The sequence below is a fragment of the Bradyrhizobium sp. HKCCYLRH3061 genome (assembly GCF_051168015.1).
In the GTDB taxonomy this organism is placed as follows: Bacteria; Pseudomonadota; Alphaproteobacteria; order Rhizobiales; family Xanthobacteraceae; genus Bradyrhizobium.
Genome location: NZ_JBNPUE010000028.1, coordinates 1 through 55,641, shown reverse-complemented (window position 1 = coordinate 55,641; position 55,641 = coordinate 1). Strand labels below are relative to the sequence as shown.

Annotated in this window: 51 protein-coding genes and 1 tRNA gene (1 of these 52 only partly in view); 27 read left to right on the top strand and 25 right to left on the bottom strand. The window is 65.9% G+C overall.

The annotated features are described in order from the left end of the window. The 5 genes from gyrB to dnaA form a co-directional block, all read right to left on the bottom strand. Window positions 1–631, bottom strand: the beginning of a protein-coding gene (gyrB, locus tag ACQR2C_RS31065) for a DNA topoisomerase (ATP-hydrolyzing) subunit B (protein ID WP_434882829.1). 1,805 nt of this gene lie to the left of the window's left edge; the window shows 631 of its 2,436 coding nt (coding positions 1–631); the start codon lies at window positions 629–631; the stop codon falls past the left edge of the window. A 298-nt stretch (window positions 632–929) separates the two neighbouring features. After that, window positions 930–2,066: a DNA replication/repair protein RecF gene (gene recF, locus ACQR2C_RS31060; RefSeq protein WP_315803890.1), complete on the bottom strand. Its 1,137-nt coding sequence runs from the start codon at window positions 2,064–2,066 to the stop codon at window positions 930–932. Window positions 2,067–2,147: 81 nt separating this feature from the next. Continuing rightward, window positions 2,148–2,516: an endonuclease domain-containing protein gene (locus ACQR2C_RS31055; RefSeq protein WP_316179097.1), complete on the bottom strand. Its 369-nt coding sequence runs from the start codon at window positions 2,514–2,516 to the stop codon at window positions 2,148–2,150. A gap of 97 nt (window positions 2,517–2,613) precedes the next feature. After that, entirely contained in the window at window positions 2,614–3,732 is a 1,119-nt protein-coding gene (gene dnaN, locus ACQR2C_RS31050) for a DNA polymerase III subunit beta (protein WP_315803888.1), read from the bottom strand. Between the two features lie 311 nt (window positions 3,733–4,043). Next, on the bottom strand, window positions 4,044–5,483 hold the full coding sequence (gene dnaA, locus ACQR2C_RS31045) for a chromosomal replication initiator protein DnaA (RefSeq protein WP_315803887.1): 1,440 nt from the start codon (window positions 5,481–5,483) through the stop codon (window positions 4,044–4,046). Between the two features lie 496 nt (window positions 5,484–5,979). Between dnaA and ACQR2C_RS31040 the strand changes: the two genes are divergently transcribed. Continuing rightward, complete coding sequence (locus ACQR2C_RS31040; protein WP_315803886.1) at window positions 5,980–6,300, top strand: hypothetical protein; 321 nt, start codon at window positions 5,980–5,982, stop codon at window positions 6,298–6,300. Window positions 6,301–6,801: 501 nt separating this feature from the next. Here the strand turns inward: ACQR2C_RS31040 and rpsT are convergent. After that, the gene (gene rpsT, locus ACQR2C_RS31035; RefSeq protein WP_012047584.1) at window positions 6,802–7,068 is read right to left on the bottom strand and encodes a 30S ribosomal protein S20; all 267 of its coding nucleotides are present in this window, start codon (window positions 7,066–7,068) and stop codon (window positions 6,802–6,804) included. Window positions 7,069–7,425: 357 nt separating this feature from the next. On the opposite strand from rpsT, the gene ACQR2C_RS31030 reads away from it, so the two are divergent. From ACQR2C_RS31030 to ACQR2C_RS31020, 3 genes are all read left to right on the top strand, one after another. After that, window positions 7,426–7,743, top strand: a complete 318-nt coding sequence (locus tag ACQR2C_RS31030; protein ID WP_315715027.1) for a hypothetical protein — start codon at window positions 7,426–7,428, stop codon at window positions 7,741–7,743. Window positions 7,744–7,927: 184 nt separating this feature from the next. Then, window positions 7,928–8,584 (top strand): peptide-methionine (S)-S-oxide reductase MsrA, encoded by a 657-nt coding sequence (gene msrA / locus ACQR2C_RS31025; protein WP_434882828.1) that lies wholly within the window; start codon window positions 7,928–7,930, stop codon window positions 8,582–8,584. A 182-nt stretch (window positions 8,585–8,766) separates the two neighbouring features. Next, window positions 8,767–9,483 (top strand): polysaccharide biosynthesis/export family protein, encoded by a 717-nt coding sequence (locus ACQR2C_RS31020; RefSeq protein WP_434882827.1) that lies wholly within the window; start codon window positions 8,767–8,769, stop codon window positions 9,481–9,483. 139 nt (window positions 9,484–9,622) lie between these two features. Here the strand turns inward: ACQR2C_RS31020 and ACQR2C_RS31015 are convergent, their stop codons facing one another. Continuing rightward, window positions 9,623–10,294, bottom strand: a complete 672-nt coding sequence (locus ACQR2C_RS31015; protein ID WP_434882826.1) for a dienelactone hydrolase family protein — start codon at window positions 10,292–10,294, stop codon at window positions 9,623–9,625. Window positions 10,295–10,326: 32 nt separating this feature from the next. Next, the gene (locus tag ACQR2C_RS31010; protein WP_434882825.1) at window positions 10,327–10,641 is read right to left on the bottom strand and encodes a hypothetical protein; all 315 of its coding nucleotides are present in this window, start codon (window positions 10,639–10,641) and stop codon (window positions 10,327–10,329) included. A gap of 298 nt (window positions 10,642–10,939) precedes the next feature. On the opposite strand from ACQR2C_RS31010, the gene ACQR2C_RS31005 reads away from it, so the two are divergent. The 4 genes from ACQR2C_RS31005 (at window position 10,940) to ACQR2C_RS30990 (ending at window position 16,449) form a co-directional block, all read left to right on the top strand. Next, complete coding sequence (locus tag ACQR2C_RS31005; RefSeq protein ID WP_315735504.1) at window positions 10,940–11,428, top strand: (2Fe-2S)-binding protein; 489 nt, start codon at window positions 10,940–10,942, stop codon at window positions 11,426–11,428. Then, window positions 11,425–13,707 carry a xanthine dehydrogenase family protein molybdopterin-binding subunit gene (locus ACQR2C_RS31000; RefSeq protein ID WP_316215338.1) on the top strand — a complete coding sequence of 761 codons (2,283 nt, stop codon included), beginning with the start codon at window positions 11,425–11,427 and terminating at the stop codon, window positions 13,705–13,707. The genes ACQR2C_RS31005 and ACQR2C_RS31000 overlap by 4 nt, the downstream gene beginning before the upstream one ends. Before the next feature lie 218 nt (window positions 13,708–13,925). After that, window positions 13,926–15,035 (top strand): HD-GYP domain-containing protein, encoded by a 1,110-nt coding sequence (locus ACQR2C_RS30995; RefSeq protein ID WP_315803881.1) that lies wholly within the window; start codon window positions 13,926–13,928, stop codon window positions 15,033–15,035. 112 nt (window positions 15,036–15,147) lie between these two features. Further along, window positions 15,148–16,449, top strand: coding sequence for a cytochrome P450 (locus ACQR2C_RS30990; RefSeq protein WP_434882824.1), 1,302 nt, complete (start codon window positions 15,148–15,150; stop codon window positions 16,447–16,449). A gap of 21 nt (window positions 16,450–16,470) precedes the next feature. Here the strand turns inward: ACQR2C_RS30990 and ACQR2C_RS30985 are convergent, their stop codons facing one another. Continuing rightward, entirely contained in the window at window positions 16,471–18,045 is a 1,575-nt protein-coding gene (locus tag ACQR2C_RS30985; protein ID WP_434882823.1) for an AMP-binding protein, read from the bottom strand. Between the two features lie 155 nt (window positions 18,046–18,200). Here ACQR2C_RS30985 and ACQR2C_RS30980 point away from each other — a divergent pair, with 155 nt between their 5' ends. Further along, the gene (locus ACQR2C_RS30980) at window positions 18,201–19,025 is read left to right on the top strand and encodes an RnfABCDGE type electron transport complex subunit D (RefSeq protein ID WP_315803878.1); all 825 of its coding nucleotides are present in this window, start codon (window positions 18,201–18,203) and stop codon (window positions 19,023–19,025) included. After that, window positions 19,022–20,347 carry a DUF2330 domain-containing protein gene (locus tag ACQR2C_RS30975; RefSeq protein WP_434882822.1) on the top strand — a complete coding sequence of 442 codons (1,326 nt, stop codon included), beginning with the start codon at window positions 19,022–19,024 and terminating at the stop codon, window positions 20,345–20,347. The genes ACQR2C_RS30980 and ACQR2C_RS30975 overlap by 4 nt, the downstream gene beginning before the upstream one ends. Window positions 20,348–20,365: 18 nt before the next feature. Here ACQR2C_RS30975 and ACQR2C_RS30970 read toward each other — a convergent pair whose 3' ends face one another. Beyond that, entirely contained in the window at window positions 20,366–20,776 is a 411-nt protein-coding gene (locus ACQR2C_RS30970; protein WP_315803876.1) for a VOC family protein, read from the bottom strand. Window positions 20,777–20,899: 123 nt separating this feature from the next. Between ACQR2C_RS30970 and ACQR2C_RS30965 the strand changes: the two genes are divergently transcribed. The 6 genes from ACQR2C_RS30965 to ACQR2C_RS30940 all read left to right on the top strand — a co-directional run bounded on the left by ACQR2C_RS30965 (window position 20,900) and on the right by ACQR2C_RS30940 (window position 26,305). After that, window positions 20,900–21,874, top strand: coding sequence for a Bug family tripartite tricarboxylate transporter substrate binding protein (locus ACQR2C_RS30965; protein ID WP_434874633.1), 975 nt, complete (start codon window positions 20,900–20,902; stop codon window positions 21,872–21,874). 208 nt (window positions 21,875–22,082) lie between these two features. Beyond that, entirely contained in the window at window positions 22,083–22,376 is a 294-nt protein-coding gene (locus ACQR2C_RS30960) for a DUF3551 domain-containing protein (RefSeq protein ID WP_315803874.1), read from the top strand. A 146-nt stretch (window positions 22,377–22,522) separates the two neighbouring features. After that, on the top strand, window positions 22,523–23,140 hold the full coding sequence (locus ACQR2C_RS30955) for a hypothetical protein (protein ID WP_315715042.1): 618 nt from the start codon (window positions 22,523–22,525) through the stop codon (window positions 23,138–23,140). After that, entirely contained in the window at window positions 23,127–23,507 is a 381-nt protein-coding gene (locus ACQR2C_RS30950; RefSeq protein WP_315735483.1) for a winged helix-turn-helix domain-containing protein, read from the top strand. Before ACQR2C_RS30955 ends, ACQR2C_RS30950 begins: the two co-directional genes overlap by 14 nt. A gap of 38 nt (window positions 23,508–23,545) precedes the next feature. Further along, complete coding sequence (locus ACQR2C_RS30945) at window positions 23,546–24,289, top strand: di-trans,poly-cis-decaprenylcistransferase (protein WP_434882821.1); 744 nt, start codon at window positions 23,546–23,548, stop codon at window positions 24,287–24,289. A 69-nt stretch (window positions 24,290–24,358) separates the two neighbouring features. Next, window positions 24,359–26,305 (top strand): tetratricopeptide repeat protein, encoded by a 1,947-nt coding sequence (locus tag ACQR2C_RS30940; RefSeq protein ID WP_434882820.1) that lies wholly within the window; start codon window positions 24,359–24,361, stop codon window positions 26,303–26,305. On the opposite strand, the gene ACQR2C_RS30935 is transcribed toward ACQR2C_RS30940, so the two are convergent. Together ACQR2C_RS30935 and ACQR2C_RS30930 are read right to left on the bottom strand one after the other, a co-directional pair. Then, window positions 26,302–27,516 carry a helix-turn-helix transcriptional regulator gene (locus ACQR2C_RS30935; RefSeq protein WP_316237989.1) on the bottom strand — a complete coding sequence of 405 codons (1,215 nt, stop codon included), beginning with the start codon at window positions 27,514–27,516 and terminating at the stop codon, window positions 26,302–26,304. The genes ACQR2C_RS30940 and ACQR2C_RS30935 overlap by 4 nt on opposite strands. Window positions 27,517–27,864: 348 nt before the next feature. Beyond that, a complete protein-coding gene (locus ACQR2C_RS30930; RefSeq protein WP_315803869.1) occupies window positions 27,865–28,287 on the bottom strand; it encodes a GFA family protein in 423 nt (140 codons plus the stop codon). A 243-nt stretch (window positions 28,288–28,530) separates the two neighbouring features. Between ACQR2C_RS30930 and ACQR2C_RS30925 the strand changes: the two genes are divergently transcribed. From ACQR2C_RS30925 to ACQR2C_RS30905, 5 genes are all read left to right on the top strand, one after another. Continuing rightward, on the top strand, window positions 28,531–29,550 hold the full coding sequence (locus ACQR2C_RS30925) for a helix-turn-helix domain-containing protein (RefSeq protein ID WP_434882819.1): 1,020 nt from the start codon (window positions 28,531–28,533) through the stop codon (window positions 29,548–29,550). Further along, window positions 29,547–29,759, top strand: coding sequence for a hypothetical protein (locus tag ACQR2C_RS30920; protein WP_315803867.1), 213 nt, complete (start codon window positions 29,547–29,549; stop codon window positions 29,757–29,759). Before ACQR2C_RS30925 ends, ACQR2C_RS30920 begins: the two co-directional genes overlap by 4 nt. 116 nt (window positions 29,760–29,875) lie before the next feature. Further along, window positions 29,876–30,976, top strand: a complete 1,101-nt coding sequence (locus ACQR2C_RS30915) for an HlyD family secretion protein (RefSeq protein ID WP_434882818.1) — start codon at window positions 29,876–29,878, stop codon at window positions 30,974–30,976. Between the two features lie 8 nt (window positions 30,977–30,984). Continuing rightward, the gene (rbbA, locus tag ACQR2C_RS30910) at window positions 30,985–33,732 is read left to right on the top strand and encodes a ribosome-associated ATPase/putative transporter RbbA (protein WP_434882835.1); all 2,748 of its coding nucleotides are present in this window, start codon (window positions 30,985–30,987) and stop codon (window positions 33,730–33,732) included. 3 nt (window positions 33,733–33,735) lie between these two features. Next, the gene (locus ACQR2C_RS30905) at window positions 33,736–34,860 is read left to right on the top strand and encodes an ABC transporter permease (protein ID WP_434882817.1); all 1,125 of its coding nucleotides are present in this window, start codon (window positions 33,736–33,738) and stop codon (window positions 34,858–34,860) included. A gap of 82 nt (window positions 34,861–34,942) precedes the next feature. On the opposite strand, the gene ACQR2C_RS30900 is transcribed toward ACQR2C_RS30905, so the two are convergent. Next, window positions 34,943–35,764 carry an outer membrane protein gene (locus tag ACQR2C_RS30900; RefSeq protein WP_315803865.1) on the bottom strand — a complete coding sequence of 274 codons (822 nt, stop codon included), beginning with the start codon at window positions 35,762–35,764 and terminating at the stop codon, window positions 34,943–34,945. 342 nt (window positions 35,765–36,106) lie between these two features. Here ACQR2C_RS30900 and ACQR2C_RS30895 point away from each other — a divergent pair, with 342 nt between their 5' ends. After that, a complete protein-coding gene (locus tag ACQR2C_RS30895; RefSeq protein WP_316215327.1) occupies window positions 36,107–36,376 on the top strand; it encodes a hypothetical protein in 270 nt (89 codons plus the stop codon). Window positions 36,377–36,436: 60 nt separating this feature from the next. Here ACQR2C_RS30895 and ACQR2C_RS30890 read toward each other — a convergent pair whose 3' ends face one another. Then, window positions 36,437–36,997, bottom strand: coding sequence for a hypothetical protein (locus ACQR2C_RS30890; protein WP_316237993.1), 561 nt, complete (start codon window positions 36,995–36,997; stop codon window positions 36,437–36,439). A gap of 95 nt (window positions 36,998–37,092) precedes the next feature. Continuing rightward, on the bottom strand, window positions 37,093–38,682 hold the full coding sequence (locus ACQR2C_RS30885; protein ID WP_315803862.1) for an ATP-binding protein: 1,590 nt from the start codon (window positions 38,680–38,682) through the stop codon (window positions 37,093–37,095). Window positions 38,683–38,958: 276 nt separating this feature from the next. On the opposite strand from ACQR2C_RS30885, the gene ACQR2C_RS30880 reads away from it, so the two are divergent. The 4 genes from ACQR2C_RS30880 to ACQR2C_RS30865 all read left to right on the top strand — a co-directional run bounded on the left by ACQR2C_RS30880 (window position 38,959) and on the right by ACQR2C_RS30865 (window position 42,435). Further along, a complete protein-coding gene (locus ACQR2C_RS30880) occupies window positions 38,959–39,420 on the top strand; it encodes a nuclear transport factor 2 family protein (protein WP_315803861.1) in 462 nt (153 codons plus the stop codon). A gap of 13 nt (window positions 39,421–39,433) precedes the next feature. After that, on the top strand, window positions 39,434–39,997 hold the full coding sequence (locus ACQR2C_RS30875; protein ID WP_316237996.1) for a TetR/AcrR family transcriptional regulator: 564 nt from the start codon (window positions 39,434–39,436) through the stop codon (window positions 39,995–39,997). Between the two features lie 132 nt (window positions 39,998–40,129). Continuing rightward, window positions 40,130–41,143: a formamidase gene (locus tag ACQR2C_RS30870; protein ID WP_434882816.1), complete on the top strand. Its 1,014-nt coding sequence runs from the start codon at window positions 40,130–40,132 to the stop codon at window positions 41,141–41,143. A 95-nt stretch (window positions 41,144–41,238) separates the two neighbouring features. Beyond that, on the top strand, window positions 41,239–42,435 hold the full coding sequence (locus tag ACQR2C_RS30865) for an acyl-CoA dehydrogenase family protein (protein ID WP_434882815.1): 1,197 nt from the start codon (window positions 41,239–41,241) through the stop codon (window positions 42,433–42,435). Between the two features lie 30 nt (window positions 42,436–42,465). Here ACQR2C_RS30865 and ACQR2C_RS30860 read toward each other — a convergent pair. The 10 genes from ACQR2C_RS30860 to ACQR2C_RS30815 form a co-directional block, all read right to left on the bottom strand. Next, a tRNA-Arg gene (locus tag ACQR2C_RS30860) sits at window positions 42,466–42,542 on the bottom strand. A gap of 143 nt (window positions 42,543–42,685) precedes the next feature. Then, window positions 42,686–43,090 carry a YccF domain-containing protein gene (locus tag ACQR2C_RS30855; protein ID WP_315803856.1) on the bottom strand — a complete coding sequence of 135 codons (405 nt, stop codon included), beginning with the start codon at window positions 43,088–43,090 and terminating at the stop codon, window positions 42,686–42,688. Window positions 43,091–43,234: 144 nt separating this feature from the next. Then, window positions 43,235–46,330: a bifunctional diguanylate cyclase/phosphodiesterase gene (locus ACQR2C_RS30850; RefSeq protein WP_434882814.1), complete on the bottom strand. Its 3,096-nt coding sequence runs from the start codon at window positions 46,328–46,330 to the stop codon at window positions 43,235–43,237. A gap of 204 nt (window positions 46,331–46,534) precedes the next feature. After that, window positions 46,535–47,605 (bottom strand): branched-chain amino acid ABC transporter permease, encoded by a 1,071-nt coding sequence (locus ACQR2C_RS30845; RefSeq protein ID WP_434874618.1) that lies wholly within the window; start codon window positions 47,603–47,605, stop codon window positions 46,535–46,537. Further along, complete coding sequence (locus tag ACQR2C_RS30840) at window positions 47,602–48,612, bottom strand: branched-chain amino acid ABC transporter permease (protein WP_434882813.1); 1,011 nt, start codon at window positions 48,610–48,612, stop codon at window positions 47,602–47,604. The genes ACQR2C_RS30845 and ACQR2C_RS30840 overlap by 4 nt, the downstream gene beginning before the upstream one ends. Next, on the bottom strand, window positions 48,609–49,331 hold the full coding sequence (locus tag ACQR2C_RS30835; protein WP_434882812.1) for an ABC transporter ATP-binding protein: 723 nt from the start codon (window positions 49,329–49,331) through the stop codon (window positions 48,609–48,611). Before ACQR2C_RS30835 ends, ACQR2C_RS30840 begins: the two co-directional genes overlap by 4 nt. Next, window positions 49,328–50,092: an ABC transporter ATP-binding protein gene (locus ACQR2C_RS30830; RefSeq protein WP_316179140.1), complete on the bottom strand. Its 765-nt coding sequence runs from the start codon at window positions 50,090–50,092 to the stop codon at window positions 49,328–49,330. Before ACQR2C_RS30830 ends, ACQR2C_RS30835 begins: the two co-directional genes overlap by 4 nt. A gap of 66 nt (window positions 50,093–50,158) precedes the next feature. Continuing rightward, window positions 50,159–51,352 (bottom strand): substrate-binding domain-containing protein, encoded by a 1,194-nt coding sequence (locus ACQR2C_RS30825; RefSeq protein ID WP_434882811.1) that lies wholly within the window; start codon window positions 51,350–51,352, stop codon window positions 50,159–50,161. Window positions 51,353–51,484: 132 nt separating this feature from the next. Beyond that, the gene (locus tag ACQR2C_RS30820; RefSeq protein ID WP_315803850.1) at window positions 51,485–53,263 is read right to left on the bottom strand and encodes a putative bifunctional diguanylate cyclase/phosphodiesterase; all 1,779 of its coding nucleotides are present in this window, start codon (window positions 53,261–53,263) and stop codon (window positions 51,485–51,487) included. A 191-nt stretch (window positions 53,264–53,454) separates the two neighbouring features. After that, on the bottom strand, window positions 53,455–54,423 hold the full coding sequence (locus ACQR2C_RS30815) for a sensor histidine kinase (protein ID WP_316179143.1): 969 nt from the start codon (window positions 54,421–54,423) through the stop codon (window positions 53,455–53,457). A gap of 181 nt (window positions 54,424–54,604) precedes the next feature. On the opposite strand from ACQR2C_RS30815, the gene ACQR2C_RS30810 reads away from it, so the two are divergent. Beyond that, window positions 54,605–55,447, top strand: a complete 843-nt coding sequence (locus ACQR2C_RS30810) for an SDR family NAD(P)-dependent oxidoreductase (protein ID WP_316179145.1) — start codon at window positions 54,605–54,607, stop codon at window positions 55,445–55,447. The last annotated feature ends 194 nt before the right edge of the window (window positions 55,448–55,641 follow it).

Genomic DNA, 55,641 nt, shown 5'->3' with positions numbered 1-55,641 from the left:
AGGCGAGCTCGCGCAGGCGATGCTCGAGCGTCGCGTAGTCGTATTCGACGTTCTTGAAGGTCTCCGTCGAGGCCAGGAACGTCACCTCGGTGCCGCGCTTGCCCTTGGCCTCGCCGACCACCTTCAGCGGCGCAATCGCATCGCCATGGGCGAACTCGATGAGATGCTCCTTGTCGTCGCGCCAGACCCGCAGCAGCAGCTTGCTCGACAGCGCGTTGACGACGGAGACGCCGACGCCGTGCAGGCCGCCCGACACCTTGTAGGAGTTCTGGTCGAATTTTCCGCCTGCGTGCAGCTGGGTCATGATGACCTCGGCCGCGGACACGCCTTCGCCCTTGTGGATGTCGACCGGAATGCCGCGGCCGTCGTCGCGCACGGTGACCGAATTGTCCGGATTGAGGATCACCTCGACCGCGGTGGCGTGGCCGGCCAGCGCCTCGTCGATCGCGTTGTCGACGACCTCGTAGACCATGTGGTGCAGGCCGGAGCCGTCATCGGTGTCGCCGATATACATGCCCGGGCGCTTGCGCACCGCGTCCAGGCCCTTCAACACCCGGATCGATTCTGCGCCGTACTCGTTCGCGGTTGCAGGCTCGGTGTCGGCGATGGTTTGCCGGGCGGGTTCGGTCATGTGGGGCCTTCGGAAGGGTGGTCGAATCGGCATCGCAAACCGCATGCCGAGAGCGCTCTTTCTCTCACGAAAGAAGCCACGCGCCTAGCGCAAAGTGGCCCTTCGTAAGACATTGAAGAGATAGCGTTTTTTAACGGTTTTTCAAGGCCTGGCGAGGGTCGTTTTCGTCCCCTCCGAAAGCCGGATTCAGGCCATTCCCGCGGCTGGTTTTGAGGCGTGCGGCGGGGCGCTTTCGCGTGCGATTCAGGGCACGAGTCCGGTATGACCCCGGGGGGATCCCGACCAACGGCCGAAGGCGTTACCGCCGCGCGCTGATCCGTCCGGCCTCGACGTCGAAGATCTCGCCGAGCTCGCGTAGTTCGGCAAACGCCGCGGGATCGGCGCCGGTCAGCCATACCTGGGCACCGAGCGTGCCGAGCTCGGCGAACAAAGCGGTGCGGCGGCCGGGATCGAGATGGGCGACGATCTCGTCGAGCAGCAGCATCGGCACGATGCCGGTGGTCTCGGCGACCAGCGTCGCATGCGCGAGGATGAGGCCGATCAGCAGCGCCTTCTGCTCGCCGGTCGACGCGTCGCGCGCCGGCATGTTCTTCGGCGCGTAGACGACATGGAGATCAGTGAGATGCGGCCCGTCGAGCGTGCGGCCAGCCGCGGCATCGCGCGCGCGATTGTCGCGCAGCATCGCGCGGTAGCGGTCCTCGACGGCAAGCGCCGGCTCGCTCAGCAGCGCATTCTCCATCCAGCCGTCGAGCGCGATCTCGGCGGATGGGAACGCCGAGGCTTGTCCGCGCTGGCGCAGCATCGCAGCGAGCTTCACCGCGGTCTGGCCGCGGCTCGCGGCGACGGCGACCGCGAGCTCCGCAGTCTCGCGCTCGATCGCGCCACACCAGTGGTCGTCGAAATTGCGCACCTCGAGCAGCCGGTTGCGCGAGCGCAACGAGCGCTCCAGCGCCGACACGCGGCTCGAATGCTCGCTGTCGATCGCGAGCACCAGGCGGTCGAAGAAGCGCCGCCGCTCCGAGGCCGCGCCCATGAACAAGCCGTCCATCGCAGGCGTCAGCCACACCATGCGGATGTGGTCGCCGAAGGCGGCTGCCGAGCCGACCGGTTCGCGATCGATGCGGCAGCGGCGCGTGGTGTTCGCATCGCTGCGCGGCGGCTCGATGCCGGTGCCGAAGGTCGTCAGCCCCAGCGCCCCCTCGACCTCCGCCGAGACCGCCCAGGAGCCGTCGCCCTGGTTGTCGGCGACATCCTCGAGTGTCGCGCGGCGCAGGCCGCGTCCCGGCGCGAAGAACGAGATCGCCTCCAGGCAATTGGTCTTGCCGGCGCCATTGGCGCCGACCAGCGCAACCATGTCCGCCTGCACGCTGACGCTGGCAGCGCGATAGCTGCGAAAATGCGTCAGCGCGAGGCGGTGGATGCGGGAGGGGGTCATGGGAAATCTAGGCCACACATTCGAAATCCCCTCTCCCCTTGCGGGAGAGGGTGCCGCCGAAGGCGGCGGGTGAGGGGTATCTCACGGCTCGCTCAGCTTCGTGAGGATGTCCTCTTGAACGGCGGTCGAATTGTACAGCACGTCGTTGTTCCAATAGCGAACGATGCGAAATCCTGCAGCTTTCAAGATCGCGTCTCGCTCGGTGTCTTTCTCGTTGTCAGCATGCTGGCTGCCATCGATCTCGATGATCAGGCGCTTTTCGAAGCAAACGAAATCGAGGATGAATTGCTCTACGGGCGCCTGACGACGGAATTTGTATTTCTCAAACCTGCGATCACGTAGCAGTCGCCACATGGCCGCTTCGGATTCGGTCGGCTGACGTCGCATCGTCTTGGCGAAGCCGCGGATGCGTGTGGATGTCGTCCGATGGCTCGGTGATCGTGGAGGCATACCCCTCACCCGCCTCGCTTCGCTCGGCACCCTCTCCCGCAAGGGGAGAGGGGATTTTCGTCGTGTGGCTCGTCCCAAGCGTTGCGTGCAGCGCGCCTCACACCCGCATCGGCATCAGCACGTACAGCGCATTCCTGTTGTCGCGGTCCTGGATCAGCGTCGGCGAGCCTGGATCGGCAAGCCGGAGCACGGCGACCTCGCCCTCGATCTGGGCGGCGATGTCGAGCAGATAGCGCGAGTTGAAGCCGATATCGAGGGCATCCGCGGCGTACTCGACCTCGAGCTCTTCGGTCGCGCTGCCGGAATCCGGATTGGTCACCGACAGCACCAGCTTGCCGGGCGCCAGCGCCAGCTTCACGGCGCGGCCGCGCTCGGAGGAAATGGTGGAGACGCGGTCGACCGCGGCGGCGAAATCGGCCTTGTCGACGACCAGCTCCTTGTCGTTGTTCTGCGGAATGACGCGACCGTAATCCGGGAAGGTGCCGTCGATCAGCTTCGAGGTCAGCACCACTTGGCCGAGCGTGAAGCGGATCTTGCCCTGCGACAGCTCGATCCTGATCTCGCTGTCATTGTCCTCGATCAGCCGCTGCACCTCGCCGACGGTCTTGCGCGGCACGATCACGCCCGGCATCTCGGCGGCGCCGGCCGGCTGCGGCAGGTCGACCTGGGCGAGGCGGTGGCCGTCGGTGGCGACGGCGCGCAGCGTCGGCTGCTTGGCGGTGCCGCCGGCATGCAGATAGATGCCGTTGAGGTAGTAGCGCGTCTCCTCGGTCGAGATCGCGAACTGCGTGCGGTCGATCAGGCTCTTGATGTCCTTGGCCGGAACTCCGAAGGCGTGCGTCATTTCGCCCGCGGCGAGATCCGGGAAATCGCTCTCCGGCAGCGTCTGCAGGGTGAACTTGGAGCGGCCGGCGCGGATCGCGAGCACCGCGCGCTCGCCGTCGCTCTCCAGCACGATCTGCGAGCCGTCCGGCAGCTTGCGGACGATGTCGTAGAACATGTGCGCCGGAACTGTGGTCGAGCCCGCGGTGGCGGTCTCGGCGGCCAGGGTTTCCGTCACTTCGAGATCGAGGTCAGTTGCGCGCAGCGACAGCCGGGCGTTCTCGGCGCGGACCAGCACGTTACCCAGGATCGGGATGGTGTTGCGCCGCTCGACCACACGATGGACGTGGCCCAGCGACTTCAGGAGCTGCGCGCGTTCGACGGTCACCTTCATTGCACTTACCCGCCCGTTCCCAACTGATCTCGTCCTGGAATGCCGGCGGGCTAGAGCAGCGCCGCGGCCGATGGCACCTCGCGCCCGAACGGCGCTTGGCCAGCGTCCAGGAGCGTGAGGGGGAGGCGTAAAGTGGCGCGGATGAGGCTCAAGCGCAAGGGATGCGGAGCCGATTTCCCATGTTTCGGCAGGCTCTTCCGGGACCCGGAGGCAGGGGCCGAGCATGACGCCCGAGGGCAGCGTCGAGCCGCCGGGACAATGGCCCGGCTGGGGGCGGACCTTCTGTCCGCTCCCCTGGCCGTGCGTGCCCTCTAATCCTGCAACTGGCGCTTCAGCGACTCGACCTCGTCGTTCAGCGTGACGTCCTTGCCGACCAGCGCCTCGATCTTGCGCACGGCGTGCAGCACGGTGGTGTGGTCGCGCCCGCCGAAGCGGCGGCCGATCTCGGGCAGCGAGCGCAGGGTCAGCGTCTTGGCGAGATACATCGCGACCTGGCGCGGGCGCACCACGTTGGCGGTGCGGCGCGACGACAACAGGTCGGAGCGGCTGACGTTGTACTGCCGCGCCACGACGCGCTGGATGTCCTCGATCTTGATCCGCTTCGGCTCCTGCGGGCGGACCAGGTCGCGCACCTCGCGCTCGGCCATGTCGAGCGTGACCGGCTGATTGTTGAGCTTGGAATGCGCCAGCAGGCGGTTGATCGCGCCTTCGAGATCACGGCCGTTATGGGTGATGGAGCGGGCGAGATAGTCGAGCACCGGCTCCGGCACGTCGAAGCTCGCATGATGGGCGCGGGCCGCCGCGACGCGCGACTTGAGAATGCCGAGGCGGAGATCCTCGCCCAAAGTTGCCATCTCGACGACGAGGCCGCCGGCAAGCCGCGAGCGGACGCGATCATCGAGGCTTTCGAGGTCGGACGGCGGCCGGTCGGCGGCGATCACCACCTGGCGCCCCGCGTCGATCAGCGCATTCAGCGTATGGCAGAACTCCGCCTGGGTGGATTTGCCCTGCAGGAACTGCAGGTCGTCGATCACCAGCACGTCGATGCCGCGCAGTGCTTCCTTGAACGCCAGCGCGGTCTGCGATTTCAGCGCCGCGACGAAGCCATACATGAACTTCTCGGCGGTGAGGTACAGCACCTTGCGCTCGCCGCCGGCGTTGCCGGCCCAGGTGACGGCCTGGAGCAGGTGCGTCTTGCCCAGCCCGACGCCGGCATGGATGTAGAGCGGGTTGAACATCACGGGATCGCCGCGGCGACCGTCGGCGACCTGGCGCGCCGCCGCATGGGCCAGCGTGTTGGCGCGGCCGACGACGAAGCTGGCGAAGGTCAGCCGCGGATCCAGCGGCGAGCCGCCGAGCGCGTCATGGCTCGTGGCGAGCGAAGCCGCAGCCGACGCCGTTCGCGTGTCGGCGCTGGTCGCCGGCTTGGCGTCGCTGCGCTCGGCGCGGCGGGCTTCGACGGCGACGGGGGCTTCCTTGACCGGCGTCGCGCAGCGCATCGCGGTGCGAACGGACAGATCGATACGGTGCACCTCCGGCATCTCGGCCTGCCAGCACGACAGCACGCGCTCGGCGTAGTGCGCCTGGATCCAGCTCTTCAGGAAACGCGTCGGCACCGACAGATGAACGCTTTCGTCCTGGACGGCTTCGAGGTCCATCCGCGCAAACCAGCTCGTATAGACATCCTCGCCGACGGTCGAGCGCAGCCGACCCTTCACGCGAGACCAGCGTTCCTGTTCCGAATTTGTCATGGCAGTCGCAACTTTTCGAATTGAGTGGTGGTGTCGTGTGATCGCCGGGCAGGCGTCCCGTGGAAGGACGCGTCTCCCGCAGCGAGACCTCGAGCGGAGGCTCAACTCCAGACATGGCTTGCCGTTCGGCGCGAGCGCCGTTGGGCTGATCAATGCTGGTGAAGAAAACTACTCCGCGAGGTCAGCGCATACTCGGACGAGCGGGAGGGCCGATGGCCGTGCTGGCGATGGCCGTGCTGGTCGTACCGGTCACTTCAGTGCCGACCGCCAAAGTGCCGACCGCCAAGGGTGCGTGATCCGGAACCAGCTTATGGTGTGTGCCCGCAATTTGTCCGTAAAGCATGCAACCTCCCCGCCCTGCCGTGATTGCTCACGGCAAGTTGTCATCCCAATGCCGCCGCGTCCGAACCCCAAGATTCAGCCGCACCGCCGTACATCCCGTCCAACTTGTCCACTCGGTGAGCGAAGCCGCCACGAGCTCCGGCCGGGTCGACCGATGTCGTATTTCTCTTGTTCAAAGCGGCGCAACGATGATGCTGCGCCCGAGAAATTTCGACAAAGTTCGGTCGTTCCCCATATTGCTATGGGTACAGATCCGGCCATCGCTTTGGAAAGCGTCGCCAACGCGCACACCGCCGCCGATTTGCACGTCCGCCCCGTTTCTAAAACCGCGCTGGTCTCAAGATCGTGGGCGCCGCGAGTGATTAAAGAAATACACGATGCGTCGGGACTCGCAATCCATAAGATCGGAGCACGCGTGACGAGTCTTCGCAGCGGTTGCGACGCGGTGTTGCGCGTTAAGAAAGCAACGTTTTGAATCATCGCGAGGAATCTCGGATGTGACAAACAACATCGTCTGCCCAAAATTTCTTCATAATTTTTTTATGTTTCGACCGGCCTCACCCGCTTTTCCAATCACTTGGTCGCGCTATGCGCTTAAGTCATTTTCGAGACGATGTTTTTCGCGATTGCCGGACGCGGGTAACTCCCGCGATGCGCGGTGCGTGACGTGAACGACGCGCCGCGCTCACTTGACATCGCTGCGCAAGCGCGACGCGCAGAGTCTTCGCTGTTTCAGGTGAGACAATATTGTCACCGCGTAAAACTACGGAACGTCACGTAGGACTACGGAACAATGTCAGGCGCGTATGACGTCGCGCATCCTCCAACACGCGCAGATCGCATTCGCGACGCGATATCGCCATCAAATAGAAGGCGCGGCGAGGAACGAATGTGCTCCGGCGCAATGCGCAAAAAGAAAAGCCCGGCGCGAGCCGGGCTGTTTGCATCTTGATAGTTCGCCAGTGGCGCGGTCGCGTTACTTCGCGAGCTTGGCGATCTGATGCGTGAGGCGCGACACTTTGCGGCTCGCGTTGTTCTTGTGAATGATGTTGCGCTGCGCGGCGCGCATCAGCTGCGGCTCGGCGTTGGCCATCGCCTTCAGCGCAGCCTCGCGGTCGCCCTTCTTGATCGCGTCCTCGACGGAGCGAACGGCGCCGCGCATCTGGGTGCGGCGCGACTTGTTGATGATGGTGCGGCGGGCAATCTTGCGCGTCGCTTTCTTCGCGGAGGTCGTGTTGGCCATGCTCTCAAATATCCTTCGGCGGCGAGCAGTCGCCGCTCTTGCGGGTACGCGCGCGGCCCGCTTGACGCGGCCCCATCGACGCGGTGGGTTGTTCGGACGCCTCTCTGAGAATGCCATGACCGGAGCGGATGCTCGGCGGATCGGCGCTGCTCAAAGAACAGCGGCGGCGGGATTGCGCCCACCGCCAATGGCGACCTTATAGGGGCAGGCCTGCCGAGCGTCAACGGTCTCGGAGCGCCCGCGGCGGCCGGAATCGACCAAAACCCGGTTCTAAGCCCCTGACGAGGTTGAATTTCTGCGGGGGCCCCGCTATGGCCTTGCTGCCCGCAAGGGCGTGCGAGAGAGGGCAGGTGAGGCATGATCCGCGGTTTTTTCCGTCTGGTAGGGCTGTTGCTGCTGGCCGGAAGCTTCATCTTCCTGGTCTATGACGGCGCGCGCTGGGTGGCCGACCAGACCCTGCAGTTCACCCGTTTCGGCCAGCTCTGGAACGACGTCCACCAGGCGAGCCAAGCCGCCTTCAAGGCCTGGATCGAGGCCAAGGCCCCGTTCTTGTGGGAGTGGATCGTCAAGGTGTTTTTGGACCAGCCGGTGTTTGCGGTGCTTGGACTGCTTGGAATCCTGCTGATGCTGCTGTTCCGGCCGCGCAAGCCGCTGATCGGCTATGGACGCGACTGAGCGCGGCGGTTCGTCTCGCTGCGCGGGCAGATGTATGGGCTTCCGCCGGCAGCACGCCGCGGGAACCGTCGGCGCGGCGTAACAGCGCTACTGCCGGACCCGTAGAGCCCTATATATTCCCCTGACAAGAGGTCATCGCGCCGCGGGCCGTCCCGCGGACGCTGGCCATGAGCGGAGACATCCCATGTTCTTCATGCGCAAAGCCCCCGTCATGCCGTCTGCCGCCGAGGCGCTGCCCGGCCGCGCTCAGCCGATCCCGACCGCCGCGACGCATTTCGTCAACGGTCGCCGCCTGTTGCCACCCTATCCGGACGGTCTCGCGCAGGCCGTGTTCGGGCTCGGCTGCTTCTGGGGCGCCGAGCGCAAGTTCTGGCAGCTCGGCGACGGCATCCACGTCACCGCCGTCGGCTATGCCGGCGGTCATACGCCGAATCCGACCTATGAGGAGGTGTGCTCGGGGCAGACGGCGCATACCGAGGTCGTGCTGGTGGTGTTCGATCCCAAGGTCATGTCCTACGAGCGCCTCCTGAAGACGTTCTGGGAGAGCCACGACCCGACCCAGGGCATGCGCCAGGGCAACGACGTCGGCACGCAGTATCGCTCGGCGATCTACACGTTCAGCGACGCGCAGCGCGAGGCGGCCGAAGCGTCGAAGGCCGCCTACGAGTCGGCGCTGCGCGCCAAGGGGCTCGGAGCGATCACGACCGAGATCGTCCCGGCAGGGCCGTTCTATTTCGCCGAGGATTATCATCAGCAGTACCTGGCGAAGAATCCGGCCGGATATTGCGGCCTCGGCGGAACGGGCGTCGCGTGCCCGATCGGGGTCGGCGTGAGCGCATAGGCCAGCCGCGCGCCGGATCGCGCCGAATATTCTCGGGTCCCTCTCCCTCGCGGTGGGAGGGGGATTTTTTTCGAACCGCCTTCACCGCGGCGCGCTTGCGGATGCACGGACTGCACGCGCCAACGGTTTGTTAACCTTAACCGCGCATGACTAACCCACATCCTCATTCAAGGATTGTTCGAGTGCGCGCGTTGTTCGTTCCGGTCATTGCCGTCCTGTCCGCGATTCTGTTGTCGGGCTGCATGCAGACGATCTCCCCCGTCGCTGCCGTCCAGCCGCAGAGCGATCTCGACGCGATGGCCTATGGAACGCCTTCCACCGGCCCGGTTGCCGCCACCGGGCAGGGCGGGGCGATCCCGGCGCTGCGCAACTCGTTCGCTGCCGCCACCCGCGCAGGCGCGTATGTCGTTCCCGCCGGCTATGCGCCGGCGCGCAGCGACTCCGCCTATCATCTCGACGCCGGCGACAAGCTGCGCGTCGTCGTCTACGGCCAGGAGGGCCTGACCAACACCTATGCGATCGATGCGTCCGGATCGATCACGATGCCGCTGATCGGCAGCGTGCCGGCGCGCGGCCGCACCACCGCCGGCCTTGCTGCCGAGATCACCGCCAAGCTGCGCAACGGCTACATCCGCGAGCCCTCGGTGGCGGTCGAGATCGAGGCCTATCGCCCGTTCTTCATCCTCGGCGAGGTGCAGGCGCCCGGCCAGTACCCCTACGTGCCCAACATGACGGTGGAGAGCGCGATCGCGATCGCCGGCGGCTTCTCGCCGCGGGCACGGCGCGACATCGTCACCTTGACGCACACTGATCCCTCGGGCGTGGCACGCTACGAGGTGCCGCTTGGGACGTCGCTCAAGCCGGGCGACACCATCCAGGTCGGCGAGCGCTGGTTCTGATCGTCCGGGTGCGATGACAATCGCTGCGCAGTAGCACGACGCTCCATACTCCGTCATTGCGAGCGCAGCGAAGCAATCCAGAGTCCCGCACGCAGCCCTGGATTGCTTCGCTGCGCTCGCAATGACGATGGATGAACTTTTAGCGCAGATTCTGCGCGAAGAACGCGAGGCTGCGGGACCACGCCAAATCGGAACTCGGCTTGTCATAGCTGCCGCGCTCGTCGCAGCCGAAACCGTGCTGCGCGCCCGGATAGACGAAGATTTCGACGTCGGGCCGCTTCGCCTTGATGGTCTCGACGTCGCTCAAGGGGATGCCCGCGTCCTTCTCGCCGAAATGTAGCTGGGTCGGCACCGTCGGCTTGTCGTCGGCGAAGCGGACGATAGCGCCGCCGTAGTAGCCGACCGCGGCCTTCAACCCGGTGAGCTTGGTCGCGGCCGCATAGGCGATGCTGCCGCCGAGGCAGAAGCCGATGATGCCGACCGGGCCTGCGTCCTTGACCGCGTCGATCGCCGCCTGGGTATCGCGCAGCATGGCGGGCCAGTCGGGATTGGCGACGAATTTCCGCGCCACGGCGATTTCGTCCGGTGAATAGCCCGAGGTGAAATTGGGCTCAACGCGGTCGAAGATCGCCGGTGCGATCGCGACGTAGCCTTCGGCGGCGAGCCGGTCGCAGACATTGCGGATGTGATGATTGACGCCGAAGATCTCCTGGATCACGACCAGCGCGCCCTTCGGCGTCGCCGTCGGATCGGCGCGATAGGCGCCGAGCTGGAAGCCGTCGGATGCGGTGAGCTTGATGTCCTGTCCCACGTTCTGTCCTTTACGAAGTCGCAGCGCACGCTTCAGCGCCACATCCAGTTGGTACCGTAGTCCTCTTTCCAGCCGGTCAGCCGTCCCTTGCGGAACTGGAGGAACAGCCGATGACGGTGCGGGACCAGTCCGCTGCCGCCGAGATTACGCAGTGCCAGAAAGGTCTCGTTGCCGGGGAGGCCGCTCAGATAGATCAACGGCTGATCCAGCACGCGCGATGTCTCCCCGACATCCATGCCGAAGGCAAGCGGCGTGACATTGAATAACGTCGCTGTGAAAGGCGCGTCAGCGACGCCGGGCGTCTGCCCTGCCGCAGCAGGGGTTACGGCCGACAGGCTCGGCAGCATGGCCGCAGCCAGGCACCGCGTCATGCGTATGGATGGTCTCATGGGCTGAAATCTCTTCTCGCTGTCGGCGTTGGCTGCATCTCTTCTTAGCGTGCGCGGCGTCACGAGCCCAGCATCGTTCGCGCTGCACAACGCAAATGCCGTCTCATTTGCCAAGCCGACGCTCAAATCCCGTTGCGTCGCCGCGGCAACGCGATCATTCTCATGATGGCTGGCATCTATCCGGTGGGTCCCAGCGAATCGCTAAAACCGAACTTCGCCGTAAGCGAAGTCGCACGCCGGACGGGGAAGAAACCACATGCCCAATCTCACCATCAACGGGCGGACCATGTCCGTCGACGCGGCGCACGACACGCCGCTGCTATGGGTCATCCGCGAGCAGTTGCAGATGACCGGAACCAAGTTCGGCTGCGGCGCCGGGCTGTGCGGCGCCTGCACCGTGCATGTCAACGGCGAGGCCGTGCGCTCGTGCCAGACCATGGTCGGCGACGTCGCGAACAAGAAGATCACCACCATCGAGGGGCTGTCGCAGAAGGGCGATCATCCCCTGCAGAAGGCGTGGATCGCCGAGCAGGTGCCGCAATGCGGCTACTGCCAGTCCGGCCAGATCATGCAGGCGGCCTCGCTGCTCGCCAAGACCACGAGCCCGACCAAGGAGGAGATCGTCGCACATATGGACGGCAATCTCTGCCGCTGCATGACCTATTCGCGGATCCAGAAGGCGATCCAGCGCGCCGCGTCCGAGATGCGCACCGCGTCGAACACCAGCGACCGGAGGGCGACATGAACCAGCACGTGAAAGCAGCGCCTTCGATGGCCCCCGATCTCAGCCGCCGCTCCTTCCTGGTCGGCACCGCCGCGACCGGCCTCGTGCTCGGTTACGCCGGCCTCGCCGACAGCGCACTCGCCGCCGCGGCGCCTGCAAACTTCGAGCCCAGCGTGTGGTACGCGATTGCGCCGGACGGCATCGTGACCGTGACCTGCGGCAAGGCCGACATGGGCCAGCACATTGCGTCCACCATGGCGCAGATCGTTTGCGAGGAGCTCGGCGCCGCCTGGAAGGACATGCGGGTCCAGCTCGCCTCCAACGATCCGAAGTTCAACGATCCCGTGCTCGGCGCCCAGATCACCGGCGGCAGCTGGAGCACGATGATGAACTTCGATGCCATGAGCCGCGCCGGCGCAGCCGGCCGCATCGCGCTCACCGAGGCGGCGGCGACCGCGATGGGCGTGCCGGCCAAGGAGCTGGTCGTGCGCGACAGCGTCGTGATGCATCCGAAGTCCAAGAAGCAGATGAGCTATGCCGAGATCGTCAAGAGCGGCAAGATCACCAAGAGCTTCACGGCCGACGAGCTCAAGGCGCTGACGCTCAAGACGCCCGATCAGTACACCATGATCGGCGTCTCGGTGCCGCAGCTCGACATTCCTTCCAAGACCAACGGCACGGCGAAATACGGCATCGATACGATGCTGCCGGGCATGGTCTACGGCAAGGTCGTCACGCCGCCGGTGCGTTTCGGCGCCACGGTCACGGCGGTCGACGATTCCGAGGCCAAGAAGGTGCCGGGCTTCATCAAGGCGGTGACGCTCGACGACAAGACCGGTTCGACCTCGGGCTGGGTAGTGGCGGTCGCCAACACCTATGCCAACGCCAGGAAGGCGGCGGACGCGCTCAAGATCAGCTACGACAAAGGCCCCTACGCCAATGTCAGCACCGACACCATCATCACCGAGGCGATGCGGCTGCAGGCGCAGGACGATGCCGGGCAGTTCTTCGTCAAGGACGGCGATCCCATTGCAGCGCTATCGGGCGCGGCCAAGGTGCTGGAGGCGGAGTACACCACCAGCATCAACATCCATGCGCCGCTGGAGCCGATGAACGCGACCGCCGAGTTCAAGGGCGACATCCTGCACATCTACTCCGGCAATCAGTTCGCGACCCGCTCCGGCGCGATCGCGGCGGGTGCTGCAGGGATCGATCCGAAATATGTCGTGATGCACCAGGCCTGGCTCGGCGGCGGCTTCGGCCGCAGGCTCGATGCCGACATGATGGTGCCGGCGGTGCAGGCGGCCAAGGCCGTGGGCAAGCCGGTCAAGGTGATCTACTCCCGCGAGAACGACATGACGATGGACTACTCGCGGCCGCTCACCTACCAGAAGGTCAAGGCCGGGCTCGACAGCAACGGCAAGCTGATCGCGCTCAGCCACGACGTCGTCTCGGCCTGGCCGACGGCGCGCTGGGGCATCCCGGACTTCCTGTCGCCCTCGGTCGACAAGAAGGGCCCGCTCGACTCGTTCACGGTCAACGGCGCCGACTTCTTCTACACCGTGCCCAACCACCATGTGCGCGCGATCAAGAACGAGCTCGCGCACAATGCGACGCCGTCCGGGCAGCTCCGCTCGGTGGCGCCGGGTTGGACGTTCTGGGCGGTCGAGAGCATGATCGACGAGATCGCGGTGGCCTCGGGACAGGACCCGGCGCAGTTCCGCATCGCGCTGCTCGACGGCAAGGGCAAGAACGACGGCGGCGCACAGCGGCTGCGTAACACGCTGCTGGCGGCGATGGGCCTGTCCGGCTACGGCGCGAAGAAGCTGCCGAAGGGCGAGGGCATGGGCGTGTCCTGCGTGTCGTCGCAGGAGCGGGCGACCGCGAGCTGGACGGCGTGCGTCGCCCATGTCGCGGTGGCTGACGACGGCGCGGTCACGGTGAAGAAGCTCACCGTGGCGACCGACGTCGGCACCCAGGTGCATCCCGACAACATCCGCGCCCAGGTCGAGGGCGCGGCGCTGTGGGGGCTGTCGCTGGCGATGTACGAGAAGGCGACGTTGAAGGACGGCGGCATCGAGCAGACCAACTTCGACAGCTACACGCCGCTGCGCATGAGCCAGGTGCCGGAGGTTGCGATCGCCGTCATCGCCAATGGCGAAAAGGCGACCGGCGTCGGCGAGCCCGCGGTGACCGTGGTCGCGCCGGCGCTCGGCAACGCCATCTACAACGCCTGCGGTGCGCGGCTGCGCTCGCTGCCGATCACGTCGGCGGCGGTCAAGGCGGCGATGAAGGCCTAGCGTCGTCGCGCGGCCAGCGCCGTATCTGGGAACCGCCGGAGCCAGTCTCCGGCGGTTGCTTTTTGCGCTGCGGTCAGGTCTCCGCGCCGGACGATTTGACCAATTCCCTTAACCTCTCGCTCACCTGAAACGATACAGCTTGAATGATCGGCTTAAGCCGCGACGAACCCGTATCCCGGTAACTTGCATGAGCAGCAAACCGCAGGGGGCGAGCCCGTATGAGCGCGACAGCCAAGCAGACCGTGACCCAGACCGCGAACAGGCGCCATCTCCTGCTCGCGTCGGATCGCGGTGACCAGAGCAGCGAGCTGGCGCGCATCCTGCGCTCGGTCGGCGACGTCGACATGATGCCGACCACCGAAATCCCCGAGAACCCCGGCAACCGCTTCTCCGGCGTGATCGTCGACATCAACCTGCGCTCGCCGGAGAGCGTGCAGCGGGTGCGCAAGAAGCTGTCGTCGCGCGCCTATAGCGAGGTGCCCCGGCTGTTCGTGCTGGCCGAGGCGCTGCACCACGCCACCATGCAGGCGTGGGCGCTGGGCGCCACCGACACCATCGCGCGGCCGTTCAGCCCCGCCGATGTGCTGCAGCGCATCCGCTCGGCGCTCCCCGCCGACGACGGCTATGACGAGACTGATCGCGGCAAGCTGCTCAATCGCGGCGTCGAGGCCGCGCAGGCCATCATGGTCAAGATCTTCGAGAAGCTGCCCACCGGCGCGCATCTGACGATGGAGGACATTGTCGCGGCCGAGAACAAGATCCTGAAGGCGATCAAGCACTCGTCCTTGCGCGAATGGATGACCGTGGTCGGCTGTCACCACAACGACACCTACCGGCATTGCCTGTTCGTGACCGGGCTTGCGGTCGGCTTCTCGATTCATCTGGGCATGCGCGACGACGATCAGCGCCGACTGGTCCGCGCGGCGCTGCTGCACGACGTCGGCAAGGCGTTCATTCCGGTCGCGATCCTCGACAAGCAGGGCAAGCTGACGGCGGAGGAGATCGCGCTGCTGCGCCAGCATCCGCGCCGCGGCTACGAGGCGCTGTGGCGGCAGGGCGGCTTCCCGCCGGAGATGCTCGACGTCATCCTGCATCACCACGAGTTCCTCGACGGCTCCGGATACCCTGACGGGCTGCACAACGAGCAGATCAGCGACATCGTGCGCCTCACCACGATCGTCGACATCTACGCCGCGCTGATCGAGCACCGCGCCTATCGGCCGGCCTTCACCCATGCCCGTGCGTTCCAGATCATGGAGAACATGGGCCCGAAGCTCGACCAGCAACTGCTGCAGGCGTTCCGCCCGGTCGCGATGGGCGCGCATTGACGCGATCGCCTGAGAGCGCATCCATCGCCCGGCGGTAGCTGCTCGACGCAAGTGCATCTCGGCGGAGGCGCACTATCCTACCCGCCAATCGATGAAAGGCGGGAGGAGCAGCATGGGCGCAGCCGAACAGGCCGGCGAGGTCATTCCCGGGCCCATCGCCGCCGCGCTGGTCGATCCGACCTGCTACGCCGACCACCGCATCCATGATGCCTATCGCTGGCTGCGCGCCAACAACCCGCTCGGGCGGGCCGAGCTCGATGCGTTCGATCCGTTCTGGGTGGTGACGCGGCACGCTGACATTCTCGCCATCAGCCGTCAGAACGATCTGTTCCACAATGCCGACCGTGCGACCACCCTGACCAACAAGGCGGTGCTGGAGCGCGTTCACAAGATTACCGGCCAGCCCAATCTCGTGCGTTCGCTGGTGCAGATGGATGCGCCGGACCATCCGAAATATCGCGCGCTGACGCAGGGCTGGTTCATGCCGGCCAACATCGCCAAATTCGAGCCGCGCATTCGCCAGATCGCGCGTGCGACCGTCGACCGCATGGCGGCGAAGGCCGCGGCCAATGGCGGCGTCTGCGATTTCGTCGCGGACGTCGCGCTCGGCTATCCGCTGCATGTGATCATGGAGATCCTCGGCGTGCCGGAAGAAGATGAGCCGCGCATGCTCAAGCTGACGCAGGAGCTGTTCGGCCCGCAGGATCCGGACACCGCGCGGGTGCGCGAGGCGCTGTCGGCGGAGGTGTTCGCGGCCATGCTGCAGGCCGTGGTCGCGGATTTCGCCGCCTACTTCCAGCGCATCACCGACGACCGCAGGGCCAATCCGCGCGACGATCTCGCCACCGTCATCGCCAATGCCAGGATCAACGGCGAGGACATGCCGCTGCATGACCGCACCAGCTACTACATGATCGTTGCGACCGCAGGCCACGACACGACGTCGTCGTCGACCGCCGGCGCGATCTGGGCGCTGGCGGAAGACCCCGAACAATTCGCGCGCGTCAAGGCCGATCCCGCGCTGATCCCCGGACTCGTCGACGAGGCGATCCGCTGGATGACGCCGGTCAAGCACTTCATGCGCAGCGCCACCGCCGACACCGAGCTCGGCGGCCGCCATATCGCGAAGGGCGACTGGCTCATGCTGTGCTACGCGTCAGGCAATCGCGACGAAGCCGTGTTCAACGAGCCCGACACGTTCCGTTGCGACCGCAAGCCGAACCGGCACGTCGCCTTCGGCTATGGCGCGCATCTCTGCCTCGGCCAGCATCTCGCCAGGCTCGAGATGCGCATCCTGTTCGAGGAGTTGCTGCCGCGCCTCGCGTCGCTGTCGCCGGCGGGCCCGGTGAAGATGACGCAGGCGACTTTCGTCAACGGGCCGAAGAAGCTGCCGATCCGCGTGGAGATGTCTTGAGGTCGAGCCGCTCGATCCTCCTCAATCCAGCAGCTTGCGCAGCTCGGCCTTTGCGACCTTCTCCAGGGTCGAGCGCGGCATCTCATCGACGAGCTTCACCTCGCGCGGCACCTTGAAGTCGGCGAGACCGGCGCGGCAGGCGGCCAGCACCTTCCCGGGAAGTTCGTCGCGCGCGATCCCGGGCTGCGGGATCACGAACGCGACCGGCACCTCGTCCAGCATCGGATGCTTCCTGGCGACGACGGCGGTCTCGCGCACGCCGGGCACGGTGATGATCACCTGCTCGATCTCGGACGCCGCGACGTTCTCGCCGCCGACCTTGAGCATGTCCTTGGTGCGATCGCCGAACTTGATGAAGCCGTCGGCCAGGCGCGTGACGCGGTCACCGGTGAGGAAGAAGCCGTCGGCATCGTAGCTCGTGCGGGTCGCTTCGGCGTTGTAGAGATATTCGGCGAACAGCGACAGGCCAGGCACGCCCTTGATGGCGAGGTTGCCGGTGGCGCCGACCTCGGTGGGCCGGCCGTCATCGTCGGTGATGCGGATGGTGTATTCCGGTGCGGCCCGGCCGATCGACATCGGCGCGTTGGGCTGGTCGATCTCGCCGACGATGCCGTGGGTGATGGTCTCGGTCATGCCCCACCAGCCGATGATCTTGATGCCGAACCTGGCAAACGCAGGCGGCTCGGATACCGCCGTGCCCCACAGCCGGAACTTGTGATGCTTCGGCACCTCCTGGTCGAGCAGCGCCTTCATGCAGAACGGGATGGTCGAGGTCCAGGTGCAGCCATGCTCGAGCGCGACGCTCCAGAAGCGGCTCGCGGAGAAGCGCGGCTGGATCACGCAGGTCGCGCCGACCCAGAGCGTGGCCAGCATCGAATAGGCCAGCGCGTTGGTGTGGAACAGCGGCAGATAGGTCTGGTGCACGTCGCCCTGATGCAGGTCCTCGTGCACGGCATTGACCTTGGCGCCCCATAGCGCGTTGGCATGCGTCCACAGCACCGCCTTCGGCCGTGACGTCGTGCCCGAGGTGTATTGCACGCTGCAAGGCGCCAGCGGGTCGGCCGGCCGCCGCGGCCGGTCGGCACTGTCGGCAAACAGCGCTTCGAAGCGCTCGCCGCGTCCGACGGCCGGCGCCTCCGCCTGACCGGGATCGTGCGAGATCACGGCCATCCACTTGAGACCGCGGCAATGCGCTGCGATCATCTCGGCATAGGCCGGCTGGGTGATCGCCGCCACCGCGCGACAGTGCTCGGCGAAGTAGCTCATTTCGGCGGCTGCCGAGCGCGTGTTGGTCGTGACGGCGAGTGCGCCGAGTTCGACACAGGCGAACCAGGCGAGCATCGCCTCGACGCAATTGTCGAGATGGATCAGCACGGCATCGCCAGGCCGGACGCCGCGCTTGACCAGCCCTGCGGCCAAGGCGCCGACACGGTCGTGAAAGGCGCCATAGGTCCAGCGGCGCGCCGGCGCATCGAACGGGGCGGAGATCAGGAACGGATGGTCGCGCCGGGTCTCGCTGCGCAGCTTCAACAGCCAGGGCACGTCCATGCCGTCGAACGGCGTCACCGTGCCCGCTGCCATCGTCGTTCCGTTCATCTTCGCTCCCGCCATTCTTGAGTACGGCCTGTCTCCGGCCGCTTCGTTCTTGTCGTCATCTTTTGCCACCTCGCGCCGCCGCGATCAAATCGGGATTGAACCCGTCTCCGTCCGCGGGCGACCAATGGCGCGGCAAGACACGCCCGGAGGTTTGCATGCAGGCCGAGCCACGACCATGGCGGCTGCCCGATGCGCGCTATTTCCAGATCGCGGCATTGGCGACGCTGCTGGCGATCAATTTCGCCGCGATCGATTTCGGCGCGCGTCCCGCCGCGAGCGTGATCGCGGTCACCATGGCGCTGCTCACGCAGGTGGTCTGCTGCCGCATCGCCGGCGTGCCGCTCGATCTCAAATCGCCGCTGATCACCGGCCTCTCGCTCAGCCTGCTGTTGCGCGCCGATGCGCTGTGGCTGCATGCGGCGGCGGCCATGATCGCGATCGGCTCCAAATTCGTGCTGCGCATCGACGGCAAGCACATGTTCAACCCGGCCGGGCTCGCGATCGTGGGGCTGCTGCTCGGCTCCAAGAGCGTGTGGATCTCGCCGGGCCAATGGGGTACGGAGATCTGGTTCGCGAGCCTCGCCGGCTTCTTCGCGATCCTCGTGCTCAGCGCGTCCCGCCGGGTGGATATCGCGCTGTATTTCTTCGCAAGTCACGCCGCGCTCCTGCTGCTGCGCGCCGCCTGGCTCGGCGATCCCCTGGCGATTCCGCTGCATCAGCTGCAGAGCGGCTCGCTGCTGATCTTCACCTTCTTCATGATCTCCGACCCGCGCACCTCGCCGGACTCGCGCGTCGGCCGGCTGCTGTTCGCGCTGAGCGTTGCGGTCGCGGCGCACTACCTCACCTTCGCCCTGCAGATGCGGCCGGCGCTCTATGTGGCGCTGATCGCGCTGTCGCCGCTCACGCTGCTGCTCGATCGGCTCGTCCCTGAGACCCGCTTTTCCTGGCGTTCATCCGTTCCCGAAGGAGTGTCGACATGACCCCGCGTGACAACAAGCTCTTCCGCACCGGCGTCGCGGCCACCGCGATCCTGGCCAACGCGGCGATGGCGCCGGCGAATGCCTTCTGCGGCTTCTATGTCGCCCAGGCGGATGCAAAACTGTTCAACCAGTCGTCGAAGGTCGTGCTGGCCCGCGACGGCGAGCAGACCGCGATCACGATGGCCAGCGACTTCGAGGGCGACGTGAAGGAGTTCGCGGTCGTCGTTCCCGTGCCGACCTTCATCGAGCGCAAGCAGATCGGCGTGGTCGAGCCGAAGACGATCGATCATCTCGACAAATACACCGCGCCGCGGCTGGTCGAATATCATGATGCCGATCCTTGCGCGCCGGTCGTCGTCGCGGCGCGGGCGATGCCCGCGGCGCCAATGATGGCAGGCGCCGTCTACGAGATGGCCCGGCGGAACTATGGCGTCACCGTCGAGGCCAGCTACGACGTCGCTGAATACGACGTGCTGATCCTGTCGGCGCAGGAGAGCGACGGCCTGACCCGCTGGCTGACCGACAACGACTATCGCATCCCGGCGGGCGCGGAGTCCGTGCTCGGCAGCTACATCAGGCAGGGCATGCGGTTCTTCGTCGCCAAGGTCAATGTCGAGCGGATGAAGGGACTGGGGAACGGCCAGCTCCGGCCCCTGCAGGTACGCTACCGGAGCGCCAAGTTCATGGTGCCGCTGCGGCTCGGCACGGTCAATGCCAGGGGACCGCAGGACCTCATCATCTATGCCCTGACGAGGAGCGGCCGCATCGAGGCGGCCAATTATCGCACGGTGAAGATCCCATCCGATATCGATGTCCCGCTCTATGTGAAGGACGAGTTCGGGCCGTTCTACAAGGCGCTGTTCGAGCGCGCCGTCGCGCGTGAGAACATGCAGGCGGTGTTCGTCGAATATGCCTGGGACATGGGATGGTGCGACCCCTGCGCCGCCGATCCGATGAGCAACAGGGAGCTGGTCGAGCTCGGCGCGCGCTGGATCGGCAGCGACGACGACGCCTCGTTCCGCACCACGCGCCGTGGCGGCTCCGATGCCTACGCGACCCGGCTGCACGTGCGCTACGATGCCAAGACGTTCCCCGAGGACATCGTGTTCATCGAGACCAAGGACCGCGGCAATTTCCAGGGCCGCTATGTCCAGCACCACCCCTGGCGGGGCGAGGCGTCCTGTCCAGCGGCGAAGACCTACCAGGACAATCTCGCCGCACGCTTCGCCAGGGAGGCGACGGATCTCGCGCAACTGACCGGATGGTCGCGCAGCGAGATCGCCGCCAAAATGGAGAAGAGCGGCGAGACCGCGAGGCAATGACCTCGGCGTGGCCCCGGCTCAATCCTGATACGACGAGATCTCGATCAGGCTGCCGTCGGGGTCGCGGCAATACACCGAGCGCAGGGTGCCGCGCGCGCCCTGCTTGGCGACCGGGCCTTCTTCGATGGCGACGCCGAGCGCCCTGAGATGCGCCACAACCTCGTCGGGGGTGCTGGTGGTGAGGAAGCAGAGGTCGTCGCTGCCGGCCACGACGTGGTCGGCCGTGAACCAGTCGACCTTGTCCGCGTCCTTCGGTCGCACGTTGATCTTCTGGTTCCCGAACAGCAGCGACGTGCGCCTCGCCTTGCCTTGTCCGGGATCAAACACCTGGACCGTCATGCCCAGCACTGCTTGATACCACGCCGTCGTGCGCTCGACGTCGGCGACATTGATGACCAGATGATCGAGCGCATCGACCTTGACCGGCATGGGCTCTTCCCTCCTGATGGGACATCGATCTCGCCGCCATCGCGGCACTCTGTTACAATCGATGTTACAATAGATCCTGGCGGCTCGTTGACCGCCGCCCAACGATAATGCCTGAGGAAACGCATGATTTCACGTCGTACCGCGCTTGGTCTGATCGCCTCCGCCGTCCCGTCCATCGCTGCTGTTCGCAACGCCTCCGCGGCCGACTATCCCACCCGTCCCGTCCGCTTCGTGGTGGGGTATCCTCCGGGCGGCGCGACCGACATCCTGGCGCGGCTGATCGGCCAGCGGCTGTCCGAGACGCTCGGTCAGCAGTTCATCGTCGAGAACAAGCCGGGAGCCGGCAACAATATCGGCACCGATGCCGTGGTGAACGCGGCGGCGGACGGCTACACCGTGTTGCTGGTCAATCCGGCCAACTACATCAATGCCAGCCTCTACACCAATCTCAAATTCAACTTCGTCCGCGATATCGCGCCGGTGGCCTCGTTCAACCGCGTCCCCAACGTGATGACCGTCAACAAGGACATCGAGGCCAAGACCGTCGCCGAGTTCATCGCCTATCTCAAGGCGAACCCTGGCAAGGTGAACATGGCCTCGTCCGGCAACGGCACCTCGGTGCATCTGTCGGGCGAGATGTTCATGGCGATGACCGGAACCAAGATGCAGCACGTGCCCTATCGCGGCGCGGCGCCGGCGATCACCGACATGCTCGGCGGCCAGGTGCAGGTCATCTTCGACAACATGCCCTCCATCATCCAGCACATCCGCTCCGGCTCGTTGCGGGCGCTCGGCGTCACCACCCAGCAGCGCTCACCGCAATTGCCGGACGTCCAGGCCGTCGCCGAGACCGTACCCGGTTACGAGGCGAGCGCGCTGTTCGGTATCGGCGCGCCGAAGAACACGCCGAAGGAGATCATCGAGAAGCTCAACAAGCAGGTCAACACCATCCTGGCCGAGCCCGAGATCAAGACCCGTCTCGTCGATCTCGGCGGCGAGCCGCTGATCCAGTCGCCGGAGCAGTTCGGCGCCCAGATCGTCGCCGAGACCGAGAAGTGGAAGAAGGTCGTCGAGTTCGCCGGCCTGAAGGTCGAATGAGACGAGTAGGCGACGCCGCGATCGCCGGGCCGCGCGCCGCGGCAGGTCTTCGATGAGGCGCCAGCCCGCCAGACGGGTGTCGAGGGCTGAAGGTGACGTGCCGCGCACGCGACACGTCACTGCCTTGGTTGGTGATCCGTTCCGCCGATTTGTCGTTTTTTGACCATGCCGGTGTGGTGCAACCCTCCGGCCAGAAGAGGAACAGATCATGCGCAAGGTTATGATGATGGCAGCCGGCCTCGTCGGCGTTGCACTTGGTGGCGGTATCGCGCCGGCCTCCGCAGGCGGTTACGACTATCCCTGGTGTGTGCAGGGCCGAGGCGTCGGTTACCCCGGTGACTGCTCCTACCAGACCTTCGAGCAATGCCGGGCGAGTGCCTCCGGGCGCAATGCAGGCTGCGGCATCAATCCGCGCGTCGCGTTCGATCCTGCCCGCCGCCGCCCCTCGGTCTATGTCGATATGCCGCCGCCGCGCCGCGTGCACCGCTATCAGTATTACTGACACCCTCGACCGAGTGGGTCGGCGTGCGCGACCGATCGGCTGACGCAGGCGCGCTTCCGGGATCGCGCGGGCTTGCATCGACTTTGCGTTCGTATATACTTTGTACCGCAAAGTTATACGAGCCGGTCACCGGCTTCAGGTGAGACATGCGCGATCTCGATAAGGCGCTGGCGGACATCATCGCGATCCGCAGCCAGCTTGCGGCGGGCACGGCATTTCGCGGCTACGGGCCGGCGACGATGGCCGCGACCTCGGCCGTCGCGCTGGTCACTGCGCTGCTTCAGCAGCTGTTTCTGCGCGACCCGACGGCCGACGCGTGGACGTTCCTGCTCGGATGGGCGGCGGCAGCCTGCGTGTCGCTGACCATGATCTGGTTCGAGATGCGGGCGCGATCGCGCCGGCATCATTCCGGCCTTGCAGATGCGATGATCCATCAGGCGGTCGAGCAGTTCCTGCCAGCGGGCATCGCCGGCGTGCTGCTCGCGGTGCTGTTGTGGAAGTTCGCGCCGGAGGCGCTGTGGATGCTGCCGGGCCTGTGGCAGATCCTGATGTCGCTCGGCGTGTTCGCGTCGGTGCGCTCGCTGCCGCGCACGGTGGCGCTTGCCGGGGCGTTCTATTTCATGGCCGGCTTCGCCGTGTTGCTGGTCGGCAGCGCCACGCATGCGCTGTCGCCGTGGACGATGGGGCTTCCGTTCGCGATCGGACAGGGGCTGATGGCGGGCATTCTGTATTTTGCGACCGGAGAGTCCGATGTCGAAGACTGATGGCAGCGCGCCGTTCTCCTATGACGGCCTCGATCGCGTCATCCACGAGAAGGCAAGGCTCGGCCTGCTCACCTCGCTGATGGCGCACCCGAAGGGTCTCGCCTTTGCCGACCTCAAGCAGCTCTGCGGGCTGACCGACGGCAATCTGTCGCGGCATCTGCAGGTGCTGCAGGAGGCCGGTCTCGTCGAGGTCACCAAGGGCTATGAGGGCAATCGCCCGCATACCACCTGCCGGCTGACGAAGGCGGGACGCCGCCGCTTCCTCGACTATCTCGCCGTGCTTGAGCGCCTCGTCCGCGACGCCGCGGCCGCTGCCGGCAAGGAGCACACGCCATCGTCGGTCGGCCTGATCCCGGGCCGCGTCTGACTCTCGCATCGCGTTTATTTTTGACCTGGAGCTTTGCAATGCAAAGTAGTCTGCAACCTCAATCGCCTGCTGTGGTGGATGGCCTGCATGTTGGCATCATCATGGATGGCAATGGCCGCTGGGCGACGCGCAAGGGCCTGTCGCGGCTGCGCGGGCACGAGGCGGGCGTCGAGGCGATTCGGCGCGTCGTCGAAGCCGCGCCCGACCAGGCCATCGGCACGCTGACGCTGTATGCGTTCTCCAGCGACAATTGGCGACGCCCGCGGGCCGAGGTCGCAGCCCTGATGGCGCTGCTGCGGATCTATCTCGCCAGCGAGGTGGAGGCGCTGGTGCGCAATGGCGTCCGCCTCACCGTGATCGGCCGTCGCGACCGGCTGCCCGGCGGCATCGCCGACGCGATCGGCCGGGCCGAAGCGGCCACCCGTGACGGCAGCACCCTGCACCTGCGCATCGCCGTCGACTATTCGGCGCGCGACGCCATCCTCGCGGCGGCGGCGAAGGCCCGCGAGCTCGATGGCCTGACGCGTGCGGCCTTCTCCGATCTCGTGACCGGCGAAACCAGCTTGCGCGACGTCGACCTGATCATCCGCACCTCCGGCGAGCAGCGCCTGTCGGACTTCCTGCTCTGGGAAGGTGCCTATGCCGAGCTGCACTTCACCCAGCGCATGTGGCCCGATTTCGATGCTGCCGATCTGGCCCAGGCGCTCGCCTCCTTCCGCGGCCGCGAGCGCCGCTTCGGCGGCCTCGAGGCGGCGCCGCTGGCACCGGCGCCGGTCGCCTGACGACGGCGCAATCTTTCCGCGCATCGGGGAATCATCTACCGCTTGCAGCACGAGCGCAGAGATCCCCTGATGAAGCACAAGCCGCGCCGGTCCGCCGGCAAGCCCCCGGCCAAAGCCGGATCGATGGGCCACAGCGATACGCCTGATGCGCTGTGTGCCGCGGCCTTGCGGCTGCTGCGCGCCGGACAGCTCGCGCAGGCCGAGGATGCGTGCCGCCGCGCGCTGACGCTGGACGCAGCCTCGCTCGACGCGCTGCGTGCGATGGGACAGGTCTGCCTGGCGCTCAAGCGCGCCGATGATGCGATTGAGTGGTTCGCCCGCGCCGTTCGGCAGGACATGTCGGCCGCGGAGTCCTTCGTCGGCCTGGCGCAGGCGCTGCGGCTCGCCGGCCGCACCGATGAAGCGATCAAGGCTTACGATCGCGCGCTGCAGCTGCAGCCGGATGCGATCGAGAGCTGGGATGCGCTTGGCGAACTGCTGCAACTGAGGCAGCGGCACGCCGAGGCGGCGCTGGCCTGCGATCGGCTGCTGCAGCTCGCGCCCGATCGCGCCGCGACCTGGTTTCGTCTCGGCGAGGTGCTGGAAGCGCAGGGGCGGCGCGACGAGGCGGCCCTGGCCTTCGATCAGGTGGCGCAGCTCAGGCCTGACCACCTCGAGGCGGCCAACAAGGCCGGCGCACTGCATTTCGATGCCGGCCATTACGAGCAGGCCATCACGCGCTTTGGGCAGTCGCTGGGGCTGATGCCCGATCAGGCGGGCGTGCTGTATCTGAAGGGAATCGCCCTGCGGCGGCTGCGCCGCTACCAAAAAGCCGAGACGTTCGGCCGCCGTGCGCAGGCGCTGGCGCCTGACGATCCCGACGTCGCCAATGGCTATGGCTGCATCCTGCAGAACCTCGGCCGTCACGATGACGCCGTCGCCATGTTCGACAAGGCGATCGCGCTCCGGCCGCAGACCGCGGATTTCCATAATCATCGCGGCACGTCGCTGGCCGAGCTGCATCGCTTCGCAGAGGCGTTCGACAGCTTCGATCGCGCCGTCGCGCTGAAGCCGGACCTCGCCGATGCGCATTGGAACGCGGCGCTGTTCCGGCTGCTGACCGGCGACTTCGCCCGTGGCTGGGCGGCGCGCGAATGGGGACGCAAATGTCGCGCCGTCGGCTTCGTCGAGCGCAGCTTCGAGGCGCCGCTGTGGCTTGCCGATGCGCCGCTGGCCGGCAAAACGATCCTGCTGCACAGCGACGAGGGGCTCGGCGACACCATCCAGTTTTCGCGCTACGCCACCCTGGTGGCGGCGCAGGGCGCGCGCGTGGTGCTCGAGGTCGACGCGCCGCTGCAGCCGCTGTTGTCCGGCCTGGATGGCGTGGCGCAGTGCCTTGCCCGCGGCATCGATGCGCTGCCTTCCATCGACTATCACTGCCCGCTGTCGAGCCTGCCGCTCGCCTTCGCCACCCGGCTCGACACCATCCCTGCCGCGCCGTGCTATCTGCCGCGCCCTCCCGAGGCGCGCCGGGCGATCTGGGAGCAGCGATTAGGTCCGCATGACCGCTTGCGGGTCGGGCTCGTCTGGTCCGGCAACCCCGCGCATCTCAACGATCACAACCGTTCGATTCCGCTGCTGGCGCTCGCGCCGCTGCTCAAGATTGGGGCGCGGTTCGTCAGTCTGCAGAAGGAGCCTCGGCCGTCCGACAAGGCCGCGCTCGCCGCGCGCGACGAGATTCTCGATCTCACCGCCGACATCCGTGACTTCGTCGACACGGCTGCGCTGATCGACAGTCTCGACCTCGTCCTCACCGTCGATACCAGCGTGGCGCATCTGGCCGGCGCGCTGGGCAAGCCGACCTGGATCATGCTGCCCTTCACGCCGGACTATCGCTGGCTGCTCGGCCGTGACGACAGTCCCTGGTATCCGAGCGTGCGGCTGTTCCGCCAGGACGCGCGACGTGACTATGCCGACGTCGTCGTGCGCGTGCGCGATGCGCTGGCGCAGCAGGTCGCGGCGTTTTCCGCGACTTAAGGATCGGCATTCAGCAGACCGATCGATATCTCGTGGATGCGCCGCGTCAGCTCGGCGACGCTGCGCCATCCCGTCTTCTCCCGGGTGCGCTTGAGATGCGTGTAGACCGTCGTGACCTTGATGCCGCGATGCGCGGCATATTCGACCGCAGTCATGCCGGTACTCAGCGCACAGGCCAGTTGCGCCTCCGCCCTGGTCAGACCATGAAGGTCCTGAAGCAGATGCGCCGCCGGGCTGTCCCGCATCGGATCACGCACCAGCATCACCACCATCGCAGCGGGCCAATCCGAACGAGGGTGTCGTTTGTGCAGGGAGCGCAGCGATATCGTGCAAGGCGGCAAGCCGCCTGGACGCGGCGCCAGGAAATCGAGCGCGGCATCCGTGCCGATCAGGCCGTCGGTACGCGTCGCCGCGCTGAGCGCGCGCGCATAGCGATTGCGCAGATCGGCCGAGGCGAAGACGATGCCGCGCCTCTCGATCCGGAACATGGCGCCGTCTGCCGAGATGGCTTGCAGGCTCGGATTGAGGTAGACGATCTCGCCTCTCGGATCGAGCAGTGCGACGCCGTCCTTCAGCACATCGAGTGCGGTCGTGCCGATATCGTTGCCATAGGCTGTGACGAGGCTGTTTCGCATTCTAAGTGCGCGCTGCAGATGGGGCGTGAGGCGGTGCATCAGGGCGATGTCGGCCTTGCCGACATGGCCCTGCCGCGGCGTTCGCTGCAGGGTCAGGGCGACCATCCGCTGCGGCGACCGCTCCAGCACCGCTGAGAGGAAATAGCGAAGCCCGGCGCGCGGCAGGAACTCTGCATAGAACGGATCGCGGTTCATGGCGCTCTCGTCCATGACCTGATAGTCCCAGGCCAGTTCGCCGCGCTGTTGGTTCAGCGCCATGCGCAGGCGCGGATTGCGGGGCGCGAAGTAGGCGAGGTAGTCGTCGCCCTCGGCCGCAGCAACACCGCTGCTGTGAAAGGTCAGGGGCTGCCGGACGATCGGGTCGATGACCTCGAAGGTGGCACCCTCGGACCTCGTCAGTTCCCGGACGCAATCCAGTGCGTCCGTGATGCCATCCGGTTCCGCAAAGCCCTGATAGATGGCGTCCAACGCCCGCGAATAGAACTCGCTCTGCACGGTGACCTCGCTGCCATGACCGGGAAAGGGTGCGCCGGTCTGAATAATCAACCCGGGCGCGTGGACGATATTCCCCTTCATGGGTCGGCATGCGGCGCGTGAGGTTCATCGCGCAACGGTCGCGCGAAGCCGCGAGATTGGCAGGCCTGCCCAGGCCGTCGGCTGAGGAGTGGCGCACGATCGGAGCTTCACTTGGCCGGAGATGAGTGATGAGGATCCCTGTGCCGCGCGTGCGGCGACAGTCGCACAGAATTCGACGTCGGATGCGCCGGATGGCGCGGGCCGTGCTCGCCGCGCTTCAGGAGTCGCGGTTGCGCACCGCGCGCCGATTGATCCACGATCATCGGCATCTGCTCGACTGATGAGATATGAGAAGGACGCCGGCCGAGCCCCGGAGCCTGTCATGCTCCGGGGCTCGGCATCGCCAGGCTACTCAGCGACGGCGTCGCCCGAGCCGCCGAACTCGCGCGGAAAGTCCTTCAGCTTCGGCAGGCCGTCGCGCATCGGCAGCACGGTCTCGGCATAGTTCACGTGCACGGCCGGCTTGAAATCGAGATCCGGAAGCGTTGCCGCGAACACGTCGACCAGCCCGAGCGGCGGATGAGTGGTCATCAAATGTCCACCGCATTTGGCGCAGTACTGCCGCTGGCTCAACGGCGTCTTCTGGAACATCGCCACGTGCTCGGTGCCGGCTGCGATCCTGACCGCGTCCGGCTTCCACAGGCTGAAGGCGTTGACAGGGCCGCCCGACCACGAGCGGCACGACCGGCAGTGACAATAGCCCATCGCCTCTGGCGCCCCGGACACCTCGACTTCGACCGCTCCGCAAAAACATCGTCCAGTGAGTGTCATCCTCGTCCTCGTTGGTTGTAAGGCCGCAGACGGCATCACTCCCGAAGCCCTGTGTCTTGGCGCGCGGCGACGATCGGCAGGGCTGGCACGACCGCGCGTGACCCAGTTCACATTCGGCCATCCTCCGACAGGCGACATCCTCTGATCGGAGGACGCCGCGTTTGCGGCGATGACGCTATCGATTCCGCCTTGGATGGAGCGCGCGGCTCCAGGTTTCAGTTTCGGATTGTCTCGGGTGATCGCATGTCAGGTTTCAATTCGCGCATCGTCGAATTCTCGACCGACAACATTCCGGAACCGGAGCGCGCGGCGTTCTGGCGCGAGCACTACGGCCAGGTCATGCTGCGTGTCGATTTCGAGCCCGCGCCGGATCTCGCGTTCAAGGCGCGCAATCGGGCCCTGACCCTGCCGGGGCTGCAACTGCTCGATGCCTGGGCCACGCCGGCGCGCATCTCGCGGTCCGGCCGCTATCTCGCCGACGGTGCGGACAACGTGATCCTCGCGATCAATCGCCAGGGAACCGCGTTCGTCGAGTCCGCCGGGCAGACCCGCGAGCTGCGCGAAGGCGAGGCGGCGATCCTCAGCGGCGCCGATGCGAGCGCGTTCCATCGCACCAGCAATGGTCGATCGTTCACACTGCTGATGCCGCGCGTGATGGTCGAAGCCGCGGATGTCAGCATCGCGGATGCCTTGATGCGGCCGATGCCGGTCGATCGCGGCGCATTGCAGCTGCTCGACCATTATGCGGGCTGGCTCATGGCCAGCAGCGGCGCGATCGATGCGCAACTGCTCAATCTGTCGGTACGCCACGTCCAGGACCTGCTCGCGCTGTCGATCGGGCCGGCCGCCGACCTCGCCGAGACGATGCGCGCGAGAGGATTGCGCGCGGCGCGGCTGAAGCTCGCAAAATCGTTCCTCATCGCCAACAGCCGACGGCGCGACATGTCGGTGGCGACGATCGCGGCGAAATTGAACGTCACGCCACGCTACGTGCAGCGCCTGTTCGAGATCGACGGCACCACCTTCTCCGCGTTCCTGTCCGGCGTGCGGCTTGCGAACGCGCATCGCATGCTGTGCCACCCGGCTCACGGCCAGCTTGCGATTGCCAGCATCGCCTATGATGTCGGCTTCGGCGATCTCTCGCACTTCAATCGCTCGTTCCGACGCCAGTACGGGCTGACCCCGCGGGAGGTCCGGGGCGATTGCGGAGGCAGCCGCGGGCAGCCGACCGCGCGCGTGTCCTTAACGGGGAGCACGCCATGACGTCCAAGACGATCGTGTTGAGGATCCTCGATGGTATCTTCTTCGCGGCAACCGGCCTTCTCCTGCTCATGCTCGCCGGTCTGCCGATCGAGTGGATGCTCGTCCTGCTCGATATGTCGCCACGCGAATTCCAGGCGTTCGCCTTGTTCGTCATCTTCAGCAGTCTGCTGCTGATCCATGCCATCGCGACGTCGGATTCCGCGCCGTAACCCAAACGTGATCGCAGGCTTCGGCGGCATGCGCGGGGCTGGTTGAGCTGTGTCAACGGATTCTCCCGCGCCTATGGCAAACGAGCGCCATGCTTCAGCGGAGAAGGTTTTTCGGAATGGATCCACAGGACACGCAACTCGCCGGCGACGAACGGCCCGTTCAGCGCGTCCGTGCTGAAACCGCAGCCGTCGTTCCCACGCCGGCGATGCCGGTTCCTGTGTCCCATCAGCCGCGGCGCAGGTGGGCAGTGTGGCCGCTTCTCGTGCTCCTCCTTGCCGTCGGGGCGGCTGGTGGTGGCGGCTACGTCTGGTGGCAGCGGCTGCATCCGCCGCTGCCCCTCGGCATCAGCGTCAGCAATGGCCGCATCGAGGCTGACGCGATCGACATCGCGACCAAATATGCCGGCCGTGTCGCCGAACTGCGCGCCGATATCGGCGATCGCGTCGAGGCCGGGCAGATCGTGGCGCGGATGGACACGAAGGAGCTGCAGCAGTCGCTGTCGAAGGCGCAGGCCCAGGCCGAGCAGGCGCAGCACGTGGTCGATCAGGCCCGTGCCAATCTCGCGCAACTGCAGGCGCAGAAGACGCTCGCCGAGCAGGAGATGGAGCGCACCCGCAGCCTGCTGCAGAGCGGCTGGACCACACGGGAGCTGGCCGATCAGCGCCAGCAGGCGCTCGACACTGCGACCGCCGGCCTTGCCGGCGCGCAGGCGCGGATTTTCGAAGCCGAACGCGGGCTCGAAGCGGTCCGTCACGACGTCGCGCTCTACACCGTTCAGATCGCCGACAACTCACTGATCGCGCCAAAGCCCGGCCGCATTCAATATCGTCTCGCCAATGTCGGCGAAGTCCTCGCCGCGGGCGGCAAGATCTTCACCATGCTCGACATCGGTTATGTCTACATGGACGTGTTCCTGCCGACCGAGGAGGTCGGCAAGGTCAAGATCGGCACCGACGCGCGGATCGTGCTCGATGCCTATCCGGATCGTCCGATCCCGGCGAAAGTGTCGTTCGTGGCGAGCCAGGCGCAGTTCACGCCGAAGACCGTCGAGACCCGCAGCGAGCGCGACAAGCTGATGTTTCGCATCCGCGTGCGCGTCGATCCGGACAGGCTGGCCGCGCATGCCGATGCCGTGAGGAGCGGATTGCCGGGCGTGGCGTATGTCAGGTGGAATTCCGACGTTGCATGGCCGGCGCGCCTGCAAGCAGCGCCATGATGGCCGACATGATCGGCGATGCGTCTCCGGTCGCGATGGTCAGGGACGTCTCGCAGCGCTATCGCGACGTGGTCGCGCTCGACAACGTCTCGATCGACATTCCCGCAGGCCGCGTGGTCGGCCTCATCGGCCCGGACGGCGTCGGCAAGTCGTCGCTGCTGTCGATCCTGGCCGGCGCGCGTGCGATCCAGGCCGGACAGGCGCGCGTGCTTGGGGCCGACATGGCCGACCGGCGCGCCCGCACGCAAGTGTGTCCGCGGATCGCCTACATGCCGCAGGGTCTCGGCAAGAATCTCTATCCCGATCTCAGCGTGCGCGAGAACATCGCGTTCTTCGCCCGGCTGTTCGGCCAGTCGCGGTCCGAGCGCGACTGGCGCATCGCCGAACTGATGGAGGCGACGGCGCTGTCCGATTTCGCCGACCGGCCGGCGAAAAAGCTGTCCGGCGGCATGAAGCAGAAGCTCGGCCTTTGCTGCTCGCTGATCCATGATCCCGATCTTCTCATCCTCGACGAGCCGACCACCGGCGTCGATCCGCTGTCGCGGCGGCAGTTCTGGGACCTGATCGACCGCCTGCGCGCGCGCAGCGCGGCGGGCATGAGCGTGATCGTCGCCACCGCCTATATGGAGGAGGCCGAGCGTTTCGACTGGCTGATCGCGATGAACGACGGGCGCATCCTCGCGACCGGTACGCCGGCCGAGCTCAAGGCGCAGACGCAGGCCGCCTCGATCGAGGATGCGTTCGTCGCGCTGCTGCCCGACCGCTCGGCGCGCGACCGCGCCGAGATGCCGGCCAAGTCCGAGCTCGACGGCAGCCACGAGACCGTGATCGTCGCGCGCGACCTGACGTGCCGCTTCGGCGATTTCACCGCGGTCGACGGCGTCAACTTCCAGATCCGCAAGGGTGAGATCTTCGGCTTCGTCGGCTCCAACGGCTGCGGCAAGACCACGACGATGAAGATGCTGACGGGGCTGCTGCCGCCGACCGAAGGCGAGGCGCTGATCTTCGGCCGCTCCATGGAGGCCGGCAATCATGAATCACGCAGCCGGGTCGGCTACATGTCGCAGGCGTTCTCGCTGTATGGCGAGCTCACGGTGCGGCAGAACCTGGTGCTGCATGCGCGGCTGTTCCAGCTGCCGCGCGACGCCGCCGAGAAGCGCATTGCCGAGCTGGTCGAGCGCTGCGACCTGACCGATCACATCGACGGCCTCGCGGCCGATCTTCCGCTCGGCATCCGCCAGCGCTTGTCGCTCGCGGTGGCGATCGTCCACAGGCCGGATCTTCTGATCCTTGACGAGCCGACGTCGGGCGTCGATCCGGTGGCGCGCAATCAGTTCTGGCGCCTGCTGATCGAGCTGTCCCGCCAGGACGAGATGACGATCTTCGTCTCGACGCATTTCATGAACGAGGCGGCGCGCTGCGACCGGCTGTCGCTGATGCATGAGGGGCGGGTGCTGGCGACCGACACGCCGGACGGCCTGATCCGCGCCAAGGGCGCGCAGACGCTGGAACAGGCCTTCATCGCCTTCCTCGAGCAGGACGCTGGTGTCGCCGATCCGCCGGTCACGCTGACCCAGGCGAGGCCCGATCCAAAGCCCGCCGACCGGCCGCGCGAGGAGCGACGGCGGGGCGCCGTCAGCCTGCGGCGGCTGTTGGCCTATACGATCCGCGAAGGTCTCGAGCTGATCCGTGACCCGATCCGTCTGATGTTCGCGCTGTTCGGAACGGCGTTCCTGATGATCGTGATCGGCTTCGGCATCTCCACGGACGTCAACAACCTGACCTTCGCCGCGCTCGACCGCGACCAGTCGCCCGAGAGCCGCGCCTATCTCGCGGAGCTCAGAGGTTCCCGCTACTTCGTCGAGCGGCCGCCGCTTGCAGATTATGCCGAGCTCGAGCGGCGGATGAAGAGCGGCGACATCAAGGCCTCGATCGAGATCCCGCCGAACTTCGGCGTCGACATCAAGCGCGGCCGGCCGGCGTTCGTGTCGGCCTGGATCGACGGCGCGATGCCGTTCCGCGCCGAGACCATCCGGGGCTATCTCGAAGGCACGCATCAGCTCTATCTCTCCGATCCCGCCGTCAAGACGACGCAGCCATTGCCGGCCTCGCCGGTCAATGTCGAGATCAGGTTCAAGTACAACCAGGCGTTCGACAGCATCTACGCCATGGCTCCGAGCACGATCGCGCTGCTGCTCGCGCTGTTTCCGGCGATCCTGATGGCACTCGCAGTGGTCCGCGAGAAGGAACTGGGGTCGATCACCAATCTCTATGTCACGCCGGTGACGCGGCTTGAATTCCTGCTCGGCAAGCAGCTGCCGTACATCGCCGTCGCGCTGGTGAACTTCGTGCTGATGTATGTGATGGCGATGGTCTTGTTCCGCGTCCCGCTCAAGGGCGCGTTTCTGCCGCTGATGGTCGGTACCTTGGTCTATGTCATCACCACGACCGGCTTCGGCATGTTGATCTCGACCTTCTGCCGGACCCAGATCGCGGCGCTGTTCGGCACCGCGATCCTCACGGTGCTTCCGGCGACGCAGTTCTCGGGCATGCTGGTCCCGGTGTCGTCGCTGTCCGGCGTGGCCAAGCTGATCGGCATGGTGTTCCCGATGACCTACTACCGCCCGATCGCGGTCGGCACCTTCACCAAGGGACTTGGCTTCGCCGATGTCGGCGCCGATATCCTGATCCTCTTGATCTTCATTCCCGTCCTGACAGGGTTCAGCCTGGCGATGCTGCCGAAGCAAGAGGCCTGAGCGATGATGCGCTCGCTCTCCAACGTGTTTTGGCTCGGAACCAAGGAGCTGCGCAGCCTGTTCGGCGACGCCGTGCTGATCGGGCTCGTGATCTATTCGTTTACGGTGGCGGTGATCAGCCAGGCGCAGAGCAGCTCGCAGGAGCTGCATCGCGCCTCGATCGCCGTCGTCGACGAGGACAGCTCCGAGCTGTCGCGTCGGATCGCCAGCGTATTCCAGCTGCCGTACTTCCAGCCGCCGGTCTATATCGCGCAGAGCGAGGTGGAGCGGCTGATGAACAACGGCCGCTTCACCTTCGTGCTCGACATCCCGCCGAATTTCCAGCGCGACGTCCTGGCGGGCCGCAAGCCCTCGGTGCAAGTGAACGTCGACGCGACCGCGATGATCCAGGCGGGGATCGGCTCCGGCTATGCGCTGCAGATCATCAACACCGAGGTTGCCTGGTTCGTGGCCCGCTCGGAGACGTCCTCGTCCTCGCCGGTCAACCTTGTGACGCGGATCGCGTTCAATCCCAACGTCACCACCGCCTGGTTCGAAGGCGTGATGGGCATCATCAACAGCGTCACCATGCTCGCGATCATCCTGGCCGGCGCGGCGCTGGTGCGCGAGCGCGAGCATGGCACCATGGACCATCTTCTGGTCATGCCGCTGTCGCCATTGGAGATCGCGATGTCGAAGATCTGGGCCAATGCGCTGGTGATCGCCGTCGCCGTCGCCATCGCGCTCTACGCCGTCGTGCGCTGGTATCTGCGCGTGCCGATCATGGGCTCGATCCCGCTGTTCATGGTGGGCACCGTGCTCTATCTGTTCTTCGCGACCGCCGTCGGGTTGTTTCTCGGCACCATCGCGCGATCGATGCCGCAGCTTGGCCTGCTCTATATCCTCGTCGCCGTGCCGATGAACCTGTTGTCGGGCGGGATGACGCCGGTGGAAAGCCAGCCGGTGTGGCTTGCCACCATCATGAAGGCGTCGCCATCGACCCATTTCGTGTCGTTCGCCCAGTCGATCCTCTACCGCGGTGCCGGCCTCGATGTGGTGTGGCCGCAATTCGTCGCGGTGGCGGCCATCGGCGCGGTGGTCCTGGCGTTGACCTTGCGCCGCTTCCGGGCGGCGATCGCGGCGGCCTGAGCCCGCCCTCGACCCCAACAAAAAAGCCTCGGCACTGCGGCCGAGGCTTTCCCTTGAATGGTGTCGGTATGGATGACGGCGATCAGTAGCGCGCGGCCGCCGGGCCACCAAACTTGTAGTTCACGCCGACCCGGACCGTGTGGAATGAGAAGTCCTGCGACAGGCGCTCGACGTAGTTCGAGCCGGGCGGGGCGAATGTGCTGCCCGGGACGTAGGCCGAGGTGTAGTTGATGCTGCCGAGGTCGGTGTAGAGATATTCCGCCTTGACCGTCCAGTTCGGCGCGAACGCATGCTCGACGCCGGCGCCGACCGTCCAGCCGACCCGCGTCTCGTTGGCAGAGGCGGTCTTTGTGTAGCCATTCGCCGAGGTCAGATCCCAGCTGCCCTTGACATTGCCGACGGCGAGACCGCCAGTGACGTAGAACAGCGTCGTATCGACCGCGTAACCGGCGCGGCCGCGCAGGGTCATGAACCAGTCGTTCCGGATGCTCTCGTTGAAGGTGCGGGTCGTGGGCGGGTTGGCCGCCGTGTAGACCGTCCGCTTGTTGAGGTCAGATCCGTTGATGTCGGCCTCGATGCCGAAGACGCCGGCGCCGCTCTGCCAGTTGTAGCCGGCCTGCAGACCGCCGAGCACGCCAGCCGGATTGAGCCGGTTGTTGCTGATGTTGACGAACTGATTCTGGAAGGCGGCGCCCTCGACCGCCCAGCTGCTGGTCTGGTCCAGCGTCGTGTTCAAGTTCGACCGGCCCCAGCCATAGCCGACGCTGCCGCCGAAGTAGAAGCCGGTCCAATTGTAGATCACGGCCGGGGGAGGCGCCTTGGTGTAGCGGGCCGGCAGATCCGCGGCGAATGCGCCGAGCGAGCTGGCGAGGAGCAAAGAGACGGCGGAGGCAAGGGTTTTCATCGGTCACAATCCTCAATGAATATCAGCAACATTGAGACAAGGATTTCTCACAATTCGGCCTATTAGGCTGTAGTTCAACTACAACACTCGTGAGTGTGAGTATCTGTGACGACGTCACTTTATGCGAGTGCGTCCTTAACCTTAAGTCGTTGTAAATTCGAGCGTGCGGCGGGGAGGCGGTCGATCGATACCGTCGTCGATCGACGATCCGGACAATTCGACGCACCGCGTTAGTCAACGATTCGCCAACCATCCGCACGCTCCATCGCGCCCGCTAACGATTTCGCAAAGTGCATGCGTGCACCTTCGGCACGTCCTGGGGGACGGAGAGGGGAGAGCATCATGATGATGAATGGGGAAGCGGTTCTCGAGAACGTGCGGCGCTATCGTACCATCGCCTCCTTGTACCGCCAGACCGCGGCGTTCCGTCCGCATCAGCGCGACTCACTGCTGGCGCAGGCTGCCGAATGGGAAAGCCGCGCGGTCGCCGAACTCGAGGATTACTTCCTCGCCCGCCATGCACCGTCACAACCGCCGGCGAACTTGAACTTCAATATCAGCCATCATGGGGCCTCCTACAGGTCGTCGCACCGGCAGATGGCTGCGGCATAGCGCCAGATCACGGCACCGTTTTTTCGCTGCGCTCATCCGGATGGCGCCTTATGCTGCATCTCACTCCGGTGCCATGCGCGCTGCAGCGAGCAGGCCGATCAGGGCGGACAGCGCGCCCACGCTCATCGCGTTGATTGCGATCAGCGAGGCGTAGTTGAGATCCACGACGCTCATCACCGGCTCGCCGAGCCGGGAATCGATCAGCAGATAGCAAACGAACGGCAACGCGAGCAGCGGCAAGGACCGCAGGCGCTCCGTGGGTGCGAACAGCAGCGCGGCCAGCAACACGCAGGGAATGAGAAACAGCTCGACGCCGCTCTGGGCGCCGAACAGCTTGACGCAGAACACGGTGTTGGCAGTTCCGGCGAGCACCATCAGGGCGCGGCCGGCAAACGGCTGGCGCTTCGCGAGCACGGGCACGGCCGCGAACAACGGCGTCGTGAGCAGCGTCAGCCAGGCCGGCCAGGCTGCGCGGCCTGCGATGGCGTGGAGATACAGCGGGTAGAACGGCTGGTTGGAGACGATGACGAGCGCCACTTTGGCGGCAATGTCGGAGCGCGCATCATCGGCCGATGCATAGGCCTGCACGGCGGCCAGCCAGCGTCCGAACGTCTTGCCCATTCAAGTCCCTCAATTCCGCAGGCCGCCGCGCGCGCCTCGGCCTGGAAACGCGCTGGCGTTCAAGGCAGATCATTCGTCTCGGGAATGGGGGCCGATCACGCGTTCAACGCGGTGCGGATCATGCGGGCAAGGTCGGCGCTCTGATAGGGCTTGGTGAGCAGCAGCACGCCGGCATCGAGGCGGCCGTGATGGACGATGGCGTTCTCCGTATAGCCCGACGTGTAGAGCACCTTGAGGTTCGGGCGCCGCTTCAGCGCCTCGATCGCGAGCTGGCGACCATTCATGCCGCCGGGCATGATGATGTCGGTGAACAGCAGGTCGATGCGGGGGTGACGGTCGATCAGCGCCAGCGCCTCGTCGGCCTTGCTGGCGGCGAGCGTCGTGTAGCCGAGCCGCTTGATCTGGGCGATGACATATTCGCGCACCAGCGAATCGTCTTCCACGATCAGGATCGTCTCGTCGCCGCGCTCCATGCCCTCGGCGCTGATGGTCGACAGTGCCGCGTCGGCGTCGGCATTGGCCTGCGGCAGGTACAGCTTGACCGAGGTGCCGTGCCCCGGCTCGCTGTAGATCTTGATGTGCCCGTTGGATTGCTTGACGAAGCCGTAGACCATGCTGAGGCCGAGGCCGACGCCCTTGCCGACGTCCTTGGTGGTGAAGAACGGCTCGAAAACCTTGTCGAGCAGATTGGCGGGAATGCCTTCGCCGGTGTCGCTGACCGCGATCATCACGTAGTTGCCGGGGATCACCTCAGGGTTCATGCGCGCATAGGCGGCGTCGAGCAGGACGTTCTTGGTTTCCAGGGTCAGCTTGCCGCCGTTCGGCATGGCATCGCGCGCGTTGAGCGCGAGGTTCAGGATCGCGGTCGACAGCTGGCTCGGGTCGATCATGGCCGGCGCCGAATCGTGCGCCAGCATGGATTCGATCTCGATCTGCTCGCCGAGCGTCCGGCGCAGCAGGCGCGCGGTGTCGACGACCATGCCGTTGATGTCGACGCTGCGCGGCTGCAGCGGCTGGCGGCGGGCGAAGGCCAGCAGGTGTTTGGTCAGGTCGGCACCGCGCGCTGCGGCCGAGTTGATCAGGCTGGTGATCTGCACCAGCTGCGGACTGTCCTTCACCGCCTCGGCCAGGATCTCGATGGTGCCCGTGATCACGGTGAGGATGTTGTTGAAGTCGTGCGCGACGCCACCGGTGAGCTGGCCGATCGCCTCCATCTTCTGCGCCTGCCGCACCTGCGCCTCGGTGGCCTCGATCTCCTGGAAGCGCTTGACCATGGCTTCCGCGGTGCGGCGCTGCCGCGTCTCCTCCTCGAGCTGTGCATAGGCGTTCCGGAGTTCGGCGCGGGACGGCATGGTCAGGACCCGCGGCAGCATCAACAGCAGCGCCGCGGCGATGCCGACCGACATGAAGGCCAGGAAGCCCTTGGTGGCCGCCTCCAGGCTGTAGGCTGGAACCCAGATCGTGAGCACCTCGATCAGCCGCGTCATCCCACAGAAGGACACCCACAACGCGAAGGCCCAGAAGATGTAGCTGAACTGAAAGTCGCGGCGGCGATAGACGATGAAGGCAAGCACGAACGCAATGGTGAAGAAGGCGAACGAGGTGAGGATGTCGGACACCGTATTCACCCATATCAGCTCAGGTGTCCACAGCAGGCACTCGCCATGCGGCGTGAGCATCGACATGTCCGATTTCCCCAAAACATGTAGCCGACGGACCGTGTCGCCCCCGCGGCTCGGCCGGTTCCCTTAGCAGATCATCGAATTTCCGTTGAGCACACAAGGGTTCTCACTGTCGCGACACACACATTCGGTAAACGGGCACCGCAAGCATGGTGGGCTCCGCGTCGATCCGATTGCTTACGGCTGAGCTTGTGCCGGGAGCTCTCTTTAACATGCGCGGCTTGACGGCTTGTACCGATCGGTACATAGTATTCCGAATGGTATACAAGGAGATGTCCCGTGAGCACTCTCGCCCCGCCGTTTACGCTGCAGACCGCCACCCAGAAGGTGCGCATGGCCGAGGATGGCTGGAACAGCCGCGACCCCGAGCGGGTGTCGCTGGTCTACACGCCCGACAGCCGGTGGCGGAATCGCGCAGAGTTCATCACCGGCCGCGCCGAGATCGTCGCCTTCCTCACCCGCAAATGGGCCAAGGAGCTCGACTACCGCCTGATCAAGGAGATCTGGGCCCACAGCGACGACCGGATCGCGGTGCGCTTCGCCTATGAGTGGCACGACGACAGCGGCAACTGGTTTCGCTCCTACGGCAACGAGAACTGGGAGTTCGACGCGCAGGGGCTGATGCAGCGTCGCTACGCCTGCATCAATGACCTGCCGATCAAGGCGGCCGATCGCAAATTCCACTGGCCTCTCGGGCGCCGGCCGGACGATCATCCCGGCCTGACCGAATTGGGACTTTGAAGCAGGGAGAGCCATGCGGACGCTCAACGAGCGCGCCGACGTCGTCCCGCTGATTGCCGAGGTGTTCCGCGAATTCGGCTTCGAGGGCACCTCGCTCAGCCGGATCACCGAGACGACGGGACTGGGCAAAGGCAGCCTCTATCACTTCTTTCCAGGCGGAAAGGACGAGATGGCGCGCGCGGTGCTGGCGCATGTCGACGCCTGGTTCGAGCGCGAGATCTATGCGCCGCTGCGCGATGATCCGCCGGAGCAGTCGATCGCGCGGATGTGGCGCGGCGTCGACGACTACTTCCGTTCCGGCCGCCGCGTCTGCCTGGTCGGGGCGTTCGCGCTCGACGAGACGCGGGATCGCTTCGCCGCCGCCATCGCCAGCTACTTCACGCGCTGGATCGAGGCCTTGCGCGATGCGCTGATCCGCGACGGCTGGCCGGCGGCACAGGCCGCCGACGGCGCCGAGGAGGTGGTGCTCGGCATCCAGGGTGCACTGGTGCTGGCGCGGGCAACCGGTGAGGCGGCCGTTTTCGGCCGCGCGCTGACGCGGTTCCAAGCGCGTCTGCAACGATCATCCGTCGTCTGACTCTCGAAACGCCGGCGGCCGCTGCCTCCGCAAGCGGCAAATGGCGGGCTGAAATATCGGCGCGCGGCTCTCGTGAAATCGTGGTTGTCTTGGGCAACGTCTCGAGCAGCGGCGACACCAGGGAGGTCCGGCATGAACGGGTTAGGCGGTCTCAATAAATCCGATAACGGCGTGGTCATCGGCCTGGTGCAGCTGCAGCTCCCGGTCGTCGTGACCAAGGACGACCTCGCGCGGCAGACCGAGAAGATCGTCTGGATGGTCGGCAAGGCCCGGCGGAATCTCGGCACCATGGACCTCGTGGTGTTCCCGGAATATTCGCTGCATGGGCTGTCGATGGACACCAATCCCGAGATCATGTGCCGGGTCGACGGGCCGGAGGTCGCCGCGTTCAAGCAGGCCTGCATCGACAACAAGATCTGGGGCTGCTTCTCGATCATGGAACACAACCCCGACGGCAATCCCTACAATTCGGGTCTGATCATTGACGACCACGGCGACATCAAGCTGTATTACCGCAAGCTGCATCCATGGATTCCGGTCGAGCCGTGGGAGCCCGGCGATCTCGGCATCCCCGTGATCGAGGGACCGCGCGGCGCCAAGATCGCACTCATCATCTGCCATGACGGCATGTTCCCGGAGATGGCGCGGGAATGCGCCTACAAGGGCGCCGAGATCATGATCCGCACCGCCGGCTACACCGCGCCGATCCGCGACAGCTGGCGCTTCACCAACCAGGCCAACGCGTTCCAGAACCTGATGGTGACGGCCAATGTCTGCATGTGCGGCTCCGACGGTTCGTTCGATTCGATGGGCGAGGGCATGATCGTCAATTTCGACGGCAGCATCATCGCGCACGGCACGACGGGGCGCGCCGACGAGATCATCACCGCCGAGGTGCGCCCCGATCTCGTGCGCGAGGCGCGCATCAACTGGGGCGTCGAGAACAACATCTATCAGCTCTGGCACCGCGGCTATGTCGCGGTGAAGGGCGGCGCGATGGATTGTCCCTACACCTTCATGCATGACATGGTCGCCGGCACCTATCGCTTGCCCTGGGAGGATCAGGTCAAGATCACCGACGGCACCTCCTGCGGCTTCCCGGCGCCGACGCGCGCTTTCGGCAGGCTCGGCAAGGCGGCGGAGTGAGCGAATGCGGCGGCGCGTGCGGCCGCCGCAAGCTTGACAGATCGATCGTCCGCGAATTATTTTATACTTAAAATAATTGGCGGACAGGTTTTGTCATGAGTGCATCGGCGAAGGTGATCCCCCGCGACTGGCTCGACTGGCCGTTCTTCGAGCCGCGTCACCGCGCCCTGTGTGACCAGCTCGACCGCTTCGTCGGCTCGGGCGTTCTCGACGAGGTCGATCACGGCGACGTCGACACCGCCTGCCGCAAGATCGTGCGTGCGCTTGGTGCCGCAGGCTTGCTCGACAGCGCCGTCGTGGCGCCCGATGCGGATGCCGGCGCGATCGACTCGCGCGCGATCTGCCTGTCGCGCGAGACACTCGCTTATGCCGACGGTCTGGCCGATTTCGCCTTCGCCATGCAGGGCCTCGGCTCCGGCGCCATCGCGCTCGGCGGCTCGCCGGAGCTGCGCGCCAGTGTCTTGCCGAAGGTGCGCGCCGGCGAATGGCTCGCCGCTTTCGCGTTGTCCGAGAAGGAGGCGGGCTCCGACGTCGCCGCGATGGCCTGCGCGGCGCGGCTGGACGGCGATACCTACGTGCTCGATGGCGAGAAGACCTGGATCTCCAACGGCGGCATCGCCGACGTCTACACGCTGTTCGCCCGTACCGGCGAGGCGCCCGGCGCGCGCGGCATCTCCGCCTTCGTCGTGTTTCCCGATGATCCCGGTTTCTCCGTCGCCGAGCGCATCGAGGTGATCGCACCGCACCCGCTGGCGACGCTCCGCCTGCAGAATTGCCGCATCCCGGCCAGCCGCCGGCTCGGCGCGCCTGGCGGCGGCTTCAAGCTGGCGATGCAGACGCTCGACATCTTCCGCGCCTCGGTGGCGGCTGCCGCCCTCGGCTTCGGCCGCCGCGCGCTCGACGAGGCGCAGGCGCACGCCTCGAGCCGGCAGATGTTCGGCGGCGCGCTGGCCGACCTGCAGATGACGCAGGCCGCGTTCGGCGAGATGGCGACCGATACCGACGCCGCGGCGCTGCTGACCTACCGCGCGGCCTGGCGCCGCGACGTCCAGAAGCTGCCGACCACCCGCGAGGCCGCGATGGCCAAGCTCACCGCGACCGAGACCGCGCAACGCGTCATCGACCGCGCCCTGCAGATGTTCGGCGGCCGCGGCGTGCGCAAAGGCGAGATCGTGGAGAGCCTCTACCGCGAGATCCGCGCGCTGCGCATCTACGAAGGCGCGACCGAAGTGCAGAAGCTGATCGTCGCGCGCGAGTTTCTGAAGGCGCGGGCCGGCGTGGTGCGCGGCTGAGACCAGACGCGGGCGAGACCGGAATAGGGCTGGCGCACCCGACACGATTCGAACGTGTGACCTTTGCCTTCGGAGGGCAACGCTCTATCCAGCTGAGCTACGGGTGCGTACGGCCAATCGTTTAGCCGATTGCCTGGGCGACGGCAACGGCCTTGGATGCTCCCGGACCGGGCGGACGGCCGCTCGCGCCGCGAGGCACGCGGGTCAATTCCGCTGGGTCGCGCGGCCCAGCCGCTCCTGCCGCCCCGCCTTACGCCGGCACGATGGTCTTGCCGATCGGCCACAATGCCAGCCCGGCGAGCTTCAGATGGGCCCAGGCGAAGGGCAGGCCGATGATGCTCACCGCGAGCACGATTGCGGTCAGGAGGTGGCCGAGCGCCAGCCACCAGCCGGCCAGCACGAACCAGATGATGTTGCCGAGCAGGCCGAGAACGCCGGTTCCGACGTCCTCCATGCCCGTCACCTCGTCACGGCGAACCGCGCGCGAGCCGAACGGCAGCAGCGTATAGGCGGCGATGTTGAAGGCGGCGCGGGACCAGGGCAGGCCGACGATCGTGATCGCCATCACGACCGCGGCGACCAGCCAGCCGAACGCCATGTAGGCGCCGCCGCACAGGATCCAGAGGATGTTCAGAAGCATGGAAACCGGCTGCATGACGACCTGCCAACTCCGTTGTTGCCGCTCCGGATATAGGAACGCGACGCCAAGGCCGGTAGCGGGCGGTCGTCGAAATCTGCGTGGCCTCCCGCCGCAGCCGCGGCCGGGGCGGCCAGGCGTTGAGGACGCCGGAAAGCCGGCTCAGCCGGCGGCCTGCAGGCTCCCTGCCGCCATTGGAGCGAACAGCTTGCGCAGCTCGGCGGCCGGCTTCGGCGCGCTGAACAGATAGCCCTGCATCTCGGTGCAGCCAAGCTGCCGCAGCGCCGTCTGCTGCGCGCCGGTCTCGACGCCTTCGGCCGTGGTCGTCATGTTGCTGGCGGCGGCGATGCTCACCACCGCCTGGACGATCGCCGACGAGCTGCCGGCGCCGATGTCGCTGACGAAGCAGCGGTCGATCTTGATCTTGTCGAACGGAAACCGCTTCAGGTAACTTAGCGACGAATAGCCGGTGCCGAAATCGTCGAGCGCGATGCGCACGCCCATGTCGTGCAGCTGGTGCAGGATGCCGAGCGCGACGTCGTCGTCGCTGATCAGCACCGCCTCGGTGATCTCGACCTCGAGCCGTTCGGGCGCAAGACCGGCCGCCGACAGCGCACCTGCGATCCGCAGCGCCAGGGTCGGCGATTTGAGCTGCACGGGCGAGACGTTCACGGCGATGCGGATGCCGGCGGGCCAATGCGCGGCCTCGGCGCAGGCGGTGCGCAACACCCAGTCGCCGATCTCGTTGATGAGCCCGGTGTCCTCGGCGAGCGGAATGAAGTCGAGCGGCGGCACCATGCCGCGCTCCGGATGACGCCAGCGCAGCAGCGCCTCGCAGCCGGTCATGATGTTCTCGCTGAAGCCGAGCAGCGGCTGGTAGTGCAGCTCGAACTGGCCTTCCGTAATCGCCCGGCGCAGATCCTGCTGCAACTGCAGCCGCGCGCGCGCGTTTTCGTCCATCGACGGCTCGAAGAACCGGAAAGTGCGGCGGCCGCCGGCCTTGGCGGCATACATGGCGAGATCGGCATTCTTGGTCAGCTGGTCGCGCTCGACGCCGTCCTGCGGCGCCAGCGCGATGCCGATGCTGGCATCGGTCGACAATTGGTGGCCCAGGCATCTATAGGGTTTGCGGATGGCCTCGAGGATCTCCTTCACGGCCACGATGACCTCGTCCCGGTCCGCAACGGTGGTCAGCAGCACCGCGAATTCGTCGCCGCCGAGCCGGGCCACCATGTCCTCCGGCGCGAGACAGCCCTCGATGCGGCGCGCGATCGTCTTCAACAGCTCGTCGCCGACATGATGGCCGAGCGAATCGTTGATGCCCTTGAACTCGTCGACATCGATGTAGAGCAGCGCGAAGAAGGTGCCGTGGCGCGCGCGTTCCAGCTCCTCGTCGATGCGCTCCTGGAACAGCACGCGGTTCGGCAGCTCGGTCAGCGCGTCGAAATGTGCGAGATGGGCGATCTTCTCGTCGGCCAGCCGCCGCTCCGTGGTGTCCTCGATCACGTTGATCAGATAGCGCGGCCGCTGCGCATCATCCGCGATGGCGATGCGCCGCGACGTGATGTAACGCAATCCCAGCCCGGGACTCTGCCAGGGATGTTCGGCGAGAAACAGCCCGTCCGACTGCTCCAGAGCCCGGTCGTCGTCCGCGGTCACCTTTTCCGCGACCGGTCGCGGCAGCAGGTCGAACGCCGTCTTGCCGACGATCTCCTCGCGCGGCACGCCGAAGCGCTGCTCGGTCGACTGGTTGACCAGGACATAGCGCCGGTCGCGGACATCCTTGACCATGATGTGCGATGGGATGTGGTCGATGATCTCGCGCAGGAATGCGTAGTTGCGGTCGCGCTCCTGCTCGAGCCGGCGATGTTCGCTGATGTCCTCGATCGTCGTGACCCATCCGCCCGACGCCAGCGGCTTGTCGATGATGTTGAAGAAGCGGCCGGCTCCGCCCTCCGCGATCATCTGCGACGTGCCGCCTGCCGCGGCTCGGTCGATGATGTCGGCGCAGAGGTCGGTCACGTCGCCGTTGAAGGATCCGCGCGCCTTGCAGTGCGCGATGACCTCGCTGAGATGGGCGCCGGGCCTGATCACGTCCGTGGAAAGGCCGAGCAGGTCGATGAAGCGCTGATTGAACATCACGACGCATGCGTTCGCGTCGAACGAGATCAGCCCCTGCGTCATGTTGTCCAGCGCAGTCTCGACCCTTTGCTTCTCCGTCTCCAGCTGACGCGTTGCCGCACGCCCCTGCCGCACGATCTGCCGGATCATCAGGCTGAACGTCAGGGCGATGACCGCGATCGCAAGCACCGCCGCACCCACGAGCAGCACCATCTGCGATCGCCAGTCCGCGAGCGCGGCGTCGACCGGCCTGTTGGCCGAGATGACGAGCGGGAAGCGCCCGATCCTGGAAGCCGACGCGATCGTCTCCAGGTTGTCGACGGAGCTCGTGAGCAGGGTCGTGCGCAGGCCACTCTCGGCGACGCCCTTCAGCAACTCGTCGTTCCCGATCCTGGCGCCCATCAGGGATTCGGCGTGCGGGTAGTGCGCCAGCACGGCGCCGTCGGAATGGACCAGCATGATCGACGAGCCCTTCCCGAGGGCCATCGATTCCAGGAACGTCTCGTAAGTGTGCGGATCCACCCGGCGGGTCAGCAAGCCGAGGAATTCCCCGTTCGCGCCGTTCAGGCGATGCGCGACGATGGTCGCCCAGCCGCCGGTGACGCGGCTCATGACCGGCAGGATCACGAAGCTGTCCGGCCGCGATGTCGATTGCAGGTCCTTGAAGTAGGAGCGGTCCGCGACGTTGATGGCCGGCAGCGGGTCGTTGGACGACCAGTTCACGAAATTGCCGTCGACGTCGACGATCGTGAGGTCTCCCATATAGGACAGGCCATTGACCTGAGAGCGCAGCATCTCGCTGATCTCGGGCTTTGCCATCTCGGCCCGGAATGCCTCCGGCGAAGCGATCGACGCGAGCTGCATGCGGCCGATCGCGTGCGATACCGCGGTCTCCGCATCTTCGAACTGCTGCGCGAAATGCCGGCTCAACAGCAGCACGGTGTTCTCGAGTTCGCGCTCGTTGTTGGCGATCGCACGCGCCCGAAAGCCGCTGGCCATGACGATCGTCCCGATGACGATGGCTGCGATGAGAAGCGCTCCGCACGCAATCAGCCATGGCACCGGACCGCGCCAGAGGGACGTGCCAATCCGTTCCGGCTCGCTACCGGTCCCTGACGTATCTGCTGCGCCTTGCATGCTTTGATCGACCCGGGAGGAAATGACTTGTTGCAAGCCAGCTTGATAACAAGGCACTGGTGCCGGACCGGTTAGGAAATGCGGTTAGCCGTCGCTTAAGGCGCGCGCCGAAACTTCGCGGCAAACGATAATTTCTGCATGCGAATACCGTGCGGCAGAGGCTGCGGCGGCGCCGTTGCGCAGAATTTTAAGGGTACTTGCAGCTCAGCGCGCCGCACCCGGCCTGTTGCGGAGGCGGCCGACGACGCCGGTCGGAAAGAAATAGACGCTGGCGATGAACAAGAGGCCGAGCCACAGCAGCCAGCGGTCGGGGTGCAGCAGGCCGGGCAGCAGCGGCAATCCGGCGTCAGCAGCCGCGGTCGAAGCGATCCCCATCAGGGCCTGCAGGTAATTCTGCGCCAGGATGAAGATCGCAGCTCCGATGATGGCGCCGTAGATGGTGCCCATGCCGCCGATCACGACCATCAGCAGGATGTCGAGCATGATCGAGAACGCCAGCGACGTGTCGGGCCCGGCATAGCGCAGCCACAGCGCGTTCAACATGCCGGCGCAGGCGGCGATCATCGCGGCGATGCAGTTGGCGTAGGTGAGATGGAAGACGGTGCGATAGCCGAGCGCCTCGGCGCGGAAACGGTTCTCGCGGATCGCCTGCAGCACGCGGCCGAATGGCGAGTTGACGACGCGCAGCAGCGCCAGGATCATCAGCGCGCAGGCCGACAGCACCAGGTAATAGGTCAGAATGCGGCCGTTGATCGGAAAGCCGAACCAGTCCTTGCCGATGAACACGGTGCTCGGGCGCAACAGCTCGGGCAGCTGGAAGCTGCGGCCGTCCTCTCCGCCCGTCAGCCACGACAATTGCGACGCCAGCACCAGGAACGCGGAAGCGATGGCGAGCGTGATCATCGCAAAGAAGATCGCCTCGACGCGCAGCGAGAACAGCCCGATCGCGAGCGCGAGCAGCAAAGCGAGCGGCAGCCCGGCGGCGACGGCGACCGCCACCGAGGTCCAGTTTGGGCCGAGGCCGTAGAGCGCGATGGCGATCGCGTAGGAGCCGATGCCGTAGAACATCGTATGCGCGAACGAGACCGAGCCTGTATAGCCGAGCAGGAGATCGTAGGACGCGACCAGCGCCGCGAAGATGCAGATCTTGGCGGCGACGTTGAGCGCCTTGGCGCCGGGGAAGATGAAGGGCGTCGCCAGGAGCGCCAGAATGATGACGACGAGCAAAATCGACAGCGCACGGCTGCGGGGCGGATCGCCGGACAGGATCATCATCGGCTGGTCACCGCATAGAGACCGCGCGGCCGCCACATCAGCACAGCGACCATCAGCAGGATGTTGGAGACGAGGGCGAGCTTGGGCACCAGGAAGCCGCCATAGTTGGCGACCATCGCAACCAGGATCGCGCCGATGAAGCAGCCGGTGATCGAGCCGAGCCCGCCGATGATCACGACGATGAACACCAGCACGGTGAGCTCGTCGCCGAGCGAGGCGTGCACCTGCTCGCGATACAGCCCCCACATCACGCCGCCGAGTCCGGCCAGCGCCGATCCCGTCATGAAGACGCCGAGGAACAGGCGACGGATGCGATAGCCGAGCGCCTCGACCATCTCGCGGTTCTCGACGCCGGCGCGGATCAGGAGACCGAGCTTGGTGCGGTTCAGCACCAGCTCGATGGCGACGAAGATCGCCAGGCCGACCAGCATGGCCAGCAGCCGGTATTTCGCGATCGCGACGTCGCCGATGATGAAGGAGCCACGGAATGCGTTGGGTAGCGGCAGCGGAATGATCTGCGGACCGAACAGCGCATACAGCGTCTGCTCGGCGACGATGAGCCCGCCGGTGGTCATCAGGATCTGCTTGAGGTGCTGGCCGTAGACCGGCAGCACCAGCACGCGCTCGACGACGAGGCCGAGCGCGCCGGTGACGCCCATCGACAGCAGCGCTGCGGGGACGAGGACGGCGAGGTTGGTCAGCAGTGAGTCGGACTGGGCCCAGCTCGCCAGCGGCAGCAGCACCAGCGTCGCGACATAGGCGCCGACGGCGATGAAGGCGCCATGGCCGAAATTGAGCACGTCCATCAGCCCGAAGACGAGCGTCAGGCCGGACGCCATGATGAAGATCATCATGCCCATCGCCAGGCTGGCGACCGTCAGGGTCACCCAGGAGCTCGTCGATCCCACCAGCGGGATCATCAGCAGCGCCAGCACCACCGGCAGCAGCAGGGGCGCAATGTCGCGCTTCGGTTTCGGCAGTGCCTCGGTCGCAGCGATCTCGCTCATTGATGCGCCTCCAGGCTGAGGCCGAGCAGGCGCTCCTGCAGCGGCACGTCGGCCGCGAGCGCGGCCATCTCGCCGCGATGGACGATGGTGCCGTTGTCCATCACCAGTACCTGGTCGCCGAGCTCGCGCGCGGCGTGGAAATTCTGCTCGACCAGCAGGATCGTGGCGCCACGGCGCTTGATCTCCTTGAGGCATTCGATCAGCGACACCACGATCGCCGGCGCCAGGCCCTTGGTCGGCTCGTCGATCAGCAGCAGCTTGCGCGGCTCGACGATCGCGCGCGCAATCGACAGCATTTGCTTCTGGCCGCCGGACAGGCTGCCTGCACGAGACAGCCAGAACTTCTTCAGGGCAGGGAAGAAGCCGAAGATCCAGGCGAGCTGGGCATCGTCGAGCGGGCCGTTGCGCGCCGCGAGCACCAGGTTCTCCTTGACCGTGAGGTCGGAGAACACCGCCATGCTCTCAGGCACGTAGCCGACGCCGCGCTGCGCGATGTCGGGCGTCGCCAGTTTTTCGATCGGCTCGCCCGCAAGCGAGATCGTGCCCATCCTGGCGTGCCACAGTCCCATGACGGTGCGCAGCGTCGTGGTCTTGCCGGCGCCGTTGCGCCCGAGCAGCATAGTCGTCTTGCCTTCCGGCACCTCGAAATCGACGCCCTGCAGGATGTGATAACGCCCGATATAGGTCTCGACGGCAGACAGCGTCAGTAGCGCGCTCATGCCGCGCTCCGCGGGGCGACGCCCAGATAGGCTTCCTGCACGATCGGCGAGGCGATCACCTCCGCGGGCTTTCCGTCGGCCACCAGCTGGCCGTTATGCAGCACGATGATGCGGTCGGCGAGCGAGCGCACGACGTCCATCTTGTGCTCGACGAGCAGGATGATCTTGCTCTTGTCCTGCTTGAGCCTGCCGATCAGGTCGAGCACGACCGGCACCTCGTCGATGCTCATGCCCGCCGTCGGCTCGTCGAACATGAAAACCTTCGGCTCCAGCGCCATCATCAGCGCGACTTCGAGCTTGCGCTGGTCGCCATGCGACAGCGTCGTTGCGGTGACGCTGCGGCGGCCGCCGAGCGCGACCTGGTCGAGGATCGCGTCCGCTCGCGCAATCAGGTCGCGTCGCGCCATCCAAGGGCGGAGCAGGTCATAGTGCACACCGCTCTGTGCCTGCACAGCGAGCCGCACGTTCTCCTCGACGCTGAGATTGGGAAAGAGGTTGGTGAGCTGGAACGCGCGTCCCAAGCCGGCGCGGGTGCGCAGGGGTGCCGAGAGACTGGTGATGTCGCGGCCGTCGAACAGGATGGAGCCCGAGGAGGCCGTCAGCTGGCCGGAGATCAGGTTGAAATAGGTGGTCTTGCCGGCCCCGTTGGGGCCGACGATGGCGGTCAGCTCGCCCGGCCTGAAGCTGCAGCTGACGCTGTTGACCGCGACATGACCGCCGAAACGGATGGTGAGGTCGCGGGTTTCGAGGGTAAGGGCCATGTCGCCAGCTTGTCAGTGCCAGTAAGAACGTGCCCGGCGCGAGGGCCGGGCACGCAATTCATCATCTCAGCGCTTGTTGCGGATTGGCACCGCCATCTCGTCGATCTTGATCTCTCGCACCGGCTCGTTGACGGCCCAGGCGAGGTTCGGATCGACCTTGACGCGGAAGTGATACATGCTTTGCAGCGCCTGGTGATCTTCTTTCCGGAAGATCATCTTGCCCTTCGGCGTATCGAACTCCATGCCCTCCATCGCCGCGATCAGCTTCTCGGTGTCGGTCGACTTGGCCTTGGTGACGGCGGTGACGACGGCCATCGCGGCCGAGAAGCCGCCGGCGGTGAAGAAGTCCGGCGGCGCGTTGAAGCGCTTCTGGTGCTCGGCCACCAGCCAGTCGTTCACGGGGTTCTTGGGAATGTCATAATAGTAATAGGTGGCGCCTTCCATGCCCGGCAGCCGCTTGTAGGCGGCAAGCGCCGGCAGGATGTTGCCGCCGGTCGACAGCTCGATGCCGTAGCGCTTCGGATCCATGTCCTGCAGCTTTGTCAGTGGATCGCCAGCGCCGGCCCAGATCACCCAGATGATCTTCTTGCCGGGCTTGTCCTTCAGCGCATCGAACAGGCGCTGGCCGACGGCAGTGAAGTCGGTGGTGCTGGTCGGCACATATTCCTCGGCCCCCAGCGTCGCGCCGGTCTTGGCCAGCGCCTCCTTGAAGGCGGCGACGCCGTCGCGTCCGAAGGCATAGTCCTGCGCCAGCGTGGCGACCGTGACGCCCGGCTTGCCGATCGCGACCGCGTTGGAGATCGCATCCTGCGACGAGTTGCGGCCGGTGCGGAAGATGTAGCGGTTCCACTTCTCGCCCGTGATCTGGTCGGCGACCGCCGGCTCGACGATCAGGATCTTCTTGTTCTCCTCGGCGACCGGCAAGTCCGCGAGCGCCGCGGCGGAGGAGGTCGTGCCGATCGCGATGTCGGCGCCGTCATCCTGATAGGCTTCGGACAGTGCGGCCTTCGACAAATCGGGCTTGCCCTGGTCGTCCTTGGTGATGATGACGATCTTGCGACCGTCGATCATGTTGGTGCCCTTGGTGGCATATTCGAAGCCGAGGCGGAGACCCGCTTCGGTCTGCTTGGCGTAGGCCTCGAGCGGGCCGGTCTTGCCGTAGATGAGAGCGATTTTCAGATCGTCGGCCTGGGCGGCGGTGGCCAGCAGGGCGGCAGTCAATGATGAAACAATACCTTTGAAAATATGTGACGTCTTCACGAGCCTTCCTCCCAGCTACCGGCGGCTGTTGCCTGCAACTGATAGTGTGCAGGCTCAGCCTGGGTCAAGGCGCTTTCAGCGGCAGCCGGTGACGCTCATATTTTGTGCTGAAGGGCTCCGTCCTCCGAGAGGTCAACGCCGATAGCGGCTGCTGCGCGCATAGGCCTGGCGATTTTCCTGCACAGGGCGACTGGCGAGACTGATGCGCGCTTCGCTTGCAAGCGGGGCCGCCGGCTTCAGCTCTTCCAGGAAGATCGGACGCGAGAAGTAGTAGCCCTGCGCATAGCGGATCTTGGTCGCGGCCTGCAGATAGGCGAGCTCCTCGAACGACTCGATGCCCTCCGCGATCACCGTCATGCCCAGCGCCTCGCTCAGGGATTCGATCGCGCGCAGGATGCCCTGGCTGCGCGGCCGCTTATGAATGTCGGTGATGAAGGAGCGGTCGATCTTGATCTCGTCCGCCGTGATGTCGGCGAGCGCCGACAGCGACGAATAGCCGATGCCGAAATCGTCGATCGAGATGCCGACGCCGATCCCGCGCAGCAGCGGCACGATCTCATCCTGGAAATGGCTGCGGGTCACGAACGCGTCCTCGGTGACCTCGATCATGAACCGCTTGGGAAAGCCGGTCGCCGCGATCGCCAGGGCGAAGGGCTGCATGAACTCCGGATTCGACGCCTGTTTCGCCGCGACGTTGATGCTGATCGTCGCGTCCGGTCCAAACGCGTCGTTGATCAGATCGATCGATTTGACGATCTCGTCCAGCACGAGATGGGCGAGCTCGTCGATCAGGCCAAGCTCGACAGCGAGATTGATGAAAGAGCCTGGCGCCTGGATCACGCCTTCATTGTCGCGCAGCCGTACCAGCGCCTCGATGCCCTTGATCTCCTCGGTGCGGATGTCGACCTTGGCCTGGAACGCGCAGCAGAAGCGCTTTTCCAGGATCGCGAGCCGCAGCGACTGCTCGACCTTCATGCGCGCCAGTGCCTCGTGCTCCATCGCGCTGGAGAAGAAGGCCAGCGTGCCCTTGCCGCTGTTCTTGACGCGGTACATCGCCAGATCCGCGTTCTGGCGCAGCACGTCGTAGCTTGCGCCATGCTCGGGAAACAGGCTGACTCCGACGGACGCGGAGGCGAACACCTCCGCGCCGTCGATGAAGAAGGGCGCGTTCAAGCGGTCCAGCATGTCGTGCAGGAATTCGGCGACCTCCTCGGCACGCTCGATCGGATGCAGCAGCAGCAGGAACTCGTCACCGCTGATGCGCGACAGCAGGTCCGACTCGCGCAGGTCGCGGCTGATGCGCTTGGCGAGCTCGACCAGCAGCGCATCGCCGGTGGCGTGGCCGTAATAGTCGTTGATGTACTTGAAATTATCGAGGTCGAGAAAGGCGAGCGCGAAGCGTCCGTCGACGCGGCCGCGCCGGACCAGGAGGTCGGCGCGATGCTCGACCACGCGGCGCATCGGCAGGCCGGTCAACTCGTCATAATAGGCGGCGCGAAACAGCTGGTCCTCGAACTCCTTCTGCTCGCTGATGTCGGCCGAGCTGGAAATGAGGACGCTCTGGTCGCCGATGCGAACCGGCCGATGCGCTGTCAGCAGGGTCTGCCCGCCGCGCTCGCCTGCCACCTTTTCCTCGCCGATCACCGTTCGTCCCCGGCCAAGGATCTCGCGGCAGGCCGTGCGCCTGTTGTGGAGATGCGGCGCCGAGAGGCCGTCGATGCTGTTGGCGGCGGCGCCGAGCTGGACGGCGGCCGTATCGTTGACCAGCAGAAAGCGACCGTGCTCGTCCTGGACCGTGACGCCCGAGGGAAGCTGGCTGAGGACAGTGCGCAGGAAGCGCAACTCGGCCTCGGTCGAGCCCAGCCCCTCGTTCGGTCCGGGAGAAAAGTTGAATCGGTCGCTGCTGTACATGCGCCGATTGTGCAAAGTTCCCGCTTCATTTTAGTTAAGCGCTACGTAGAAACCCGGAACGTGCGCGCCAAGTCTTGGAAAGAACGGAGCTTTGTGCCGCGGCGTCATTAACCGTTCCTGAATCGGAAGAACGACGCGACCGGACCCATGCGGCGAAAGTCGCAGGCAGGAATGGCCGCCCGGCGGCCAATTCAATTCGGTGGCACGCGACACTGCAAGGTGCAGTGAAGGCCGGATTCGAGAAAGCTGGTCTCGGTCCTGCCGTCGAACGACGACAACGCGGCCTTGAGCAATTTGCTCCCGAAGCCGGGCATGCCGACCGGACCGATCGGCGGACCCGCGGCCTCGTCCCAGGTCAGATGGAGCCGGTCCTCCTGCATCGTCCATGACACCTGCAGGAAGCCGCGCGGCGAGGCGAAGGCGCCGTATTTGCCGGCATTGGTCGCCAACTCGTGGAAGATCAAAGCGAGGCTGACGGCCAGCTTGGCGGGCAGGAACAGCGGCGGGCCGTGGAGCTCGAAGCGGACTTGGCCATAAGGCCCGAGCTCCGACACCAGCAGGTCCTTGAGGTCGCAGCCCTGTCCTTCGGCGCGCGCGACCAAATCGTCGGCGGTCGCGAGCGCGCGGATGCGCTGGTCGATGCGGCTCCACACCTCCGGCTGGTCGTACAGCACCTGATGCAGCACGGCGTGAATGGTCGAGGTCTTGTTCTTGAGGCGGTGATGCAGCTCGTCGACCAGGAGCTTGCGATACTGCTCCTCCTCGGTGAGCCGCCGGGCGATCTCGCGCTGCTTGCCGGCCAGCCGCCGGTAGTGATCGACGCCCCAGATCACCAGCAGCGCCACGACCATATACATCGCCATCAGCGCGAGCCGGGCGCCATCCGCCGGACCGCCGCCAAAATCGAGCGTCAGGCCGAGCGCTGCGCCTGCGATCGCCGTCGCCAGGCCGACGCCCGATCCGCCCATCGCGGTGGCGAAGAAGACGGCCGGCATGTAGGGCGTGAAGAACACGTCGGGCCGCAGATGCGCCATGCCGTAGCGGATCGCCGTGGCTGCGAGCAGGCACATCGCGGCAAACATGCAGCTCCATGTCAGGGAAGGCTGCTGCTCGCCGCGCCAGATCCGCTTGATGTCGTCGATGAGTCGCGTCATGGACATCCATGAGCCTCAACTGCGCAACCAAATTAAGGCCGACGTGGCGGTAATTTGTCCGGTTGATGGAAGCCGTCTTGCGTGTGTTGCCGTTTGGCGCGCACGATGACGGTTCCGCGGCGGAACTCGGGCGCTTATTATTCCGCCGCCAAGAACGAGCACGTAGCAGCAACGCAAGGAGTAGGGAATGGGACGGTTGGAGGGCAAGGTCGCCGTGATCACGGGCGCGACCAGCGGCATCGGCCTGCGCACGGCGGAAATCTTCGTGGCCGAGGGTGCGAAGGTCGTCGTCGCTGGCCGGCGCAGCGCGGAGGGCGAGGCGCTGGCGAGCCGGCTCGGAGCGAGCTGTGTGTTCCGGCAGACCGACGTCACGGTCGACGCGCAGATGCGGGCATTGATCGATGGCGCGGTCGAGCGCTTCGGCCGGCTCGATTGCGTGTTCAACAATGCCGGCGGTCCGGCGCAGACCGGCGGCATCGAAGGCCTCGACGCCGATCGCTTCGACCAGGCCATGGCGGTGCTGGTGCGCAGCGTCATGCTGGGCATGAAATACGCCGCGCCCCACATGAAGCGGCAGGGTGCCGGCAGCATCATCAACAACGGCTCGATCGCCGGCCGGCTCGCCGGCTTCTCCACCTCGGTGGTCTACAGCACGGCGAAGGCGGCGGTGATCCATCTGACGAAATGCGTGGCGATGGAGCTTGGCGAATCCGGCGTGCGCGTCAACTCGATCTCGCCCGGACTGATCGCGACCGGCATCTTCGGCAAGGCGCTCGGACTGTCGACCGAGGCGGCCGAGAAGACGCCGGAGACGATCCGCAACGCCTATGCCACGGCGCAGCCGATCCCGCGCGCTGGCCTGCCCGACGACATCGCGCATGCCGCGGTGTTCCTCGCCAGCGACGAATCCAGCTTCATCAACGGCCATGATCTCGTCATCGACGGCGCCATCACCGGCGGCCGCAACTGGAGCCAGCAGCAGCAAGGCTATCAGGCGATGCGCAAGCTGCTCGGGGACGCAGTGGAGTAGGGGATGGTGAAGTATACACTTCGTCATGCCCGGGCCTGGCCCGCCTGCGCGGCCGAAGCCGCTTCGGCGCGGCGAAGGCCCGGGCATCCACGTCTCTCCGTCCGCGGATTGCAGCAGGATGGATGGCCGGGACAAGCCCACGGCTGTCCGGTTCAGCTTCCGCATATTGCGAGGCTCAACTGTTGTGGGTTTTT

What these genes read in the sequence shown, in the direction of transcription:
- recF (WP_315803890.1), bottom strand. Translation starts at nt 2,066, where the DNA reads ATGACCCCCTCCCGCATCCACCGCCTCGCGCTGACGCATTTTCGCAGC.
- ACQR2C_RS31055 (WP_316179097.1), bottom strand. Translation starts at nt 2,516, where the DNA reads ATGCCTCCACGATCACCGAGCCATCGGACGACATCCACACGCATCCGC.
- dnaN (WP_315803888.1), bottom strand. Translation starts at nt 3,732, where the DNA reads ATGAAGGTGACCGTCGAACGCGCGCAGCTCCTGAAGTCGCTGGGCCAC.
- dnaA (WP_315803887.1), bottom strand. Translation starts at nt 5,483, where the DNA reads ATGACAAATTCGGAACAGGAACGCTGGTCTCGCGTGAAGGGTCGGCTG.
- ACQR2C_RS31040 (WP_315803886.1), top strand. Translation starts at nt 5,980, where the DNA reads ATGTCGTATTTCTCTTGTTCAAAGCGGCGCAACGATGATGCTGCGCCC.
- rpsT (WP_012047584.1), bottom strand. Translation starts at nt 7,068, where the DNA reads ATGGCCAACACGACCTCCGCGAAGAAAGCGACGCGCAAGATTGCCCGC.
- ACQR2C_RS31030 (WP_315715027.1), top strand. Translation starts at nt 7,426, where the DNA reads ATGATCCGCGGTTTTTTCCGTCTGGTAGGGCTGTTGCTGCTGGCCGGA.
- msrA (WP_434882828.1), top strand. Translation starts at nt 7,928, where the DNA reads ATGTTCTTCATGCGCAAAGCCCCCGTCATGCCGTCTGCCGCCGAGGCG.
- ACQR2C_RS31010 (WP_434882825.1), bottom strand. Translation starts at nt 10,641, where the DNA reads ATGCTGCCGAGCCTGTCGGCCGTAACCCCTGCTGCGGCAGGGCAGACG.
- ACQR2C_RS31005 (WP_315735504.1), top strand. Translation starts at nt 10,940, where the DNA reads ATGCCCAATCTCACCATCAACGGGCGGACCATGTCCGTCGACGCGGCG.
- ACQR2C_RS31000 (WP_316215338.1), top strand. Translation starts at nt 11,425, where the DNA reads ATGAACCAGCACGTGAAAGCAGCGCCTTCGATGGCCCCCGATCTCAGC.
- ACQR2C_RS30995 (WP_315803881.1), top strand. Translation starts at nt 13,926, where the DNA reads ATGAGCGCGACAGCCAAGCAGACCGTGACCCAGACCGCGAACAGGCGC.
- ACQR2C_RS30990 (WP_434882824.1), top strand. Translation starts at nt 15,148, where the DNA reads ATGGGCGCAGCCGAACAGGCCGGCGAGGTCATTCCCGGGCCCATCGCC.
- ACQR2C_RS30985 (WP_434882823.1), bottom strand. Translation starts at nt 18,045, where the DNA reads ATGAACGGAACGACGATGGCAGCGGGCACGGTGACGCCGTTCGACGGC.
- ACQR2C_RS30980 (WP_315803878.1), top strand. Translation starts at nt 18,201, where the DNA reads ATGCAGGCCGAGCCACGACCATGGCGGCTGCCCGATGCGCGCTATTTC.
- ACQR2C_RS30975 (WP_434882822.1), top strand. Translation starts at nt 19,022, where the DNA reads ATGACCCCGCGTGACAACAAGCTCTTCCGCACCGGCGTCGCGGCCACC.
- ACQR2C_RS30970 (WP_315803876.1), bottom strand. Translation starts at nt 20,776, where the DNA reads ATGCCGGTCAAGGTCGATGCGCTCGATCATCTGGTCATCAATGTCGCC.
- ACQR2C_RS30965 (WP_434874633.1), top strand. Translation starts at nt 20,900, where the DNA reads ATGATTTCACGTCGTACCGCGCTTGGTCTGATCGCCTCCGCCGTCCCG.
- ACQR2C_RS30960 (WP_315803874.1), top strand. Translation starts at nt 22,083, where the DNA reads ATGCGCAAGGTTATGATGATGGCAGCCGGCCTCGTCGGCGTTGCACTT.
- ACQR2C_RS30955 (WP_315715042.1), top strand. Translation starts at nt 22,523, where the DNA reads ATGCGCGATCTCGATAAGGCGCTGGCGGACATCATCGCGATCCGCAGC.
- ACQR2C_RS30950 (WP_315735483.1), top strand. Translation starts at nt 23,127, where the DNA reads ATGTCGAAGACTGATGGCAGCGCGCCGTTCTCCTATGACGGCCTCGAT.
- ACQR2C_RS30945 (WP_434882821.1), top strand. Translation starts at nt 23,546, where the DNA reads ATGCAAAGTAGTCTGCAACCTCAATCGCCTGCTGTGGTGGATGGCCTG.
- ACQR2C_RS30940 (WP_434882820.1), top strand. Translation starts at nt 24,359, where the DNA reads ATGAAGCACAAGCCGCGCCGGTCCGCCGGCAAGCCCCCGGCCAAAGCC.
- ACQR2C_RS30935 (WP_316237989.1), bottom strand. Translation starts at nt 27,516, where the DNA reads ATGAAGGGGAATATCGTCCACGCGCCCGGGTTGATTATTCAGACCGGC.
- ACQR2C_RS30930 (WP_315803869.1), bottom strand. Translation starts at nt 28,287, where the DNA reads ATGACACTCACTGGACGATGTTTTTGCGGAGCGGTCGAAGTCGAGGTG.
- ACQR2C_RS30925 (WP_434882819.1), top strand. Translation starts at nt 28,531, where the DNA reads ATGTCAGGTTTCAATTCGCGCATCGTCGAATTCTCGACCGACAACATT.
- ACQR2C_RS30920 (WP_315803867.1), top strand. Translation starts at nt 29,547, where the DNA reads ATGACGTCCAAGACGATCGTGTTGAGGATCCTCGATGGTATCTTCTTC.
- ACQR2C_RS30915 (WP_434882818.1), top strand. Translation starts at nt 29,876, where the DNA reads ATGGATCCACAGGACACGCAACTCGCCGGCGACGAACGGCCCGTTCAG.
- rbbA (WP_434882835.1), top strand. Translation starts at nt 30,985, where the DNA reads ATGATCGGCGATGCGTCTCCGGTCGCGATGGTCAGGGACGTCTCGCAG.
- ACQR2C_RS30905 (WP_434882817.1), top strand. Translation starts at nt 33,736, where the DNA reads ATGATGCGCTCGCTCTCCAACGTGTTTTGGCTCGGAACCAAGGAGCTG.
- ACQR2C_RS30900 (WP_315803865.1), bottom strand. Translation starts at nt 35,764, where the DNA reads ATGAAAACCCTTGCCTCCGCCGTCTCTTTGCTCCTCGCCAGCTCGCTC.
- ACQR2C_RS30895 (WP_316215327.1), top strand. Translation starts at nt 36,107, where the DNA reads ATGATGATGAATGGGGAAGCGGTTCTCGAGAACGTGCGGCGCTATCGT.
- ACQR2C_RS30890 (WP_316237993.1), bottom strand. Translation starts at nt 36,997, where the DNA reads ATGGGCAAGACGTTCGGACGCTGGCTGGCCGCCGTGCAGGCCTATGCA.
- ACQR2C_RS30885 (WP_315803862.1), bottom strand. Translation starts at nt 38,682, where the DNA reads ATGTCGATGCTCACGCCGCATGGCGAGTGCCTGCTGTGGACACCTGAG.
- ACQR2C_RS30875 (WP_316237996.1), top strand. Translation starts at nt 39,434, where the DNA reads ATGCGGACGCTCAACGAGCGCGCCGACGTCGTCCCGCTGATTGCCGAG.
- ACQR2C_RS30870 (WP_434882816.1), top strand. Translation starts at nt 40,130, where the DNA reads ATGAACGGGTTAGGCGGTCTCAATAAATCCGATAACGGCGTGGTCATC.
- ACQR2C_RS30865 (WP_434882815.1), top strand. Translation starts at nt 41,239, where the DNA reads ATGAGTGCATCGGCGAAGGTGATCCCCCGCGACTGGCTCGACTGGCCG.
- ACQR2C_RS30855 (WP_315803856.1), bottom strand. Translation starts at nt 43,090, where the DNA reads ATGCAGCCGGTTTCCATGCTTCTGAACATCCTCTGGATCCTGTGCGGC.
- ACQR2C_RS30850 (WP_434882814.1), bottom strand. Translation starts at nt 46,330, where the DNA reads ATGCAAGGCGCAGCAGATACGTCAGGGACCGGTAGCGAGCCGGAACGG.
- ACQR2C_RS30845 (WP_434874618.1), bottom strand. Translation starts at nt 47,605, where the DNA reads ATGATGATCCTGTCCGGCGATCCGCCCCGCAGCCGTGCGCTGTCGATT.
- ACQR2C_RS30840 (WP_434882813.1), bottom strand. Translation starts at nt 48,612, where the DNA reads ATGAGCGAGATCGCTGCGACCGAGGCACTGCCGAAACCGAAGCGCGAC.
- ACQR2C_RS30835 (WP_434882812.1), bottom strand. Translation starts at nt 49,331, where the DNA reads ATGAGCGCGCTACTGACGCTGTCTGCCGTCGAGACCTATATCGGGCGT.
- ACQR2C_RS30830 (WP_316179140.1), bottom strand. Translation starts at nt 50,092, where the DNA reads ATGGCCCTTACCCTCGAAACCCGCGACCTCACCATCCGTTTCGGCGGT.
- ACQR2C_RS30820 (WP_315803850.1), bottom strand. Translation starts at nt 53,263, where the DNA reads ATGTACAGCAGCGACCGATTCAACTTTTCTCCCGGACCGAACGAGGGG.
- ACQR2C_RS30815 (WP_316179143.1), bottom strand. Translation starts at nt 54,423, where the DNA reads ATGTCCATGACGCGACTCATCGACGACATCAAGCGGATCTGGCGCGGC.
- ACQR2C_RS30810 (WP_316179145.1), top strand. Translation starts at nt 54,605, where the DNA reads ATGGGACGGTTGGAGGGCAAGGTCGCCGTGATCACGGGCGCGACCAGC.